General features: G+C 64.0%; 42 protein-coding genes and 5 tRNA genes (2 of these 47 only partly in view). 26 read left to right on the top strand and 21 right to left on the bottom strand.

Annotation, left to right across the window (positions count from 1 at the left end; genetic code table 11):
- The 3 genes from AC3IQ7_RS11715 to AC3IQ7_RS11705 form a co-directional block, all read left to right on the top strand.
- On the top strand, positions 1–3,647 hold the 3' portion of the coding sequence (locus AC3IQ7_RS11715; RefSeq protein ID WP_489210431.1) for a type VI secretion system Vgr family protein. Its footprint begins 181 nt before the window's first position; the window shows 3,647 of its 3,828 coding nt (coding positions 182–3,828); the start codon falls outside the window, past its left edge; its stop codon occupies positions 3,645–3,647.
- 41 nt (positions 3,648–3,688) lie between these two features.
- Positions 3,689–4,144, top strand: a complete 456-nt coding sequence (locus tag AC3IQ7_RS11710; protein ID WP_099380639.1) for a hypothetical protein — start codon at positions 3,689–3,691, stop codon at positions 4,142–4,144.
- Between the two features lie 102 nt (positions 4,145–4,246).
- Positions 4,247–5,197, top strand: coding sequence for an IS481 family transposase (locus AC3IQ7_RS11705; RefSeq protein WP_489207002.1), 951 nt, complete (start codon positions 4,247–4,249; stop codon positions 5,195–5,197).
- Here AC3IQ7_RS11705 and AC3IQ7_RS11700 read toward each other — a convergent pair.
- The 11 genes from AC3IQ7_RS11700 to cysS form a co-directional block, all read right to left on the bottom strand.
- A complete protein-coding gene (locus AC3IQ7_RS11700) occupies positions 5,194–6,339 on the bottom strand; it encodes an FAD-dependent oxidoreductase (protein WP_489209667.1) in 1,146 nt (381 codons plus the stop codon). The genes AC3IQ7_RS11705 and AC3IQ7_RS11700 overlap by 4 nt on opposite strands.
- A complete protein-coding gene (locus AC3IQ7_RS11695) occupies positions 6,339–8,525 on the bottom strand; it encodes a LodA/GoxA family CTQ-dependent oxidase (protein ID WP_489209665.1) in 2,187 nt (728 codons plus the stop codon). The genes AC3IQ7_RS11700 and AC3IQ7_RS11695 overlap by 1 nt, the downstream gene beginning before the upstream one ends.
- A 47-nt stretch (positions 8,526–8,572) precedes the next feature.
- Entirely contained in the window at positions 8,573–8,932 is a 360-nt protein-coding gene (locus AC3IQ7_RS11690) for a hypothetical protein (protein ID WP_489209663.1), read from the bottom strand.
- On the bottom strand, positions 8,929–10,623 hold the full coding sequence (locus AC3IQ7_RS11685) for a tyrosinase family protein (protein WP_489209661.1): 1,695 nt from the start codon (positions 10,621–10,623) through the stop codon (positions 8,929–8,931). The genes AC3IQ7_RS11690 and AC3IQ7_RS11685 overlap by 4 nt, the downstream gene beginning before the upstream one ends.
- Before the next feature lie 76 nt (positions 10,624–10,699).
- Entirely contained in the window at positions 10,700–12,745 is a 2,046-nt protein-coding gene (locus tag AC3IQ7_RS11680; protein ID WP_489209659.1) for a multicopper oxidase family protein, read from the bottom strand.
- A 313-nt stretch (positions 12,746–13,058) separates the two neighbouring features.
- Positions 13,059–13,151: transfer RNA gene (locus tag AC3IQ7_RS11675), tRNA-Ser, on the bottom strand.
- A 110-nt stretch (positions 13,152–13,261) separates the two neighbouring features.
- On the bottom strand, positions 13,262–14,509 hold the full coding sequence (locus AC3IQ7_RS11670) for an aspartate kinase (RefSeq protein WP_035817435.1): 1,248 nt from the start codon (positions 14,507–14,509) through the stop codon (positions 13,262–13,264).
- A 196-nt stretch (positions 14,510–14,705) separates the two neighbouring features.
- Positions 14,706–16,124 carry a tRNA lysidine(34) synthetase TilS gene (tilS, locus tag AC3IQ7_RS11665; RefSeq protein ID WP_489209656.1) on the bottom strand — a complete coding sequence of 473 codons (1,419 nt, stop codon included), beginning with the start codon at positions 16,122–16,124 and terminating at the stop codon, positions 14,706–14,708.
- 99 nt (positions 16,125–16,223) lie between these two features.
- Complete coding sequence (locus AC3IQ7_RS11660; protein ID WP_034756951.1) at positions 16,224–17,198, bottom strand: acetyl-CoA carboxylase carboxyltransferase subunit alpha; 975 nt, start codon at positions 17,196–17,198, stop codon at positions 16,224–16,226.
- A 54-nt stretch (positions 17,199–17,252) separates the two neighbouring features.
- On the bottom strand, positions 17,253–17,972 hold the full coding sequence (locus AC3IQ7_RS11655; RefSeq protein WP_233516363.1) for a DNA-3-methyladenine glycosylase family protein: 720 nt from the start codon (positions 17,970–17,972) through the stop codon (positions 17,253–17,255).
- Positions 17,972–19,369, bottom strand: a complete 1,398-nt coding sequence (cysS, locus tag AC3IQ7_RS11650; protein ID WP_489209654.1) for a cysteine--tRNA ligase — start codon at positions 19,367–19,369, stop codon at positions 17,972–17,974. Before cysS ends, AC3IQ7_RS11655 begins: the two co-directional genes overlap by 1 nt.
- Before the next feature lie 279 nt (positions 19,370–19,648).
- Between cysS and AC3IQ7_RS11645 the strand changes: the two genes are divergently transcribed.
- The 4 genes from AC3IQ7_RS11645 (at position 19,649) to AC3IQ7_RS11630 (ending at position 22,508) form a co-directional block, all read left to right on the top strand.
- The gene (locus tag AC3IQ7_RS11645; protein ID WP_099380647.1) at positions 19,649–20,278 is read left to right on the top strand and encodes a peptidylprolyl isomerase; all 630 of its coding nucleotides are present in this window, start codon (positions 19,649–19,651) and stop codon (positions 20,276–20,278) included.
- A 71-nt stretch (positions 20,279–20,349) separates the two neighbouring features.
- The gene (locus AC3IQ7_RS11640; RefSeq protein ID WP_099380648.1) at positions 20,350–20,841 is read left to right on the top strand and encodes a peptidylprolyl isomerase; all 492 of its coding nucleotides are present in this window, start codon (positions 20,350–20,352) and stop codon (positions 20,839–20,841) included.
- An 86-nt stretch (positions 20,842–20,927) separates the two neighbouring features.
- Positions 20,928–21,689: a UDP-2,3-diacylglucosamine diphosphatase gene (locus tag AC3IQ7_RS11635; protein WP_322428652.1), complete on the top strand. Its 762-nt coding sequence runs from the start codon at positions 20,928–20,930 to the stop codon at positions 21,687–21,689.
- A 69-nt stretch (positions 21,690–21,758) separates the two neighbouring features.
- Positions 21,759–22,508 (top strand): DUF72 domain-containing protein, encoded by a 750-nt coding sequence (locus AC3IQ7_RS11630; RefSeq protein ID WP_322428653.1) that lies wholly within the window; start codon positions 21,759–21,761, stop codon positions 22,506–22,508.
- On the opposite strand, the gene AC3IQ7_RS11625 is transcribed toward AC3IQ7_RS11630, so the two are convergent.
- A complete protein-coding gene (locus AC3IQ7_RS11625; protein WP_322428654.1) occupies positions 22,505–24,781 on the bottom strand; it encodes an NHL repeat-containing protein in 2,277 nt (758 codons plus the stop codon). The genes AC3IQ7_RS11630 and AC3IQ7_RS11625 overlap by 4 nt on opposite strands.
- A gap of 225 nt (positions 24,782–25,006) precedes the next feature.
- Here AC3IQ7_RS11625 and AC3IQ7_RS11620 point away from each other — a divergent pair, with 225 nt between their 5' ends.
- The 8 genes from AC3IQ7_RS11620 (at position 25,007) to AC3IQ7_RS11585 (ending at position 39,744) form a co-directional block, all read left to right on the top strand.
- Complete coding sequence (locus tag AC3IQ7_RS11620) at positions 25,007–25,387, top strand: GntR family transcriptional regulator (protein WP_077402228.1); 381 nt, start codon at positions 25,007–25,009, stop codon at positions 25,385–25,387.
- On the top strand, positions 25,384–26,256 hold the full coding sequence (locus AC3IQ7_RS11615) for an ABC transporter ATP-binding protein (protein ID WP_099380652.1): 873 nt from the start codon (positions 25,384–25,386) through the stop codon (positions 26,254–26,256). The genes AC3IQ7_RS11620 and AC3IQ7_RS11615 overlap by 4 nt, the downstream gene beginning before the upstream one ends.
- Positions 26,253–27,254, top strand: coding sequence for a hypothetical protein (locus AC3IQ7_RS11610; protein WP_489209649.1), 1,002 nt, complete (start codon positions 26,253–26,255; stop codon positions 27,252–27,254). The genes AC3IQ7_RS11615 and AC3IQ7_RS11610 overlap by 4 nt, the downstream gene beginning before the upstream one ends.
- Before the next feature lie 376 nt (positions 27,255–27,630).
- Positions 27,631–27,894: a hypothetical protein gene (locus tag AC3IQ7_RS11605; RefSeq protein ID WP_158301382.1), complete on the top strand. Its 264-nt coding sequence runs from the start codon at positions 27,631–27,633 to the stop codon at positions 27,892–27,894.
- A 119-nt stretch (positions 27,895–28,013) separates the two neighbouring features.
- Positions 28,014–35,009 (top strand): hypothetical protein, encoded by a 6,996-nt coding sequence (locus AC3IQ7_RS11600; protein WP_489209647.1) that lies wholly within the window; start codon positions 28,014–28,016, stop codon positions 35,007–35,009.
- Between the two features lie 115 nt (positions 35,010–35,124).
- A complete protein-coding gene (locus AC3IQ7_RS11595) occupies positions 35,125–36,417 on the top strand; it encodes a TolC family protein (protein WP_489209645.1) in 1,293 nt (430 codons plus the stop codon).
- Between the two features lie 28 nt (positions 36,418–36,445).
- Complete coding sequence (locus AC3IQ7_RS11590) at positions 36,446–38,578, top strand: ATP-binding cassette domain-containing protein (RefSeq protein WP_489209643.1); 2,133 nt, start codon at positions 36,446–36,448, stop codon at positions 38,576–38,578.
- A complete protein-coding gene (locus AC3IQ7_RS11585; protein ID WP_099380112.1) occupies positions 38,575–39,744 on the top strand; it encodes an HlyD family type I secretion periplasmic adaptor subunit in 1,170 nt (389 codons plus the stop codon). The genes AC3IQ7_RS11590 and AC3IQ7_RS11585 overlap by 4 nt, the downstream gene beginning before the upstream one ends.
- A 12-nt stretch (positions 39,745–39,756) precedes the next feature.
- Here the strand turns inward: AC3IQ7_RS11585 and udk are convergent, their stop codons facing one another.
- From udk to rnr, 6 genes are all read right to left on the bottom strand, one after another.
- Complete coding sequence (udk, locus tag AC3IQ7_RS11580; RefSeq protein ID WP_034756921.1) at positions 39,757–40,401, bottom strand: uridine kinase; 645 nt, start codon at positions 40,399–40,401, stop codon at positions 39,757–39,759.
- Positions 40,402–40,460: 59 nt separating this feature from the next.
- On the bottom strand, positions 40,461–40,964 hold the full coding sequence (locus AC3IQ7_RS11575; protein WP_322429421.1) for a DUF2199 domain-containing protein: 504 nt from the start codon (positions 40,962–40,964) through the stop codon (positions 40,461–40,463).
- A 13-nt stretch (positions 40,965–40,977) separates the two neighbouring features.
- On the bottom strand, positions 40,978–41,676 hold the full coding sequence (locus AC3IQ7_RS11570) for a YceH family protein (RefSeq protein WP_176389745.1): 699 nt from the start codon (positions 41,674–41,676) through the stop codon (positions 40,978–40,980).
- Positions 41,677–41,686: 10 nt separating this feature from the next.
- Positions 41,687–42,436, bottom strand: a complete 750-nt coding sequence (gene cysE / locus AC3IQ7_RS11565) for a serine O-acetyltransferase (RefSeq protein ID WP_099380115.1) — start codon at positions 42,434–42,436, stop codon at positions 41,687–41,689.
- 132 nt (positions 42,437–42,568) lie between these two features.
- Positions 42,569–43,312 carry a 23S rRNA (guanosine(2251)-2'-O)-methyltransferase RlmB gene (gene rlmB / locus AC3IQ7_RS11560; protein ID WP_034756912.1) on the bottom strand — a complete coding sequence of 248 codons (744 nt, stop codon included), beginning with the start codon at positions 43,310–43,312 and terminating at the stop codon, positions 42,569–42,571.
- A gap of 14 nt (positions 43,313–43,326) precedes the next feature.
- Entirely contained in the window at positions 43,327–45,888 is a 2,562-nt protein-coding gene (gene rnr, locus AC3IQ7_RS11555; RefSeq protein WP_322429420.1) for a ribonuclease R, read from the bottom strand.
- 408 nt (positions 45,889–46,296) lie between these two features.
- Here rnr and AC3IQ7_RS11550 point away from each other — a divergent pair.
- The 4 genes from AC3IQ7_RS11550 (at position 46,297) to AC3IQ7_RS11535 (ending at position 47,077) form a co-directional block, all read left to right on the top strand.
- Positions 46,297–46,381: transfer RNA gene (locus tag AC3IQ7_RS11550), tRNA-Leu, on the top strand.
- Between the two features lie 306 nt (positions 46,382–46,687).
- Positions 46,688–46,772 (top strand) — tRNA-Leu (locus AC3IQ7_RS11545).
- A gap of 67 nt (positions 46,773–46,839) precedes the next feature.
- A tRNA-Leu gene (locus AC3IQ7_RS11540) sits at positions 46,840–46,924 on the top strand.
- 68 nt (positions 46,925–46,992) lie between these two features.
- Positions 46,993–47,077: transfer RNA gene (locus AC3IQ7_RS11535), tRNA-Leu, on the top strand.
- Positions 47,078–47,165: 88 nt separating this feature from the next.
- Here the strand turns inward: AC3IQ7_RS11535 and AC3IQ7_RS11530 are convergent.
- Positions 47,166–48,017, bottom strand: a complete 852-nt coding sequence (locus AC3IQ7_RS11530) for an SDR family oxidoreductase (RefSeq protein ID WP_489209639.1) — start codon at positions 48,015–48,017, stop codon at positions 47,166–47,168.
- A 116-nt stretch (positions 48,018–48,133) separates the two neighbouring features.
- Between AC3IQ7_RS11530 and AC3IQ7_RS11525 the strand changes: the two genes are divergently transcribed.
- The 4 genes from AC3IQ7_RS11525 to phaP all read left to right on the top strand — a co-directional run bounded on the left by AC3IQ7_RS11525 (position 48,134) and on the right by phaP (position 51,878).
- The gene (locus AC3IQ7_RS11525; protein ID WP_099380118.1) at positions 48,134–48,562 is read left to right on the top strand and encodes a winged helix-turn-helix transcriptional regulator; all 429 of its coding nucleotides are present in this window, start codon (positions 48,134–48,136) and stop codon (positions 48,560–48,562) included.
- 102 nt (positions 48,563–48,664) lie between these two features.
- The gene (locus AC3IQ7_RS11520; protein WP_489209636.1) at positions 48,665–50,917 is read left to right on the top strand and encodes an ATP-binding protein; all 2,253 of its coding nucleotides are present in this window, start codon (positions 48,665–48,667) and stop codon (positions 50,915–50,917) included.
- Positions 50,918–50,964: 47 nt separating this feature from the next.
- Positions 50,965–51,159: a hypothetical protein gene (locus tag AC3IQ7_RS11515; RefSeq protein ID WP_035817380.1), complete on the top strand. Its 195-nt coding sequence runs from the start codon at positions 50,965–50,967 to the stop codon at positions 51,157–51,159.
- A 107-nt stretch (positions 51,160–51,266) separates the two neighbouring features.
- Positions 51,267–51,878, top strand: coding sequence for a TIGR01841 family phasin (gene phaP / locus AC3IQ7_RS11510; RefSeq protein WP_489209634.1), 612 nt, complete (start codon positions 51,267–51,269; stop codon positions 51,876–51,878).
- A 26-nt stretch (positions 51,879–51,904) separates the two neighbouring features.
- Here the strand turns inward: phaP and AC3IQ7_RS11505 are convergent, their stop codons facing one another.
- Together AC3IQ7_RS11505 and AC3IQ7_RS11500 are read right to left on the bottom strand one after the other, a co-directional pair.
- Positions 51,905–52,531, bottom strand: coding sequence for a helix-turn-helix transcriptional regulator (locus AC3IQ7_RS11505; protein ID WP_322428161.1), 627 nt, complete (start codon positions 52,529–52,531; stop codon positions 51,905–51,907).
- Between the two features lie 8 nt (positions 52,532–52,539).
- A complete protein-coding gene (locus AC3IQ7_RS11500; protein WP_489209632.1) occupies positions 52,540–53,757 on the bottom strand; it encodes an MFS transporter in 1,218 nt (405 codons plus the stop codon).
- Between the two features lie 155 nt (positions 53,758–53,912).
- Here AC3IQ7_RS11500 and AC3IQ7_RS11495 point away from each other — a divergent pair, with 155 nt between their 5' ends.
- The 3 genes from AC3IQ7_RS11495 to AC3IQ7_RS11485 all read left to right on the top strand — a co-directional run.
- Entirely contained in the window at positions 53,913–54,617 is a 705-nt protein-coding gene (locus AC3IQ7_RS11495; RefSeq protein WP_489209630.1) for an SMI1/KNR4 family protein, read from the top strand.
- A 95-nt stretch (positions 54,618–54,712) separates the two neighbouring features.
- Positions 54,713–56,365, top strand: coding sequence for a VRR-NUC domain-containing protein (locus AC3IQ7_RS11490; protein ID WP_489209628.1), 1,653 nt, complete (start codon positions 54,713–54,715; stop codon positions 56,363–56,365).
- Positions 56,362–57,671 carry the 5' portion of an ATP-dependent DNA helicase gene (locus AC3IQ7_RS11485; protein ID WP_489209626.1) on the top strand. The gene runs 952 nt beyond the window's last position, so 1,310 of the gene's 2,262 nt are visible here — the first part of the coding sequence; the start codon lies at positions 56,362–56,364; the stop codon falls past the right edge of the window. The genes AC3IQ7_RS11490 and AC3IQ7_RS11485 overlap by 4 nt, the downstream gene beginning before the upstream one ends.

Here is a 57,671-nt window from a genome sequence, read left to right as displayed (position 1 = left end):
TGAGCACCGCGGCCAGCCTGGACCTGTCCTCCTTCATCGGCGAAGAGATGACGCTGTGCCTGCTGCAGCCCGACGGCAGCCAGCGCGCCTGGCACGGCATCTGCACCGATTGCGCCTGGCTGGGCGCCGACGGTGGCGTGGCGCGCTACCGGCTGCGCCTCGAGCCGGCCCTGGCCCTGCTGCAGCTGCGCCGCGACAGTTATATTTTCCAGGACAAGAACGCGCGCGACATCGTCACCGAGCTGCTGGCCGACTACCCGCAGCTGCGCTTCGAATTCGACGTCAGCCAGGCGCTGGCCACGCGCGCCATCCGCACCCAGTACCGCGAAAGCGACTTCGCTTTCTTCGCGCGCCTGCTGGCCGCCGAAGGCCTGAGCTGGCGCTTCGAGCACGACCAGCCCGGCGGCGCGCAGGAAGGCGGCGAGGGCGAGGCGCAGGCCAGGCACAAACTGGTGATCTTCGACAGCAAGGCGACCGCACCGCAGACGCCGGGCGGCGCCGACATGCGCTTTCACGGCGTGCGCGCCACCGATACCGACGACGCCATCGACCGCTTCGGCGCGCGCCGCCAGGTGCAATCGAATGCCGTCAGCATCAGCAGCTGGGACCCGGCGCAGGTGACGGCGCCCGCCGCCGAGCAGGTCTCCAGCCTGGAGGCGGGGCAATTGCCGCAACTGGCCGTGTATGACGGCGCCGGCGAACGCCTGCACGCCGACCGCGCGGCGGCCGGGCCGCACAGCGAGCGCATGCTGCAAGCGCTGGAACTGGACAACAAGCAGTTCGACGGCGCCGGCGCCGTGCGCCGCCTGGCCGCCGGCCACGCCATGCGCCTGCTGCAGCACGAACAGCATGCCGATGGCGCCAACGCCTTCACCGTGCTGTGGGCCGAGCACCAGGCGCGCAACAATACGGGACCGGCCGGCGCCGGCCTGGGCGGCATGCTGTCGACGCTGGCCAAGACGGCCGGCCTGGGCGGCGTCGCCGACTGGATCGCCGGCCAGATCGAACCGGGCACCTACCGCAACCGCTTCGGCTGCGTGCGCGCCAGCGTGGCCATCGTGCCGCGCGCCACCGCCGCGCGCGCACCTGCCGTGGCGTTGGGCCCGCAGACAGCGCTGGTGGTGGGGCTGGCCGACAGCGTTGCCACCACGGGCCGCGACCACCAGGTACGCATCCAGTTCGCCTGGCAGCGCGGCAACGCCGCCAATCCGGGCGGCCTGGCGCACAACACCGACCAGCAGGGCAACGCGCCCGGCAACGAGGCGTCCGGCGCCTGGGTGCGCGTGGCCGAAGCGCTGGCCGGCCCGAACTGGGGCTCGCAATTCACGCCGCGCCTCGGCACGGAAGTGCTGGTCGACTTCATCGAAGGCGACATGGACCGCCCGCTGGTCGTCGCCCAGCTCTACACAGGCAGCGACACGCCGCCGTATGCGGCCGGCGAGGATGCGGGCGTCAACCACGCGGGCGTCCTGTCGGGCATGCACAGCCACAATTTCGACGGCGCCGGCTACAACCAGTGGGTACTCGACGATACCCAGGGCCAGCTGCGCACCCGGCTCGCTTCGAGCAGCGCCGCCACCGAGCTCAATCTGGGCTACCTGGTGCAGCAAGGCGCCAGCTCGGCGCAACGGGGCAGCTACCGCGGCAGCGGCTTTGAATTGCGCACTGATGCCTGGGCCATGCTGCGCGCCGGCGAAGGCATGCTGATCTCGACCACGGCGCGCGCGCGCCAGGGCGCCGGCGTGACGTCGAGCCAGCTCGACACGAAGGAAGCGCTGGCCCTGCTGCGCGGCGCCTGTGAACTGAGCAAGACGGTAGCAACGTCGGCAAGCCAGCAAAAAGCCCTCGTCAGCAAGGATGCGAACCAGGCGCAGCTGGACATGGCGACGCAGATCGATCCGCGGCAGGAAGGCAAGTACCAGGCCAATGTCGGCGGCCAGGAAGCCAGCAAGGCAGGCAGCGGCACGCGCGCGTCCGATACGGCGCAGCCCGTGGAACGCTACGCCCAGCCGCTGGTGGTGATGGAGTCGCCCAGCAGCATCAACTGGGCCACGCCCGCGTCGACCGTGCTGTTCGCGGGCCAGCATCTGCACTGGACGGCGCAGGCCGACCTGCACATGACGGCCGGCCAGACAGTCGCCTCGGTGGCGGCCAACGCGGCCACGCTGTTCAGCCACGAAGGCGGCATCAAGGCCGTCGCGGGCAACGGCCCCGTCTCGCTCGAAGCGCATACCGACCAACTGGAAATCCTCGCCGATCAAGCCGTCACGGTGATCTCCGTGAGCGACAGCATCGACATCAAGGCCAACCAGAAAATCGTCCTGCAGGCAGGACAATCGTCGATCACGCTCGAAGGCGGCGACATCACCTTCCGCTGCCCCGGCCATTTTACGGTCAAGGGCGGGCAGCATGTCTTCAACGGCGGCGCCAGCGTCGCCGCCGGCCTGCCGCCGTTGCCGGACAGCCGCCTGAAACTGTTCGACGAAGGCTTCGTGCTGAAAGACCGCGACACGGGTGAACTGATGCCGCGCCAGCCGTACCGCGTCAAGCGCGCCGACGGCAGTATCGAAACGGGCATGACGGACGCCAGGGGCCTGACCCATATCGTGGCGGCTGCTGCCGTCGAGGCGCTGGTGATCGAACTGCTCAAATCACCGGGCCAGTTGCCCGAGACGCAAGACAGCCCTGAGCCGGCTCCTGCCCCGCCACCCGGCTCGGACACGCGCGCCAAGGCGCCTGCGCCCGGCACGACGGCCAAGGCGCCGCCCAAGCCCGAGCCGAAATTCAAGGAAACGGGTACGTCCAGCACCAGCCCCGTCGACAATAAGCAGCGCAAGGAAGTGCTCATCAAGCGCCCCGCCTGCTGGATCGCCGACTATGAAAAGGAGATCAGCGTCTCCAGCGTGCCGCGCTACAACAACACCTTCGGCGCCACTGGCGCGCCGCATAACTATTTCGACAACGTGCGCTACAAGATCTACGTGCCCGTCAAGTCGAATACCGGCATCATCGCCGAATTGCGCGTCAAGGTGATCACGGTGCTCGAGCCGGCCGACCAGGCGCTGGAAGAGCGCGAAAAGGGTACCCCACAGGCCGCCACGCGGGTCAAGCAGCGCGCCGCCGTCATCAAGTACGTCAAGGGCATCGCCACCACGGGGCTGGAAAGCCACTGGAACAATAAATTCCAGATGAAAATCAGCGATCCGGAATGCGGCACGCGCATCCTGCCCATCGTCTACCGCGTCGTTTATGTGGAAAGCAACGAGCACTACGTCATGCAGATCCACAAACGCTACGACCGCGAAAGCGTCACGGGCACCATCATCGACGTGTCCGCCTCGACCGATGGCCAGACGCACGCACATGAATTCGGTCACTGCTATGGCCTGCCGGATGAATATTCGTATGTGGAAGGCGACGACGAGACCGTCAAATACAAGAAGCCGGACGGCAGCTGGGATGCGCCCGTGCCTTCCCTCTCTGACGACAAGGAACCTGAACCGGCCGCCGCCAACATCATGAACTCGGCCGGCTCCATCGTCATCCGTGACCGGCATGCCTGGCAGATCGCCATCGAAGTGCAGGAATTGCTACGGACGAAAATAGGACGGCAGATCAAATGCGATATCATCCTGAACGGCTCCTAATCGCACTGCTCGCAGTGTCCCTACAACTCCCAGGAAACGCCATGCCGAACGAAATTCTCTCCATCAGCGCCCACTGCATCGATAATCCGGCCTGCATTTTCACGGGCAGCGACATGCGCATCGAGGTGCTCATCAAGAATGTCGGCAATGGGGAAGTCGGCTATCCGCTCAAATACATGCAGGCGCGGGGGCCCAATATGCGCCTGATCGACAACGTGAGCGAACAAAGCCAGGTATTGAAGACGGGCCTGGCCAATCACGCGCTCAAGCGCGACCTCACGACCATCGCGCCCGGACAATCGATTGCGCTGCAAAGCGTCATCAAGCATACGGAACTGCTGCTGTTCCGCAAGGAGTTCGTCGACGTGACGGCCGAAATCGGTGTCTCGGCCGGGATCCAGACGGCGGGCAACGAGGAAACGCTGCCCTTCAAGGGCGGCGCCAGCCTGAAGATCATCGGCAGGGATACACTCGAACGCGAAGCGCAGCGGCGATAAGACCGCTAGCTGTGATGTTTCAATAGGTTGTTGTGGTTCATTCGGATTGGATTTGAGACACTGGAAATCGCCAAACCCCCAGTTCTCAAGGAAACCAACCGAATGAACATCCATAAGAATGCCCGATTAACGCTGATTCGTCGAGTCGAGATGGTCGAAGACGTACTACATCACCGCCTGCCGGTCTGCCAGGCCGCTGTCCGCTATGCCGTGAGCGAGGCGACCGTGCGCAAATGGCTGGGGCGCTTCCTTGCCGAAGATCGGGATGGTTTGATGGATCGCTCGTCGCGTCCCGCGCATAGCCCTTTGGCTCTGGACGCAGGCAAGGCGCTGACCGTTGTCGAGCTACGCAAGAAGCGCATGACGCAGGCCAGGATCGCCCAGTACCTGCAGATATCGAAGGCCACAGTTAGCCGTGTGCTGGCGCGCGCCGGCCTCTCCAAACTGAGCAATCTCGATCCCGTCGAGCCGGTGCAGCGCTACGAGCATGCAGAACCAGGCGACCTGATTCATATCGATACCAAGAAGCTCGGGCGCATTGAAACCACCGGCCATCGTGCGACGGGAGACCGGCGAGACCGTACGCGCGGCGCCGGCTGGGAAGTCTTGTTTATCGCCATTGACGACCATGCCCGCATCGCCTTCACGGAGCTCTATCCTGACGAAACCCAGGAGAATGCCAACCGATTCCTCGCCAATACCCATGCCTATTTCTGCTCACTCGGGGTGCGCCCCAAAGCGTTGTTGACCGATAACGGCTCAGCCTTTCGCTCCAAGTCATTCAAGGCCACTTGTAGCCAGATAGCATTGAAGCACCGCTTTACACGGCCCTATCGGCCACAGACCAATGGCAAGGCCGAACGCTTCATCCAGTCAGCCTTGCGCGAATGGGCTTACGGCTTTGTTTATAACAACTCACTGGAGCGGGCCAACATGCTCAAAGAATGGAACCATCACTACAACTGGCACCGGCCGCATCAGGGCATTGCTGGCAAGGCCCCAATGTCACGGCTCAGATCCGGCCAGAATAACCTCTTGCAACTTCACAGCTAGCGCGCCTGCGCACCCGCATGCAACTGGCGCCAGAACGGCGCGGCGGGCCAGCGCTGCTCCCAGCCATAGTACTGCTGGCGCTGCACGAGGTACTGCGCATGGCGCAGTGCCACCGTGTGCGCCACCGCGCCCAGGGTGGCGTGGCCGGCGATGGCGTCAGCGGCCGCCATGCCGTTGGCGAGCGCCTTGACGATGCCTTGCGAGGTGACAGGATCGTAGGCCGAGGCGGCGTCGCCGATGGCCAGCCAACCGTCGCCATGCAGTTGATCGAGGCAGTAGGACGGCGCGGGAAAACTCTGCACGCCGCCTGCCAGCGGCGCCGCGCCGCGGGCCAGCGCCGCCGTATTGGGCGCGGCCGCCAGCCCTTCCAGCCAGTGCCCGGCATGCTGCAGGCGCCGCGCCTTGACGGTGGCCGCATCGCTGTAGAACGCCAGCAGCAAGGTGGCGTCGGGCAGATGGGCGCCATACCACCAGCCATGTTCGACGGCTTCCAGGTGCGTCAGGCCGGAACGGGGGCCGTCTGGCGCGGCGAAGCGCATCGCAAGGCATATCAGCGGCAGCGTTGCCACCTTGCGGCTGCCGCGCTGGCGCGCGAAGATGGCGCGCGTGCCGCTGGCGTCGACCACCAGGTCGGCGTGGATGCTGGCCAGGCGCGGGTGCGCCGGATCGCCCAGCATCAATTCCAATGTAAAACCGCCGCCTTGCGCCGGGGCCGACGCGGCCAGGCTGGCGCGCAGCAGCACTTCCGCCCCGCGCAAGCGCGCCTGGCGCGCAAGGAAGTCATTGAAACGGGAACGCTCCAGGTGCCAGCCGTGGCCCAGCGGATGCAGCAGCGCGTCGTTGTAGCCGCGCTTGTCGCTGCCCCACCAGGAACAGCTGCCATGGCAAGGCGCATGCGCCTCGGCGAAAAACGCCTGCGCCATCCCCAGCGCCTGGAACAGGCGGTTGGCTTCGGGCGGAATGCTTTCGCCGATGCGAAATTGAGCGTAGTCGCCCGCCTCGATCACTAGCACATCGTGCACGCCATGCCGGGCCAGCGCCAGCGCGCAGGCGCAGCCGGCCGGGCCCCCGCCGATGATGGCGACCCGGTAGCGCTGCCGCGATGGCCCCGCCGCGCCGGGACTGTCTGCAAACGCCGCCATCAGGGCTTCGGTTTCGGCTGCGGCTTCGGCCGGTACACCTTGTCGATGGCCGTGTTGCGCCAATACTCGACCAGGTTGCTTTCATCGCTGTCGAACAGGCTCTCGACTTCCAGGTAGTAATCCTTGCAGATGGCCTTCTCGCCAGCCTTGCGCGCAATCGCCGTGCTTTGCACGACCACGCCGATGCGGTGCCAGTTCAGCAGGAACTGCGCGCGGTCCTGGTAGCGGCCCACATGCATGGCGGGCCGGTCGATTTCCGCATTGTCCGGGGTGCTTGATGGCACGCCATCGGCCCGCGTGCCCTTGCCTCGAACGGAGTAACGCGGCGTCGCCAGTTCGCCGCCATTGGCAACGACGTCGTCGTAGGTGTACACGGCCACGGGCCGCTGCGCCGGCCAGGAGGAATACAGCAAGGTGTTGTAGCCATTGCCATTGATCGCCGTGGCCGCGTCGATCGCCTGCTGGTTATTGAGTACCTTGCCGCCGGGATTCGGATCCGGCAGATGCGTGGCGCACGAGTTGTAATCGGTATGCCATGGCAAGGCCATGAACTTCGACACGTCGCCAGGCTGCACCTCGCCGCCGCGCAGCGGCACATAGCCGGCGCCAAGAAAGGGCTGGTCCCTGACGGCGGCCGGGTAATCGAGATGCTGTGCATGGATGCGGAACGGGCCGCCTGCATCATGGCGCCGCCACGCCTGCCGGTACAGGCCGGGATCGCGCACGATAAAACCCATCTCGATGCCGGGGCTGTAGCGGCCGCCCAGGCAGTTGAACAGGACGCTACGGTCGAGCGCTTCGCCCGCGCCCAGCAGGAAAGTGCCGCTGTCGGCCACATACTGGCCATGCGCCCATTGGTCCATGAAAAAATACTGGGCACGCGTCAGGGTCAGCAGGCTGCTGCCCGCATCGCCAAGCGACAGCGGCATCTGCGGCTTCAGTGACGGCGCGCCCGTCTGGTCGGGATGGCGGATGAAATTCATGATGGGGTAAGTCAGGCCCTCCGCCTTCATCTTGCCCAGCAAGTCGTGCTCCTTGATCGCCCTGGGCGGCAGACTGGTCGTCCAGCGCTGCAGCGAGGCCGCCCGCAGGATGGGCTGGACATCGGTGCTGAAATTGCTCTGGTAGCCCGCCTGGTAGCTGCCATCCGCATACACGGCGGGCCGCAGCGCCATCTTTTCCAGCCAGGTGCAATACAGGTCGTCCCACAGCGAGACGACGTTCGCCGTTTGCGGCGCATACGACGGGTCGCTCGACACCACCCAGGCGCCGCCCTCGACGCTGCGCGCAGTGCCGTCGGCGAAGAGCAGCATGGCCGTGACGGGACCATCGGCCACGTCATCGAACCAGTTGTCGTTGTTGACGTTGTCGTGCAGGACGGCGGCGGGCGAATAATTGCCTTGCGCGTCAAAGCCGCAGGCCTTGCCATAACCGCCCAGCACCAGCAGGCGGCCATTCTTTTCCGTCGTGATGGCGCCCAGCGAGGCGATGATGGAACCAGGGCCCTGCGCCGGCGCGCCAGCCTGTCCGCCGCGCGGAAACGATACGGGATAGTCGGGCAGGCTGCGCACGGCGCCGCTGGCCGCCTCCGCGCACGATGGCGGCGTGGCGGCGTCGAACTGCTGCACCGACTGGCGCGAGGCCTGCACCGTGCGCGGTCCGGGGTCGATGACCAGCAGCTGCAGGCGCAGCGGGTCGGCCGGCGTGCCGAAGTGCGGCGAGGCCGGCTCGCCGAAAGCCCGATTGCGCAAGGCTGGCACGCGCTTGTTGTCGAACGGCGCCACGCCGTCGCCTGCCTCCCAGCTATTGGCCTTCTTGTTGGCCAGGTGCACGGTCCACACGATGTCCTTGACGATCTTGCCATCGACCATGCTGCCGATGGCCACTTCGGCCGCCGCGCCCCGCCGGCCCAGCGGGTAGCTTTCCACACCATCGGCCGCATCGAACGCATATTGGTAAATCCGGAAGCGGGCCGCCTGCCGCTTGAGCTTTCCGCTGGCATCGCGCAACTCGCTGCTGGCGATGGTCGTGTCTTCCGTACCGGGCCGGATCGGCAAGCCTCCCGTGCCATCCTGGCCAGCCAGCGGCATGCCGGCCAGGCTTTCCGGGCCCAGATAGTATTCTTCGCTGTTGCCGACGCGGGCGATGCCGATGGCCGGGTGAATTCTCAAACCTGTGTATGCCATGCTGAACTCCTGCTCATCAAGGGTGTCTATGCCGGTTGGCCAACGCATCACGGCGGCATGCCGTCCCGGACCCACTGGTCGAAGATATGGATGCCCTCCTGCGGCATCGGGCCGTCAGGCGGCATCGGGTGCGGTGCAGACATGACATACTGGCCCTCCCCTGCGCCCGGCTTGCGCAGGCGGTGCCCGGCCGGCACCAGCCATTTTTCGTTGCGGCTGTCATAGTCGTAACCGTGGATGGCCACCTGGATTTGCCAGGCAAACGCCTTCACGCTCGCATAGTCGTTCAGATACAGCCGCTGCACGCCCGTCGACGCGGGGTTCGACAGCTTGACCTTGTTCATGTCGGCTACATAGCGGGAAAACAGGCCCTGCACATCGCGCTTGAAGCTGGTCCGTTCACTCATGGCTTGCTCTCCTCATACGTGGGTTCGGCCGGTTTTCGGCGGTCGACGAGCTGGATCACGGGCGTGGAGAAATCGCCTTGCCGTATCAGGCCACGCCCCTTGTCATTGGTGGTGATGGCTGCCGTGATGCGCCAGGCCTGCCTGCGCTTCCTGGGTACGAGACTGTCGACGATGCCGGTGATATCCGTTTCGATGACATATTTGTCGTGCTGATGATGGCCGGACAAGGCCCAGTGGCTGGTGCTGGTGACCAGGTAGCGGTCGCGGAACGACTTGTCGCCGATGCGCGCGGCCACGTTGGCGGGATGCAGGTAGATATCGGCCTGAAAACTGTAGTCTTCATCCGCATGCGCGCGATCCAGCACCATGTTGGCCCGCTTGTCGCTGGCCACCCGCCGCGCCGGGATCTGGTAGGCGCTGGTCACGGTGAGATCGGGCCTGGCGACCGCGCCATCGGCCGCATCGTCGCTGAGCAAGGCGGCGAACAGGCTTTTCTGGTTGTCGCCAAACACAAAACCCGCCTGCTGGTGCCGGTCGATCAGGGCCTGGATATCCGTCTTGCGGGCAAACTCGCCGCCATAGCGCGGCTGGAAGCCATAGCCCTGCCGCAGGGTGTCGAAATACAGTTCCGCCTGGCCCATGTTGGCCGTGTAGTCGCCCGAATCACCGCGCTGGGCGTCGCCGCTGCCGGCGCTCCAGCCGACGGGTCGGGGCAGGCTGGCGTCCTGCTCGCTGCGCATGAACGCCGTGCGCCCGCTGCCGCGTATGCCGGCATCGCCATGCTCGTCGAGCCATTTCTCGAAACTGTAATCGAGGAAATTATGGAAGGCATAGAACAGCGGATCGAGGCCGGCCGTGACGTTGTCGCCCATGTTGCCGCCCATGTAGGTGGCGTGCATGCGATTGTGGATTTTTGTTTCCAGGTTGCCGCCGCCCAGGCTGCCGTATTCGTCGCCGCCGAAATCGGCCCACTCCATGTAATAGATCTGGTAGGCCAGCAAGTTGGCCGAAGCCGTGGCCAGCGAGCTGTCGAGTCCCTCCTTGTTGCGCGTGGCGTCGTACAGCGGCGAATCGACGTCCTCGAAGGCTTTCGGATAGCGCACGCCGGAAGGCTTGCGGGTGAAGTTCCAGTACGGCAGCGTGACATTGCGCGTGCTGGGTCCCCGCTCGCCGTTCGGGTCGGCTGCCTGCAAGGCTTGCTCATAAAAATACAGCTGCGCCCGGTGCCATTGCAGGAAGGTGTTTTTCTGGTGCTCGCACTCGCCGGGAAACTCCTCGTGGGCGTTGTCTTCGGTCGCCACCTTGTCGAGGAAATAGGCGACGTCGCAGCTGTTGCGCGTTGGATCGCCCAGCAGCTTTTTCAGCCTGTCGCCAGGCAAGGCCGCCTGGCGGTCATTGAAGACGTCGACGGAGGTGCAGTTATGCACCCACGCCTGCCACAGGAAGCCGCGCCGGTCATACACGTTTTCCTGGCTCTTGCGTTTCATTTCGCTCACCGCATGCTTGAAGGCGTCAAGCTCGGCCGGGGTCAGTGCATCGATATTCTTGCGGTAGCGCACGACGCGCACGCCGCCCGGCTCCGCTTGCGCCAGCAATTCCGGGCGACACGATACGGCGGCCTGCGCCTGTACCGAGGTGCAGGCGCCTGCGCACAGCAGGCCGGCCAGGAGGGGAAGGAGTGCAGTTTTCATGCTTGACATGGGTAGTTGCTCCGGAGGCAGGTGGGGAGAGGCGGCAGCGCGCCGGGCACGCTCCCGCCTGGAACGGTCAGTGTCCGTGTCCGCCCATGTCGCCGCCACCCTTGCCATCCGGCAGTACCACCTTGACGTTCTGCATCATGCCCTGGTCTTCATGCTCGAGGATGTGGCAATGCAGCACGTATTCGCCGATGTAGCGCTGATAACGCGTGGCAATCTCGATCTTGTGGTCCTTTATCACCAGCAAGGTGTCTTTCCAGGTGCCGATCAAGTCCTGGTATTGCTGATCCACCTTGCCGCCGTCGGTCCGAACGACGCTGACGACCTGGAAGGGATTAACGTGGATATGGAAGGGATGGTTACCCTTCTTGGACGCCAGTTCCCACATCTGCTCGGTACCCAGCACCAGCGTGTGATCCACGCGGTGCGGATCATAGACATACTTCAGATCGGGTGTCGGCGAGTCTTCCGGCTTGCCTTCCACCATGAAACGGAACTTGCCCCCCAGCTCGGCGATATTGAAGGTCGCATACTCCTTCTTCTTGCCGCGCATGGCCTCCTTTGCCGCCTCGCTGAAGCTGGCGTGCGGCACAAACTTGCCGAGCTTGAGGCCATTCTCCAGGTCGCCGAGAATGGTGCTCTTGACGCTGTCCGGCAACCGGGCGCTGGGCAGGCGCTTGACGGCGTTGCGCAACTCGGCCAGCAGGAAATCGCGCGGCGACTCGCCCGCCTTCGCGCGGGCAGACGCCTTGGCGTTGGTCTTGGCGGCGATCACGCTGATCAGACGCGTGTTGTTGACGTCATGCATCGTCGTCAGGTTATTGACGTTGGTTTCCGCATATACGCAATACGCGCCGGCTTTCGGCAGCGAAAACAGGATGTCGCTGCGGTAGCCCGGCTGCAGGTAGTTGAGGGTCTTGGCAATGATCTTGTCGTGCGTCAAGCCGTCGCCGGCCACCTCGAATTGCGTGACATCCTCGCCATCGCACAACGCCATCACGTCCTTGTCCTGGTTCGCCACGCCGAGCGCCTGGAACAGCTTTTGCGGATCGTTCGCGCGCCGGATGCGCAACACGACGGACGCCTGGAAGCCCGTATCGATCATGCGCCAGCGGTACAGGCGCTGCGTGGCCATGTTCAGCACCGGCTGCACCTTGCCGTTGACGGAGGTGTAGCGGCCCGACATCAGCCAGGCATCCGGATCCTTGACCTGATTGAAATCCTCGAGCACGCCCACGGCATCCTTTTCGCACGGTATCGTCGGCACCAGGCTGTTGCTGGGGCAGTCATACGGAATTTGCTGCAACAGCATCACTTCGCCGGCGCTGCCGCTGCCATCGTCGGGCTGGAATTGTTTCAGCATCACATCGAGGTCGCCCTGCGCGGTGGCGGTCGGATAGCGGTCGCCTTCCACCACCAGCGCGCCGGCCATGCCGCTGGCCACCTGCATCGCCGTCGCGCCATGCTGGTGCGGGTGATACCAGAACGTGCCGGCCGGGTGGTCGATGGGAATATTGTATTCATACTCGAAATCCACCTCTGGCTTGATCGAGATCAGCACGTTGTCGCTATTGCCCGAAGGCGAGACCCACAAGCCATGCGAATGCAGATTGGTGTCGTTGAAGCAGCCGCGCGGACGCGGCGCATTCGTATCGCTCGTCGCGCACTGCTCGGCCGACAGCCGCGGCAACTGGTTATGCAGCTTGAAGCGCACGGTTTGCCCCGGCGCCATCACCACCGTGGGCGCCATGAAGGTGGCCGCATTCTCGTCACGGCCATCGAGCGCCAGGTTGCTCGTCTGCTGGTAGGAACGCAGGCGCACCTTGTCATGCTTGGCCGTGGTCGGGTTATAGATGCTGCCGTTGGCATAGCGGATGTACAGGTCGTACGACTTTTCATACTCGTCGCGCTTGCTTGCCGCGCGGTTGGCGGGCCTGGCGCGGGCCTTCAGCTTCGGCGGCTCCTGCAGCAGGCGCAGCTCGAGTTTGGGCACGGACTTCAGGTTCAGGTCAAGATTCAGATTGACCGTGGTTTCCGCGGCGAAGACGGCGCCGCAGGCGAACGGCATGGCGGCCAGGCACAGCGACACGTAGCTGCGGGGAAGGCGATTGGACATGACAACTCCTTGATTGGACTCGGCAATGGAAGCATGGCTGGGCATGCGTAGTTTTTATTAGTAACATTGCTATTATCCATAATGACAAAGAGTCAATACTCACACTAAGTCACTTGTTGTTTTTATTGCTGAGGGGGAGGCTGGCGCAAGGGCCGGAGAGGGAGCTGGCAGTTAGTGCCTGATTGGGCGATTCGGAGCGCCTTGCGCAAGTACGCGCAAGGCTTCGAATCCCACACGCAAAGCGCGCAGGCGCTTTGCTCGTCTCCGCAAGGCAGAAATGAAAAAACCCGCCGAAGCGGGTTTTTAGAAATACTGGCGGAGACGGTGGGATTCGAACCCACGATACAGGTATAAGCCGTATGCATCCTTAGCAGGGATGTGCCTTCGGCCACTCGGCCACGTCTCCTAGCTGATTACTCAACTATGTCTCTGTAGCTAACTGCGCTGCAGCGACGAACGTCATAATATCGATTGCCCCCCCTTTGGTCAAGGGCGTGGGGCAATATTTTTGGATATTTAAGCTTTTTCCAGCTCGAACGCTTTATGCAGCGCGCGCACGGCCAGTTCCATGTACTTTTCATCGATCAGCACGGAGATCTTGATCTCGGAAGTGGAGATCATCATGATGTTGATGCCCTCTTCCGACAGGGTGCGGAACATTTGCGAGGCGACGCCCACGTGGCTGCGCATGCCCACGCCGACGACGGACAGTTTCGACACTTTCGCGTCGCCCGTGATGCTGGCCGCGCCCAGCGATTCGCGGTTCGCTTCCAGCACGGCCAGCGCGCGCGTGTATTCGCCGCGCGAGACGGTGAAGGTGAAGTCCGTTTTACCGTCGACCGACTGATTCTGTATGATCATGTCGACTTCGATGTTCGCGTCCGCCACCGGTCCCAGGATGTGGTACGCCACGCCTGGGCGGTCGGGCACGCCGAGCACGGTGATTTTGGCTTCATCGCGGTTGAAGGCGATGCCGGAGATGACTGCTTGTTCCATGTTTGTATCTTCCTCAAACGAAATCAGGGTGCCTGAATTGGCTTCTATTTCCAGCGGCAACATCGGGTCGGTCAGCGACGACAGCACGCGCGTGGGCACGCGGTAGTTGCCGGCAAATTCCACCGAACGCGTTTGCAGCACTTTGGAACCCAGCGAAGCCAGTTCCAGCATTTCTTCAAAGGTGATGGTCTTCAGGCGGCGCGCCTCGGAGACCACGCGCGGGTCGGTCGTGTAGACACCGTCGACGTCCGTGAAGATCAGGCATTCGGCCGCCTTCATGGCGGCGGCGATCGCCACGGCCGAGGTGTCGGAGCCGCCGCGGCCCAGCGTCGCGATGTTGTCGTGTTCGTCAACGCCCTGGAAACCGGTAATGATGACAATTTTGCCCGCATCGAGGTCGCGTTTGACTTTTTCGTCATCGATCGACTGGATGCGTGCCTTGGTAAAGGCGGAATCGGTCTTGATCGCGACTTGCCAGCCAGCATAGGATACGGCTTGTTTGCCGATCGCCAGCAATGCCATCGACAATAGGCCGACGGACACTTGTTCGCCTGTCGAGGCGATCATGTCAAGTTCACGGGGATCGGGTTGATCCATGATTTCCTTGGCCAGTCCAATCAGGCGGTTGGTTTCGCCCGACATGGCGGATGGCACCACCACGATTTGATGCCCAGCGTCGTGCCACTTGGCAACGCGCTTGGCGACATTCTTGATACGGTCAGTCGAGCCCATCGACGTACCGCCATATTTGTGGACGATTAAAGCCATAAGAGTGAAGTTTCCGCTCAAGAAGAATAAAAAAGGAGGGCTTTACTCTACATGCCGCAATGCAAAATAACAAGCTAAAAAGCGCATTAGCTCATACCGATTGCGCATATGGAAATAACCAATCCATGCAGTCCAGCTGGCTTGAACAGGCACTTGGCGGCCACCCCCAGAGTGGCCGTGGCTGCCGCCCCTGCGCTCAGCAGGAGACCCAGCGCAAGGCGACGCGGGGACGATCCAGCAGACTCAGGCAATGGCAATCGAGGCCAATACCAGCCGCGAACAGCAATTGTTGCGCCGCACAGACAAGGGGCAGGCGTTCGCGCTCCCAGGCGGGTACGTCAAACGCCTGGTAGTGGTATTTCAAGCTCTTGGTGGGACGGTTCAAGGCCAGCTTCAGGCGCTCGCCACCCTGGCGGAAGTCGATCGTCAAGGCTTGAGATTGCAACCAGGCAATATCGATACCCTGGCCGCCCTCTTCCACCGCATCGAAATGCAGCACGCCGCCATACGCGGGAAAGACCAGGCTCGCCTCGCCCTGCCATTTGAACTCCTGGCTGGCCTTTTCCAGGCCGGGAATGCCCGCGTCGCTCTTGTCGCGCATGCCGGCCAGATCGTCGAGCTTCGGCGTCAGATATAAACGGTCGCGATGGCGCCGCACATGGCATTCGGGGTGCGTCACCAGCAATTGCGCATCGGGCCGCGCCTCCAGCAGTTGCGCCAGCATTTCCGCCAGCCACGCCGTCGACGGCATGCGCAAGCCGCGCGTGCCAAACCAGTGGCGCAGCAGGTTGTAGCAGCGGTCCGCGCTCAGCTCGCGCAATTTCGCCAGCTCGATGCAATCGCCATCGAGGCAGGCCGCCAGATCCTGCGTCGCCAGTTCCGTCAGCAGGCGCTGCGCCGATTGCGCATGCTGGGCGCTGCGGGCAAAACGCTCCTGGAAACCGGGAAACGCCTGCGCCAGCACGGGCATCACCTGGTGCCGCAAGGCATTGCGGGCAAAGCGGGGATCGTCGTTCGATTCGTCGTGGATGTGCGCGATCGCATGGCTCGCCACATACGCTTCGAGCTGTTTGCGCGATACGGGCAGCAAGGGGCGCGCCATCACCAGATCCGGATTGCCCAGCAGCTCGGGCGCGCTGTTGGCCCCATCCATGCCGGACAAGCCCGCCGTGCCGGAGCCGCGCAGCAATTGCAGCAACACCGTTTCCGCCTGGTCATCCTGGTGGTGGGCGGTCAGAAGCAGGCGCACGCCGTGCGCGGCGCACAGCTCGCCCAGGGCCGCATAACGGCGCTTGCGGGCAGCCTCTTCCGTGCCCGTCTTCGCGTTTTTCTCCAGGGTGACCTTGCGCGCTTCAAAGGCGATGCCCATGCCGGCGCACAACTGTTCGCAGTGGGCCAGCCAGGCATCCGCATTCTGGTTCAGGCCGTGGTGCACATGGAAGGCGTGCATGGCCACGCCATGCTCTTGCGCCCAGGCATGCGCCAGGTGCAGCAGGGCCGAGGAATCGAGGCCGCCGCTGAGGGCGATGCCGACCGCCTCACCGGCTTGTGGTCCGCAGGTTTCCAGCGCGCTGGCGAAGATATCGGCGACGGTGGCGGTTTGTTGCTTTTTCATAAGACTCCTGGAATGCAAAGAGGGACAGGTGGCCAAACGAGTGTGTCGCTTGGCCACCTGTCCCTGGTGTTCTTGCTGCCGGCCTGCGCCGGCGCTGGCTTACTCGCTCGGCGTGGTTTCCTTGAACTTGCCGTAGCTCAGCAGTTTTTCATGGCGCGCGGCCAGCAAGTCCTTGGTTTTCATGCCGTGGAACTGGCGCAGGGTGTCGGCCAGGGCGCGTTTGAGCAAGGTCGCCATCTGTTTCGGATCGCGGTGGGCGCCGCCCAGCGGTTCGTTGATGATCTTGTCGATCAGGCCCATGGCTTTCAGGCGGTGGGCGGTGAGGCCCAGCGCTTCGGCCGCGTCGGAGGCGCGCTCGGCGCTCTTCCACAGGATCGAGGCGCAGCCTTCCGGCGAAATCACGGCATAGGTCGAGTATTGCAGCATCAGCACGGCGTCACCCACGGCAATGGCCAGCGCGCCGCCGGAACCGCCTTCGCCGATGATGGTGGCGATCAGCGGTACTTTGAGTTCGGCCATCACGTACAGGTTGTGGCCGATGGCTTCCGACTGGCCGCGCTCTTCCGCGTCGATGCCGGGGAAGGCGCCTGGCGTGTCGACGAAGGTGAAGATGGGCAAGTTGAACTTTTCAGCCACTTTCATCAGGCGCATGGCCTTGCGGTAGCCTTCCGGCTTCGGCATGCCGAAATTGCGCATGGCGCGCTCTTTCGTGTCGCGGCCCTTCTGGTGGCCGATGACCATGCACGGCTGGCCATTGAAGCGGGCCAGGCCGCCCACGACGGACAGATCGTCCGCGTAGCTGCGGTCGCCATGCAATTCGTGGAAATCGGTAAAGATTTCATTCACGTAATCCATGGTGTACGGGCGCTGCGGGTGGCGCGCGATCTGCGCCACTTGCCAAGGCGTCAGCTTGGCGTAGATATCTTTGGTCAGCTGCTGGCTCTTCTTGGCCAGGCGGTCGATCTCTTCCGAGATGTCGACGGCCGAATCGTCTTGCACGAAGCGCAACTCTTCGATCTTGGAATCGAGTTCCGCGATCGGCTGTTCAAAATTGAGGAAAGTCGTTTTAGTCATTGTACCTCCAGGTTTTACCGGCCACGGCGCCAGGGCGCGCGGCGTCATCTATGTTTATTTTACCGTACCGGCTGCTGCGCCGGGGGCTGCATCGGGTGCGGCAGGGACGGCTGCAGGGTCGAGACTGCGCCACAAATACCACGTCGCCACGGTGCGCCACGGTTCCCAATTGGCGGAAACCTCGCGCGCATCGCTGCGGGAAACTGGTTCGCCGGAGAAGTAATTGACGCTGATGCCCTGGATCAAACCGGGGTCGTCGAGCGGCAAGACATTCGGCCGGAGCAGATTAAATATCAGAAACATCTCGGCTGTCCAGCGGCCGATGCCGCGGATCTGCACCAGTTCGGCGATGACAGCTTCGTCATCCATCTGGTCCCACTGGCTCGCGTGCACGCGCTTGGCCTTGAAATGGTCCGCCAGGTCGAGGATGTATTCGGTCTTGCGTTTGGACAAACCACAGGCGGACAGCTGCTCGGCGCCGGCCTTCAAGACTTGTGTAGGCGTGCATTTCGGGCAAGCCAGCAGCAGCTTTTTCCAGGCGGCATCCGCCGCCTTGGGCGTGATCTGCTGTCCCACCAGCGAACGGGCCAGGGTAGTAAACGGGTCGCTATGGCCGACCAGGTGCAGGTCGCCAAATTGCGGGATGAGCTTTTTCATGATGCGGTCGCGCTTCATCAGCTCGATCTTCGCCTCTTCCCAGTAATGCGGCACCTGGATCACTTGCGCCAAGTCCGTCACCTTGGGGGCTTCCCCGTTTTCCCTGGACGTAGGCATCATGCGCGGCGCCAGTTGGTCGAGCCGTCAGGCTTGTCTTCAAGAATGATGCCCGCCGCCAACAGTTCAGCGCGGATCTTGTCGGACTGCGCAAAGTCGCGCGCCTTCTTCGCCGCGCTGCGCGCCGCGATGGCCGCTTCGATGCCCGCTGTCTCGTCCTGGCCGCCGGCGGCAGCGCCCACGGTTGCTTGCAGGAATTGCTGCGGCGTGCGTTCCAGCAAGCCGAACACGCCCGCCAGGCCCTTCAATTGACGCGCCAGGGCTGGCGACTTGCTCTTGTTCACTTCCGTTGCCAGGTCGAACAGGGCAGCCACGGCCAGCGGCGTGTTGAAATCGTCGTCCATCGCTTCACGCACGCGCACGGCGTGGGCTTCGCTCCAGTCGATGGCGCCCTCTTCTACCGCCACGTCGGCCAGCGCCGTGTACAAGCGGGTCAGGGACAGGCGCGCGTCATCGAGGTGCACGTCCGAGTAATTCAGGGGGCTGCGGTAATGCGCGCGCAGGATGAAGAAGCGGATCACTTCGGCATCGAACTTTTGCAGCACTTCGCGGATGGTGAAGAAATTGCCGAGCGACTTGGACATTTTTTCATTGTCCAGGCGCACGAAGCCGTTATGGATCCAGTAATTCACGCTGGTATGGCCGAACGCGCCTTCGGATTGGGCGATCTCGTTTTCGTGGTGCGGGAATTGCAAGTCCGCGCCGCCGCCATGAATGTCGAACTGTTCACCGAGCAAGGCGCAGGACATGGCCGAGCACTCGATATGCCAGCCCGGGCGGCCCTTGCCCCACTTCGAATCCCATTTGACTTCTTCCGGTTCCGCATCCTTCGACGACTTCCACAACACGAAGTCGAGCGGATCGCGCTTGCCCGTGTTCACGTCGACGCGCTCGCCCGCGCGCAGGTCGTCGAGCGACTTGCCCGACAGCTTGCCGTAGTGGGGGAAATTGCGCACGGCATAATTGACGTCGCCATCCGCCCCCTGGTAAGCCAGGTCCTTCGCTTCCAGCTGTTCGATCAGGCGCAGCATCTGCGGCACGTATTCGGTGGCGCGCGGCGTGTGGTCGGGCGTCAGGATGCCCAGCGCGGCCGTGTCTTCATCCATGTACTGGGTGAAACGCGTCGTCAGCTGGGAAATCGTCTCGCCGTTTTCCACGGCACGGCGGATGATCTTGTCGTCGATGTCCGTAATGTTGCGCACATAGGTGACGTCGAAGCCGGACGCCTTCAGCCAGCGGTAGATGACATCGAACGCCATCATCATGCGAGCATGGCCGATATGGCAATAATCGTAGATGGTCATGCCGCACACGTACATGCGTACCTTGCCCGCTTCCATCGGGACGAATACCTGCTTTTCGCGAGCCAGGGTGTTGTAAATCTTTAGATTGCTCATCGTGCTTTGCAAGTGGAGCGGCCGCCAACCTGGCAAAACGACAGACAGGCGCGGACACCGGGGGTGCCGCGCCACAGAACTGCCGTGTGCGCCGAAGACTGTACGACCCGCTATATTGTTGTTCTTGTTTGTTAGAATTAGGGCGTTAGCGGTCAAGTATAACATTGATAAAAACCATACTGGCCCGATATGAATCAGGTTTTTACGATGTTCAACCGAAACTCACTTCTTTTGGCAACAACGCAAGTTTAAAGAAAAATAACGATCAAGGACGCCTTCATGCAAGAAATCAAATCGAAACGCCTGTCTTTCCTGGCCCGCTTTTGCACCCTGTTTGCCGGCCTGACCCTGGGCAGCGCCGTCGTGGCAGCCGCTCCGGCGACCGCCCTCGACCCGACGCCGCACGTGGCCCTGAAAACCAGCATGGGCGAGATCGTGCTGGAACTGGATCAGGAAAAAGCGCCGAAAAGCGTGGCCAATTTCCTGCAGTACGTCAACAGCGGTTATTACAAGGGCACCGTGTTTCACCGCGTCATCGACGGCTTCATGATACAGGGCGGCGGCTTCGACAAGAACATGAAGCAGAAACCGACGAAAGCGCCGATCAAGAATGAAGCGCAAAACGGCCTGCAAAACGTGACTTACAGCATCGCCATGGCGCGCACGGGCGACCCGCATTCGGCCACCGCGCAATTCTTCATCAACGTCAACGACAACGGCCCGCTCGACTACCCTGGCCGCGACGGCTTCGGCTACACGGTGTTCGGCAAAGTCGTCAGTGGCATGGACGTGGTCGACAAGATCAAGGCCGTGCCCGTGGCGGACAAGGGCCCGCACCAGAACGTGCCGGTCACCCCCGTGGTGATCGAATCGGCGACTTTACTCAAGACAGCGCCCGCAAAACTGTAAAATAGCGTTTTTACGGCCCCGAACGACACGGGCCGTTGAATCATTTATCATCCAATTTATTAAGGATCATCATGACCTCCGTCATCATTACCACCAATCTGGGCAAGATCACCGCTGAACTGGACGCCGAAAAAGCGCCGAAAACGGTTGCCAACTTCCTGGCCTACATGAAAGCCGGTCACTACGACAACACGATTTTCCACCGCGTCATCGACGGCTTCATGATCCAGGGCGGCGGTTTCGAGCCAGGCATGAAACAAAAGCCAGCCGACACCACCGTGGAAAACGAAGCCAAGAACGGCCTGAAAAACGACACGTACACGCTGGCCATGGCCCGCACGTCGGACCCGCACTCGGCATCGGCCCAGTTCTTCATCAACATCAAGAACAACAGCTTCCTCGACTACCCAGGCCAGGACGGCTGGGGCTACGCCGTATTCGGTAAAGTCACCGAAGGCAAGGAAGTCGTCGACGCCATCCGCGCCGTGAAAACCTCGCGCGCCGGCATGTTCGCCGATGTGCCAGTGACGGACGTTGTCATCGAGAAAGTAGAAGCCGCGTAATTCGGCTCTGGCATCATGAATAACAGGCATTGCCGCGTTTGCGCCTCTCCATGTACATCACTTTTTGGGAGCGTTGAACGATGACAATGCCTGCCGCACTCTTTATTTCCGACCTGCATCTGCAGAGCTCGCACCCGCGCACCAGCGCGGCGTTTCTTTCTTTCCTGGAACACCATGCGCAATATGCGCAAGCACTGTATCTATTAGGCGACCTGTTCGAATACTGGGCCGGCGACGATGACCTGGAAGACCCGTTCAATGCGCGCATGACGGCCGCCATCCGCGCCGTCAGCGATGCGGGCGTGCATGTCTACTGGATCGCCGGCAACCGCGACTTTCTCGTCGGCTCCGGCTTTGCGGCCGCCGCCGGCGCCACCCTGCTGAGCGAACCGCATGTGGCCACGATAGCCGGCCAGCGCATCGTCTTGCTGCACGGCGACGCCGAATGCACGAAAGACGTGCAATACATGGAGTTTCGCGCCATGGTGCGCCAGCCCGCCTGGCAAAAACAGTTCCTGTCCATGCCGCTGGCGCAGCGCAAGGCCATCATCGACGGTTTGCGCAAGAGCAGCCGCGAGCACAATGGCGAAAAGTCCATGGACATCATGGATGTCACGCCCGATGCTGTCGCACAAGTATTTGCCGAACACGCCAGCACCGTCATGATCCACGGCCACACGCACCGTCCCGCCCTGCATAAAGTCGACGATACCTTGCGCTATGTCTTGCCCGACTGGGAATGCGACGTGACGCCGCCGCAACAGCCGCGCGGCGGCTGGATCGCCATCGATGCGCGCGGCAACATCACGCGCCACGACCTGAGCGGCGACATCATCGACCAGGTCTAGGCCTGCGCCGACCGCCGCACGGGCGTTTGTCCGATAGCCGCGCCCGCCTGGCCCTGCTGTAATGGCGCCATGCACACTGTTTACATCGGCACGGCCGGCTGGAGTATTTCCAGCACCGCCGCCAGCCACTTCCCCCTCGATGGCAGCCACCTGCAGCGCTATGCGCGCGTCTTGCCCTGCGTGGAAATCAACAGCTCCTTCTACCGCCCGCACCAGAGCGCCACCTATGCGCGCTGGGCCGCCAGCGTACCCGACCACTTCCGCTTCAGCGTGAAATTGCCGCGCAGCATCACGCACGAACGGCGTTTGCGCGACTGTGCGGCCGAGTTGGATCGTTTTGCGGGAGAAGTCATGCAACTGGGGAATAAACTGGGCTACGTGCTGGTGCAGCTGCCGCCGAGCCTGCGATTCGAAACGGACGTGGCCGCCGCATTTTTCCATGCGCTGCGCCAGCGCTTCGACGGTATGCTCGCGTGCGAGGCGCGCCACCCCAGCTGGTTCGATACAGGCGCCACCGAGCTATTGAGGATGCAGCGCATCACCCGCGTGCGCGCCGATCCGCCTGCGGGACAAGCGGGGCCGCACGTGCCAACGACGGCAGCGGCCTACCTGCGCCTGCACGGCAGCCCGACAATCTACTACTCGGACTATCCGGCCAGCTATCTGGCGACCCTGGCGGCCGAATTGCACGCATCGGCTCAGGCGGACAGCTGGTGCATCTTCGACAATACGGCGGCCGGGGCCGCCCTGTTCAATGCGCTGGACTTGCAAGCGCGACTGACGGATGCGCCAGCCGCGCCTGCGCATCGCTCCATTTAAGGCAAGGGCATCTGGACGATGGCGCGGGCGGTATAGCCATACAAGGTACCGTTGCCAAAAGCCAGAACCTCCACGATGGGATTGCCCCATGCCAGTTGCGGTGAGGAAATGACCCCGGCCGTATCGATCTTGCGCACGCCATCCTGGCCGCTCAGGTACAGGTTGTCGGCCTTGTCGATGGCCAGGCTGGGCATGCCGGCAAAGGACAGGCTGCCCACGCCAGGCCCACCATCGGCATTTTTAGTCGAGTACAAGGTGCCGGCAAATACGGTCACGGCGCCGGAACGGCTCACCTTGTAGATTACTTGATGATAATAGTCATCAAAATACATCTCCCCTTTGCTGTCAAACACCATGCTGTAGGGCAGAATATCTTGCAAGCCGAAATCGCTGTCGCTAAAGGAGCGCATGAGCGCATCATAGGACACAAACAAGGAAAATACGCCACCGGGCGGGCGCCGATAAATCCCCCCGCCCGAACCCTCCGTCCAGGTGATATAGCCATCCTTGTCCACCGCCAGGATATACTGCTGAAGGACAAAACCGCCTGCTGGCAATGGCTCGAGGGTGGACATGATCCCGTCAGCATTGATCTTGCGCAAATTAAATGAAGGGGAATTCAGCGCCTTGTCCGCCACATACACGGCGCCATCCGCACCGCAAGCGATCGCCACGGGGCCGGCCATGGTGGCGCTGAGCCGCGCCCCATCGTCGCTGCCGGTGCGGCCGGCAATCCCCGCATAGACTTCCAGCTTGCCATTTGGCGCCAGCCGGCGCAGCACCTTGCTGGCCGCATCAAGCAGATAGACATTCCCGGCTGGGTCGCTGCACATGTCCGAGGCCTTGACATTGCCCACGCGGGCGGCGGCGCCCACGCCGTCCGCCGGCCCCATACTGCTAAGCATGAGAGGAATAGTCGCGATCCCGTTGCCGGCATCCACCCTGCTCAAGCGCAGCAGGCTGGCATCGAAGACCAGCATGTTGCCTGCATCCCCGATCGATATCTGGGCCAGGATTTTCCAATCGACAGATTTCCCCGTCGCGTCAGGCACCGCGCCCCCCACCACCGTCGTCACCTCGCCAGCGGGCGTCATGCGGCGGATGGCATCGCGGTCGGCCAGCAACAAATTGCCGCTACGCTCGAACACCATGCCGCGTACGCCCTTGAAGCTGGCATTGACGCCCTTGCCGTCATAGCCGGTCGTCCTCGCATTTCCGGCAACCAGGGAGGCCACGCCATTATTATCAAGGCGATATATCTTGCTGCCGTTAGTGTTGCTCAAGTAAATGACACCGTTGGCATCGACTGCCATCTGGCTCACTCGTCCTGCGCGCGGCAGGCCATTCGGCTCGGCCAACATGACAATGTAGGAACTGACCACGCCAGCTGGCGTCACCCGGCGAACCTGGAGCTGTCCGTCATCGACGAGCAGCAAGTCACCGTTCGGATCCATGACCATGCTGGCGATCACGCCAAACCGGGCTTGCGTCCCCGACCCATCGGCATACACAGCCACGCCATCCGGCTCTGCCGGTGTCGCACTGCAATTGGCACGGCGCTTGCCGGCCAGTGTACTGACCACGCCGGCAGGTGTAATTTTGCGCACCAGGCCATTGCAGGTCTCGGCCACATACAGGTTCCCCTTGCCGTCGATCACCAGCGGTGCACGGCCCCCCATGTAAAAAGTCGCGCTGGCGGCAGGCCCGTCAACGGCACCAGCCTTGCCCGGCATGCCGGCGTAGATACTCAGGCTGCCGTCAGGAGCCAGCTTGTGGATCACCTGCGTGGAAGCATCGGCGAAGTAATAATTGCCCACGCCATCCTGCGCCATGCCATCAACGCGCTGGATCCGCTCCTGCACACCGGCCAGCACGATGGGCAGGCAACGCACGGCCAGGTTGCTGACGTCCGCGCTGCCCATGGTGGCCGCGCCTTGCGCGATGCTGCAAGCGAGGCCCGCGGAAGCGCTGTCGATCTTGCCTTCATAACTGGCGCCCGCCGCCAGCTTGCCGGCAAAGCTGAACGGACCGTTGGCCGTGACGGTCACTTTATCCGTGCCGTTCGCCAGCACGACGCTGGCGCCAGGCAGCAGGCCGCTGACCGTGCCGCCCAGCAAATAGCGCGGCGTCTCGACCGGCGCCACGGGTGTCGGTGGCGGCGTGGACGAGCCGCCGCCGGAACCGCCGCCACAGGCACTCAATAGCGCCAACAAGGCGGCGCCGCAGCCGGCACGCCTGAACAGGTTTTGTACTTCTCCAAAGCAATTTATCATTTCTGCTTTCATGGTTGTGGCGACATGCACGCCGAAAGTTATCAAGTAAGATTTTCAAACACGCAACATTATAGTTTCCTTGTGGATATAAAAACATGAATATGTTGACATTTGAATTTTCACTGTTATAGTTAACTACAACACCAACTCAATACATCACGGAGCTTCGATGCCTACAGCATTTTTCACGCGCCGCACCGCCCCGCCCTTGTCGGAGCGCATCCCATGAGCGCGGAATGGAACGACAATAGCCCCATCTACCGGCAGCTCAAGGCCAGGGTGGTGGGCATGATGCTCGATGGCGTGCTGCAATCCGGCGACGCCTTGCCTTCGGTGCGCCAGGTGGCGGCCGATTATCAATTGAATCCCATCACGGTCTCGCGCGCCTATCAGGAACTGGTCGACGATGCCCTGGTAGAAAAACGCAGAGGACTCGGCATGTATGTACTGGAAGGCGCCCGCGACAAATTGCTGGCCAGTGAACGCGAGCGCTTCCTGCGCGAGGAATGGCCGGCCTTGCTGGAACACATCACGCGCCTGGGCCTCGATCTCGATCAACTATTGCAAGCGAGCCGCGACGGCGGCGCACACGGAGAGAACGCATGAATGCATTGAACAAGGACAGCGTCATCAGCGCGCGCGGCCTGAGCAAGCAGTATGGCAAGCAGGTGGCCATCGCCGGCATCAGCTTCGATATCGCGCCGGGCCGCATCGTCGGCTTGATCGGGCCTAACGGCTCCGGCAAGACCACCACCCTGAAAGCCATCCTGGGCCTGACGGGCTTCGAGGGCGACTTGTCGGTGCTGGGGCGCGATCCCCGCGTGCAGCGCGACGCGCTGATGGAAGACGTGTGCTTCATCGCCGACGTGGCCATCCTGCCGGGCTGGCTGCGCGTGGCCGACGCCATCGATTTCGTTGCCGGCGTGCATCCACGTTTCGACCGCAGCAAGGCTGAACGCTACCTGGCCCACACCAAGCTGTCGCCGAAGATGAAGGTCAAGGCCATGTCGAAGGGCATGGTGGTGCAGCTGCACCTGGCACTGGTGATGGCCATCGACGCCAAACTGCTGGTGCTCGACGAGCCGACCCTGGGCCTGGACATCCTGTACCGCAAGCAGTTCTACCAAAACCTGCTGGAAGACTATTTCGATGAAAACAAGACCATCGTCATTACCACGCACCAGATCGAGGAAGTGGAACACATCCTCAGCGACCTGATGTTCATTCGCGACGGCCAGATCGTCCTAGCGTCGAGCATGGAAGAGGTGGGCGAGCGCTACATCGAGGTGATGGTGGGCCCGCAGCACGTCAATCCGGCGCGCGCCCTGCAGCCGATCAGCGAACGCAGCGTGTTCGGCAAGTCGGTGATGCTGTTCGACGGCGTCGCCCGCACCCAGCTGGCCGCCCTCGGCGAAGTACGCACGCCCAGCCTGGCTGACCTGTTTGTCGCGACCATGAAAGGATCGTACCAATGAGTATTTCCCCTGTAAACAAGATGCAATGGCTGCTCCGGCGCGAGTTGTGGGAACACAAGGGCATGCTGGTGTGGACGCCGGCCCTGATCGGCGTCGTCATGACGGTGCTGGGCGCCCTGATGGCGGCCGCGACTGTCGCAAGGACCAAAATGCACACGGCGCTCATCGTCAACGGCGAGGAAATTTCCTGGAGCACCATCTTCAATACGCGCACCTTCGGGCCGCGCCGCACGGAAATCATCGACGCCGTCGCCAACAACTATACGTACGCGGCCGCGCCGCTGTTCCTGGCGCTGGGCTTCCTGGTGTTTTTCTATTGCCTGAGCGCCCTGCATGACGACCGCGGCGACCGCAGCGTGCTGTTCTGGAAATCGCTGCCCATTTCGGATGCACAGACAGTGCTGTCGAAAGCGGCCATCGCCCTGCTGGTCGCACCGCTGATCGTGGCTGCTGCAGCCAGCCTGACGTCGCTGGCCCTGATCCTGATCCTCAGCGGCGTACTGGCGGCCAACGGCATCCACGTGTTTGCCGAACTGCTCGCCACCCCGGGCCTGTACCTGGGACCGCTGCGCGTGTTCGGCTTGCTGCCCGTGTATTGCCTGTGGGCTTTGCCGACGGTCGGCTGGCTGCTGATGGTATCGAGCTGGGCCAAGTCGAAAGTCTTCCTGTGGGCCGTCGGCGTGCCGCTACTGCTGCTTATCCTGACAGTCTGGGCAGGCAAGCTGACGCAGACGGAAAGCGATCTCGGCTGGATACAAATGAATGTCATCGGACGCGCCCTGCTGGGCACTCTCCCCGGCAGCTGGTATCTGTTCGAACCGGAACTGCTGCCGCGCATGCACGCGCTGGCGGAAGGAGGATCGCACATGACGCGCATCGATGTGTTCAGCAATTCCTGGTCCAGCCTGGCCTTGCCAGCCGTCTGGCTGGGCGCGGCGGCAGGCGCGGCGCTGATTTACGCCGCCATCCGCCTGCGCAGCTGGCGCGAGGAAGGCTGACAGCGCAGGTTCTCTTCCCCATAAAAACGCCCCGCCCATCGGGGCGTTTTCCATTTTGCGCCCCATTCAGTTCGCTGAAACAATAACTACCTTATTGATAGTTATTATCAAAAATCCTCCTTGTTAAATACCAACTACCCAATCGATAGTAATAAATCGATATGATAATTACAAATAATTATTTCTATCGTATTTTATTCCCAATCACATTTGATAATCACCATACAAAAAAGCAACAACTAGCAATTCGATAGCGATATGTTTTTTGGATAAAAGGAACAGAAACACTGGCACATGTTGGCAGATTCAGCCTAAAAGCCCCATTTCGTGACAATTCGTGATTATTAGCCAAAGCAAAGCTTGCCAGAATAGAGTCATGCAAAGTGATCAAAATGAAATTGAAAGTTTCAAAATTGAAACTACCATCACAGTGGGAGCGGATATGAAGGGCCTGCAAATACCGCACCCTGCGAGTGAATCACACCTGGCAATCCAGTTACAAGAGAAACAAAATACAAAAAAAATGACGCCATATGAAACAACTATAAAAATGGCATTTTTAATGTTTCTGAATAAGTATTCTGTTGTACCAGCGTTTTTTTGCCAGTTATGTTTTACTTGCCATTATCGACATCGGTAACACCCAAGTTCGACCACGGCCCAAGCCTCGCCGGAGCAAGCAAGGAATCGAATCAGATTATTGATTTTTATTATTTTAGAAAATTGAACGAGTACATAACCTTTTCCGGAGACTTTCAAATGGCCACCACCCAAAATCCAGCACAAGTTCCCGTCAATGCCGAAGGCGCAGCCGCCAGGATCACGACGCCCGCAAAAAAAGCCGTCAATCCAAAAAATGGCGACCGCAAACAGTATGACGAAGACGAACTGATCAAAGGGGCCGATGCCAGCGCGACCATGCCGCCTGAAAATGTCGTGGAAGTCACGGGAAGCGCCGATAGCGGCAATGCCGCCGCCCTGGGCACGGCCGCGGCGGTGGCTGCAGCAGCAGCCTTGGCAGCCGGTGGCGGCAGTGCGGCCGCAGGCCAGGCTGGCAACGGCGGTGCCGATTCCGGCACACAGCAAAGCGATAACAACGGTGGCGCCGCAGGCGCTGGCGCTGGTGCCGGGGCCGCCGGCATCCCCAGCGGCAGTGTCGTCGATGTCGCCGGCGCTTCGGCTGGCGCAGGTGCAGGTGCGGGTGCCGGCGCTGCAGGCGGGTTGGGCGGACTTGGCGTACTGGGCGCGCTTGGCGGCCTTGGTCTGGTAGCCGCCGCGGCAGGCGGCGGCGGCGGTGGCGCCGCAGCTGGCGGCTCCGGCACGGGCGGCACGGGAACTGGCGGTACGGGCGGCACCGGCGGCACGGGTGGCTCGACCGGCGGCCAGGGTGGCACGGGCAATCAATCCACCACCACCACCGTCACCGATGCGGCCGTGCTTGCCGCCGCCGCAGCTATTGCCGCCGCCAACAATGCCCTGGCCGATGACGCCAGCGCCGCCGCGGCAGCAGCCACGGCAGCAGCTTCGCTGGCAGCGGCGAATGCCGCCATCCTGGCCGACCAACTGGCGGCACAGGCCGCAGCTGCGACGGCAGCAGCCTTGCTCGCGGCCAATAACGCCACCAGCGACGATATGCTGGCGGCCAGCACGGCGGCTGTTGTCCCCGGCGCGCAAGCGGCCGCTAGCGCCGCCACGAATGACGACAGCGCTGCCGCGGCCGCCGCCGCGACTGCGGCCGCATCCTTGGCCGCCACCACATCGGCGCAAAATGCCGATGCGGCTGCCGCCACGGCCGCCGCCGACGCCGCCGACGCGCACGCCGCTGCCGATGCGGCACAAACGCAAGCGGACCAGACCAACGCTCCGGCACTGCAAGCTATCGCCGATGCAGCCGATGTCGTCGCCGCCGCAGCCAACACCCAGGCAGCGCTGACCGATGCGGCGGCGCTTGGCGTCATCTCGGCCAATGATGCCGCCGCTGCCGCTGCCGCCACGGCCTTGGCAGCTGCCACGGACGCCGCCGCGCTGGACCTGGCGGCAACCGCCGCCGCCAACGCCGCCGTCGCCGCAGGAATCCAGGCCAGCTTTACCGATGCCGATGCCCTGGCCCTCATCTCGGATGCGGATGCCGCCAGCGCCGCCGCGGCCGCCAGCCTGGCCGCCGCCACCGATGCCGCCGCCCTGGCTGCGGCATCGTCTGCCGCCACGACCGCCGCGCAAAATGCCGCTGCCCTCGCCGCCGCCAGCGATGCCGCGGCACTGGGCATCGCCGCCACCGCCGCCGCGAATGCGGCCACCGCCGCCGCCACGCAGGCGGGGCTCACCGACGCCGTCGCCTTGACCATGGCTGCGGACGCTGCTGCCGGCGTTGCCGCCTGGGACGCCTCGATCGCCAACGCCACCGACGCCGTCGCCCTGCAAGCGGCCGCCGATGCCGCCGCCACGGCGGCCGCCAATGCCCAGACGCAAGCGAATACGACGGACGCGCCCACCCTGGGCCTGATCGCCGACGCCGCCACCGCCGCGGCGGACGCAGCACAACTCGAGGCCGGCCTGACCGACGCGGCCGCACTGGCCCTGATTTCCGATGCCGACGCCGCCACGGCGGCCGCCGCCGCCCTGGCCGCCAGTAGCGACGCCGCCGCGCTCGACGCCGCCGCCGCCCTGGCCGCCACCGTCGCGGCGAATGCCATCGTCACTGCCAACCTGAGCGACGCGGCCGCACTGCAAATCACGGCCGATGCGGCAGCCAGCACGGCCACCGGCGCCGCCACGCAAGCGGCATTGACGGACGCGGCCGCCCTGCAAGTGATTTCCGACGCCGATGCCGCCGCCGCGCTGGCAGCGCAAACGACGGCCAACCAGACGGATGCGGCCGCCCTGGCCGCAGCCGACGCAGCCGCCGCCAGCGATGCCGCCAATGCGCAAACAGTGGCCGACCAGACCGATGTCGTCGCCCTGCAGCAAGCAGCCGACCAGGCCGATGCCGATGCCGATGCCGCCAATGCGCAAGCCAGCCTGCTGGACGTCAATGTCGCGCTCAATGCCTTCAATCTCGCCAACCTCGCCGCCCTGGCCGCCAACGTCACGGCTGGCCAAACCAGCGTGATCGACCTGACGGCCACCGTGAATGCCTTGCAGATCGATGCCGATGGCGCCGATGCCGATGCCAGCCTGACGGACGCCATCCTCCTGGCCGCGGCCTCCGCCGCCGATGCGCTGACGGCGACCGGCTTGCAAGTCACCGCCAACCTGACGGACGCCGTAGCACTGGCAGCCACCGCCGCCGCCGCCGTCTCGGCGGCGGAAATAGCCGCCGGGCTCGGCGGGATCGATATCTCGGCCGTCAGCGCCGCCGCTGCCGCACAGGCCGCCGCCACGACCGCGGCCGCCACTGCCGCGCTGACCGATGCCGGCGCGCTGGGCCTCGTGTCCACCGCCGACGCCGCCGCTGAACTGGCCGCCCAGGCCGCCGTTACCACGTTGACGGCCGCCAATACGCTGGCGCAAAACGCGCTGACCGCGGCACAATTCGTTGCCAACCAGACCGATGCCGTCGCCCTGGGCCTGGTATCGTCGGCTGCGAATGCCGCCGCTGCCGCCGCCGTGACGACGGCCGGCCAGACGGACGCCATCGCACTGAGCCTCATTTCCACCGCCGATGGCCTGGTTGCCGCCTCGGCAGCCAGCCTGGCCGCGCTGACGGACGCCACCGCATTGGGCCTCATTTCCACGGCCGACGCCGCCGCAGCGGCCGCCTTGCAGACCACAGCCAACCTGACGGATGCCGCCGCACTGGGCCTGCTCGCCACGGCCGCTGCCGCCGCCGCCAATACGGCGACGAATGTTGCCAACCTGACCGATGCGGTGGCCCTGGGCACGCTCTCGACCGCCGCCACCACGGCCGCCAATACGGCAGCCGCCACCGCCGCGCTGACTGACGCCACGGCGTTAGGTCTCGTCGCCACGGCGGACGCGACTGCCGCCGCCGCCTTGCAAACGACAGCCAACCTGACCGACGCCGTGGCGCTGGGCCTCGTCTCGACGGCCGCCAACACGGCCGCCAGTGCCGCTGCCGCCGTTGCCAGCCTGACCGATGCCGTGGCGCTGGGCACCGTCTCGACAGCCGCAACGGCCGCCGCCAACACAGCAGCGGCCACGGCCGCCCTGACCGACGCCGTGGCCCTGGGCTTGACGGCGACCGTCGACGCGGCCGCCGCCACCGCCGCGCAAACGACGGCCAACCTGACGGACGCCGTTGCGCTGGGCCTGGTCGCGACCGTCAATGCCACCGCCTCCACGGCGGCGGCCGCCGTCGCCGGCCTCACCGACGCCGTCCTGCTGGGCACGGCCCACACGCTCAACGTTACGGCCGCCACCGTGGCGGCTACCAAGGCCGCCTTGACGGATGCCGCCGCACTGACCACCGTCGCCAACAACGATGCCGCGAATGCCGCTTCCCTGGCCGCTTATTCGCAGGCCCATCCTTTAGATCTGGTGGCGGCGCTGGCGGCCACCGTCGCCGCCACCACAGCATCCTTGTCGCTCGCCGCCGCGCAATCGGCGCAGGCGGATGACGCGGCTGCCGCCTCGACGGCAGCCACGGCGGCAGCATCCCTGACCGCCCTGAACAATGCACTGGCGGCCGACAATGCCGCCACCGCCGCCGCCACCCTGGCCCTGACTTCCCAGGCGGCAGCCACTGCGGCGGCACTGGACGACACGCTCGCGGCCACCGCCGCCGGCGTGGCAGCCACCTCGCTGGCAGCGGCCCAGACGGCGCAGGCAGCCGATACCGCCGCCGCAGCGACGGCAGCGACGGCAGCCAATGCCCTGGCCGCCCTGAATGCAGCCTTGCAGGCGGATGCGAACGCGGCCGCCACGGCCGCTGCCGCCATCACGGCGAGCGCCGCCACCGCCACCGCCATTGCCGACGATCTGGCCGCGGCGACGGCAGCCACTGTCGCCAACGTCTCGCAAGCAGCTGCGCAAGCTGCACAACTGGCCGACAACGCCGCCGCCAGCGCCGCCACCATCGCCGCCAACGCGCTGGCCTCCCTGAATGCGGCCCTGGCCGACGATGCGGCCGCCGCTGCGGCGGTGCTGAACTCCACCAATGCAACGGCCGCCGCCGTGGCAGCCACCGCCGCCGACACGGCTGCCGCGGCCGCCGCCGCCGTGGCCGCCATTTCTGCCGCCGCCACACAGCATGCGCAAGCGGACGATATCGCCGCCGCCACCGCCGCCCTCACGGCGTCCATCTCGCTGGCAGCCACGCAAGCGGCGCAAGCCGCCGATCTCGCCGTCACCACGACGGCGGCGACGGCGGCAAGCGCGCTGGCCGCGCTGAACCAGGCCCTGAACGACGACAGTCTCGCCAGCGCGGCAGCCACCGCGGCGAGCAACGCACAAACGGCCCTGAATGCGGCCACGACGGCATTGAACGCGGCGATACTGACGGCCAGCGCCTCGCTCGCCGCCGCCAATGCCGCCGCGGCAGACGACGCCACGGCGGCCAGCACGGCGGCCGCCGCGGCAGCGGCACAGCTCATTGCCGATGCCGCGCTGCTGGCCGATGCAGGGCTGGCCGCGCTCGCAACGGCAGCCAACAATGCACTGGCCGCGGCCAGCGCGGCGCTGGCCGCCGACGATGCCGCCGCCAATGCCGCTCATACGGCGGCACTGTCGGCTGCCGCCACGCTGGCGGCGCAACTGGCCGACACGGCAGCCCTCAACGCCCATGCCGCGCTCAATGCGGCCATCGCCAACCTGACCGCCGCCGTGACGGCCGATATCAACGCCACGGATGCCGACAATGACAAGACGCTGAAACTGAATCTCCTCCTCGCCGCCCAGGGTGCGGCCGATGACGCGGCGCAAGCCAATGCGAATGCGGCAGCCGCCCATGCGGCGCTGGCGGCGGCGCAGGCCGACGATGCGGCGGCTGCCACCGCTGCCGCCAATGCGGTTGCCGCACATACGGCGGCGGTAGCGGCACAGAATGCCGATGCCGCCGCGGCAGCGGCGGCGGCGCAGGCGGCCACTTCCATGGCAGCCACCCTCAATGCCCAGTCCGACGACGCCACGGCGGCAGCGGCCGCCACGGCAGCGGCCAATGCGCAACTGGCGCTGAACGCAGCCATCGCCGCCGACGCCAACGTCGCCGCCACGGCAGCAGCGGCAGCGGCCGCCCAGCTGGCGGCGCAAAACGCGCATGACGCCGATGTGGCGGCAGCGGCAGCGGCCGTTGCAGCAGCCATCACCCTGGCAGCCACGCAAGCGGCGCAGGCGGACGACGCGGCAGCCGCACTGGCAGCGGCCAATGCGGCTAACGCCCAGGCAGCGCACGCCGCCGCCGTCGCCGACGACCAGGCCGCCGCGGATGCCGCCGCCACCGCAGCGCTGGCGCAAGCGGCTGCCACGGCAGCGGCAGCGGCCGACGCCGCCGCCACCGCCAGCGCCGCCGCAGCGGCAGCGTCGCTGCTGGCCGCACAGGCGGCGCAAGCCGACGACACGGCCGCCAACCAGGCAGCGGCCAATGCCGCTGCGGCCACGGCCGCGCACACGGCCGCCATCGCCGCCGACGCCCTGGCCGTCAGCACGGCGGCAACGGCTGCCACGGCCCTGGCAGCGGCCACGGCCGCGCAGAACGACGACGACGTGGCCGCGGCAGCCGCCGCCCAGGCAGCGGCCTCGCTGGCGCTCACCCAGGCGGCACAGGCCGACGATGCAGCGGCAGCGGCAGCCACGGTCAACGCCAACAATGCGATAGCAGCGGCAGCGGCAGCCCATGCGGCCGATGCGGCCGCACCGCTGGCGCAGGCGCAGGCCGCCGCTTCCCTGCTGGCCCTGCAAGCGGCGCAAGCCGATGACGCGGCCGCCGCCAGCGCGGCCGCCGCAGCGGCGCAAGCGCATGCCAATGCGAGTGCCGCGTATGCGGACGACGCGGCGGCAGCCCAGGCCAATGCGGACGCACAGGCGGCCGACGTGGCCCTGGCGCAAGCGAACGCCCTCGCCGCGCAGACCGACGCCAACGCCCTGGCGGTGATATCGAATGCGGATGCCGCCCACGCCGCCGCCGTGCAAGCCATCGCCGACCAGACCGATGCCGTGGCGCTCACGCAGGCCGCCGATGCGGCAGTGGCAGCGGCGCTGGCAGCGGCGCAGACGGCCGCCCTGACGGACGCCAATGCCCTGCACCTGGCAGCCGATGCGGCCGCCGCCGCCGCCCTGCAGGCACAGGCGCAGGCTGACCTGACGGATGCAAGCTCGCTGACGGTGGCGGCGAATGCCGATGCCGCCGCAGCGGCGGCAGCCCAGGCGCAAGCCGACCTGACGGACGCGAGCCAGCTGTTCGTGCTGAGCCAGAATGCCCTGCACAACCCGCTGACTGTAGCCGACTTCAGCACCGGCCTGCCGGCCGCCGGCGGCGACGTGATCGACATGTCGGCCATCGCCGACCTGACGGCCTCGGTCGCCGTGGGCGTCAACGTGGGCACGGACTTCAGCAACAACAACCTGTTCATCTTCGACGGCACGTCCGTGTCGATCGGCGCGGCGGCCAGCGCCATCGCAGCCGACGACAGCGTCTTGTCGGGCCAGGGCTACATCGTCATCGCCGATGCGCAGAACAGCGGCGCCGTGACGGTGTATCACTCGAGTGACCTGAGCAACGCCAACGCCATCGACACGGCGCTGGTGCTGCTCAGCGGGGTGAACATCACGCAACTGACGGCGGCCAACTTCGTCGTCTGAAGCGGGGCACCCACGCCAGGCGCCGCGCCTGGCACGGCAGCGGGAGCGCAGCGCAACACGGCGCGCTCCCGCCACAACTTGAAATACGTCAGGCCTGGTGCCGGAAAAATACGGGATGAGATTACGCGGTTTCCCAACATTGTCTTCACTGCCACGCATCGCGGCCTTGCTTGCCGCCGTGACCATGGCATCGGTATCGTCTTTCGCCGGCGCCCAGGGCGCCACCGCCTGGAGCTTCGACCAGGTCTTGCAGCTGGCGCTGCAAAGCCATCCCGCCGTGCAGGGCAGGCGTTCGGCGCAGGCAGCCGCGCGGGCCGAACTCGATGGCGCGCAATGGCAGCGCTTTCCCAGCCTGTCTGCGGAAGTGCCCACCGGTTCCCAGGAAACGGGCGGTGTGGTGCGCATCGAGCAGCCGCTGTGGAGCGGCGGGCGCATCGACGCCGGCATCGATGCCGCCGGCAGCCGGGTCGACGCGGCCGGCGCCGCCATCGAGGAAGAACGCCTGACCCTTTCCCTGCGCGTGATCGCCGCCTACACGGAAGCGCTGCGCCAGACGGCGCGCGTGCGCTCCGCGGAAGGCGGATTGGCCGAACACCAGCGCCTGCTGGACATGATCAAGCGCCGCGTGGTGCAGTCGGTCAGTTCGCAGACGGACCAGCGCCTGGCCGAATCGCGCGCCTACCAGGCGGCCAACGACGTATCAAATGCGCGCCAGGCGCTGGAAAACGCACTGGCGCAACTGTCGCAACTGGCCGGCAAACCCGTGCGCCTCGTCAGCGCCACGGGCATCGGCGTGGGCGAACCGCTGCCCGACGCCAGCCTGGAACGGGTCATGCGCCAGGCCATCGACTACTCCCCCACCTTGCACCGCCTCGATTTCGAGGCGCAGGCGGCCGATTCCGAAATCACCCTGCAGCGCTCGGCCTACATGCCGAAAGTGGTGCTGCGCATGGAAAAGCCCACGGGCGGCATCAATGCCGACAACCGCACGCGCGCCATGCTGGTGCTGCAGGCGCAGCCGGGCGCCGGCCTGTCGGCCAAGGCTGGCGTGGATGCCGCCGTGGCCCGGCGCGAAGGCGCGCGCGCCGCGCACGATGTGGCCGAACGCGAGGTGCGCGAGCGTTTTACGCTGGATTGGAACGAGGCCGAGGCGAGCCGCCAGCGCCTGGGCAACGCGGGCGAAGCCAGCACCACCTCGACGCAGGTATTCGAATCGTATGCGCGCCAGTACGTCATCGGCCGCAAGAGCTGGAACGACGTGCTCAATGCCGTGCGCGAAGCGACCCAGGCGCAGTTTTCGCTGGAAGACACGCGCGCGCAGGCGATCGCCGCCAGCCTGCGCCTGGCCGCGCAAACGGGCACCCTGGCCGGGCGCACGGCGCCGGCAGGCATGGTGCGCGCCAATTGACCGCCACAGAACACGAACAGGAGACAGCGTGGATAACTCCATCAAACATGGCTTGCTGACACTCATCGAGCGGGCCGCCCGCCTGACGGGCCAGCATGTGCCCGCCGCGCGCCTGGCCGACCTGCAGCGCCAGCTCGATGACGCCGACGGCAATGGCGCACCCGGCGCGGTATTGACCAGCATCTGGCAGGCGGCCGGCCTGGAAGGCGCGGCGCGCCTGCTGCACGAGCCGTCGCCGGGCGAGATGCCGTTCGCCGTCTACAGCGCCAGCACGGGCTGGGGCTTGCTGCAGTCGCGCGGTGCCGACGGCGCCTGGCGCGGCGAAGGCGTCGATGGGCGCGCCTTGCAACTGGCCTCGCTGGCCGGCCTGGCCTGCGTGGGCCTGCCGCGCCGCAGCGAAAAAAGCGGCGCCCGCCCCGGCGCCCTGGGCCTGGTGCGCAACGCCCTGTGGCTGAAGAAAAGCGTGTTTATCGACGCCGTGCTGGCCACCGCGCTGGTGACCCTGCTGACCATGGCCACTTCGCTGTTTTCCATGCAGGTGTACGACCGCGTGATTCCGAACCAGAGCTTCAGCACCCTGTGGGTGCTGGTGGTGGGTGTGGCCCTGTCGATCGGCCTGGAATTCATCCTCAAGCAGGTGCGCAGCCGCATCGTCGACCACTCGTGCAATGACGTCGACCATGAATTGTCCGAGTGGTTTTTCCAGCGCATGCTGGGCATCCGCATGGAGTCGCGCCCCGCGTCCGTCGGCACCCTGGCGGCGCAAGTGAAAGGCTTTGAAATGGTGCGCGGCGTGCTGACGTCGACCTCGCTGTTCGTGCTGACGGACGTCCCCTTCGCCCTGATTTTTCTCGCCATGATCACCATCATCGGCGGCTGGCTGGTGGTGGTGCCGCTGGTGGCCCTGCCGCTGGCCCTCGTGTGCGGCCTGATGTTCCAGCGCGCCATCGAAAGCCATACGCGCAAGAACCTCAACGCCAGCAACCGCAAGGCCGGCCTGCTGGTGGAAGCCGTCGATGGCGTGGAAACGCTCAAGGGCAGCAGCGCCGAATGGATGATGCAGGCGCGCTGGGCCGAACTGGTGGCCGAGAGCAGCCACGCGGAGCAGAATATCCGCGACTATGCGGCCCTGTCGCAAAACATCACGGCCGCCTTCCAGCAACTGACCAATGTGGCGCTGATCTCCATGGGCGCGTGGTTCGTGGCCGAAAACCAGATGACCATGGGCGCCCTGATGGCTTGCACCATCATCAGCAACCGCGCCCTGATGCCCATCGTGCAGCTGCCCGCCGTGATGGTGCAGTGGGCGCATGCGCGCGCCTCGATCGACGGCCTGGAACAGGTCATCAGCCTGCCCAACGAAGCGGACAACGCGCAGTTCGCGCTGACGCCGCGCAGCCTCGATACGGGCCTGCGCTTCGAACGCATCCGCTTTACGTATGGCGGCGCGCAAAAGGTGGCGCTGGAAGTGGAAAATCTCGCCATCCGTCCCGGCGAGCGCGTCGGCCTGGTGGGCGCCATCGGTTCGGGCAAGAGTACCCTGCTGAAGCTGGCCTCGGGCCTGTACCAGCCGGCCGAAGGCAAAGCCTACCTGGGCGACGTCGACATGGCCCTGCTGGCGCCGGCCGTGGTGCGCGAAATGGTCGGCTACCTGCCGCAGGAAACGCGGCTGTTCAGCGGCACCCTGCGCGACAACCTGTTACTGGGGCTGGCCGACCCGGGCGAGGAAGCGATCCTGGCTGCCGCCAAACGCACGGGATTGATCGAGCTGATACTGGGCCAGCCACGGGGACTGGCGCTGGGCATCACCGAAGGCGGGCGCGGCGTCTCGGGCGGCCAGCGCCAGCTGATCGCCGTCACGCGTTTGCTGCTGGCCAAGCCGCGCATCTGGCTGCTCGATGAACCGACGGGCGCCATGGATGCGAAAACGGAAGCGCGCATTGTCGGGCTGTTGGGCGAACTGGCGGCCGAAGGCGTGACCATGGTCGCCACCACGCACAAGAACGCCCTCTTGCCCCTGCTCGACCGCCTGGTGGTGCTGCAGGCGGGACGGGTGCTGCTCGACGGTCCGCGCGATGCCGTGCTGGCCAAGCTGTCGGGCAAGCCGCAGGCTGTGCCCAGTACAACACCTGCGCCGGTGGCGCAAGGAGCCGTCGCATGAAACTGGCCAGGGTCGAAGCGAAAGAGGAAGCGAAACGGGGCCGGGTGCTGATCTGGAGCTGCACGGCGGCGCTGGCGGGTGTCATCGCCTGGGCTTCATGGGCGGAGCTGGACCAGGTCACGCGCGCCAACGGCCAGGTGATCGCCAGCTCGCGCAACCAGATCATCCAGGTGGCCGATGGCGGCGTGCTGGCCGAGCTGCGCGTGCATGAAGGCAGCGTGGTGAAAAAGGGCGAATTGCTGGCGCGCTTTGACCGCACGCGGGCCGAGACGAGCTACCTGGAAAGCACGGCCAAGGCAGCCGGTCTGAAGGCGGCCGTGGCGCGCCTGCAGGCGGAGGTGTTTGGCGGCGCGCCCAAGTTCCCGCCCGAACTGCAGGCGTTCCCGGAATTTCGCGCCAACCAGCTGGCCCTGTTCAGCAAGCGCCAGGGCGCCGTGCAGGCGGAAGTCAGTTCGCTGGACAGCGCCATGAAGCTGATCAAAGAAGAGCTGGAAATGAATCTGCCGCTGCTGGAAACGGGGGACGTCAGCCGCGCCGAGGTGCTGAAACTGCGGCGGCAAGTGGTCGACATCCAGGCGCAGATCACCAACCGGCGCAACAAATATCTGCAGGACAGCCAGACGGACCTGGTAAAAGCCCAGGAAGACCTGGCCGGCGTGCTGCAGACGGTGACGCAGCGCAAGGAGCAGCTGGGATCGACGGATATCTACGCGCCCACGGACGGCATCGTGCGCAACGTGCGCCTCACCACCCTGGGCGGCGTGGCCAAGCCGGGCGAAGAAATCCTGCAAATCGTGCCGACGGACGATGACCTGATCATCGAGGCGAAAGTCAAACCGGCCGACATCGCCTTCATCAAGCCGGGCCTGCCCACGGCAGTGAAACTGGACGCCTACGACTACGGCATCTACGGGCGCCTGCGCGGCACCGTCAGCTACATCAGCGCGGACACCTTAAGTGAAGACAACAAGGGCAACGAACAGCCATACTATCGCGTGCAGATCAAGACCAGCGGGCGTAATCTGATGGGCAAGAATGGCGAACCGATCCTGATCCAGCCCGGCATGACGGCCACCGTGGAAATCAATACGGGACGCAAGACGGTCTTGCGCTACCTGACGAAACCGATCACCAAGACGTTCTCGGAATCGATGGGGGAGCGCTGACGCAGCGTGCTTTTAGCCGGCAGGCTTCAGGCGGCCAATGACGCTCGCCACCTTGGCCGTAATCATGTCGACCGCGGGGCCATTCGCGCCATGCGGCAAAATGACGTCAGCATTGCGCTTGGTCGGTTCGATGAATTGCTTGTGCATCGGGCGTACGGTTTCCAGATACTGCTCGATGACGCTTTCCACCGAGCGGCCGCGTTCCGTGATGTCGCGTTGCATGCGGCGGATGAAGCGCACGTCGGAGGCCGTGTCGACAAAGATCTTCAGCGACATCATGTCGCGCAAGTTTTCGTCATACAGGGCAAACAGGCCTTCGATGACGATCACCGGCGCCGGCTTGACGGGAATGGTCCTGCTGGAGCGATTGTGCAGCGTGAAGTCGTACTCGGGCATCTCGATCGCTTCGCCATTGCGCAAGGCCTGGATGTGCTGCACCAGCAATGGCCACTCGAACGCCTGCGGATGGTCGTAATTCTGCTGGCGCCGGACTTCAGGGGAGAGATGGGTTTGGTCGCAGTAGTAGTCGTCCTGCATCACGACCGAGACCATGTCGGCGCCAAAGGACGCCAGCACTTGTTGGGATACGGTGGACTTGCCACTGCCGCTTCCGCCAGCGACACCAATAACAAACGGTTGGAAGGAAATAGTATTCATGCCGAATGATACCGGAAACATGAGCGGACTGACAGGGAGCGGCTGCAAAGCCGGGCCTGTCACGCGCCATGCATCAGTCGCGCATACAGCTCGGCCACCCGCTCCGCCGTGATGCCGTCGCGCTGCTCCACCGCCAGCGGATGGTCGGTCGGTTCCAGCTCGATTGCCGGGCGTATGCCGTCGTCGCGCAGGTGCACGCGGGTTTTCAGGTTCAGGGTAGCCGGATACTCGGACAGTTGCGTGCTGAGCCAGCCGAAGAAGGGGCCGATGTGCGAACGCCTGGCTTCATTGAAGCACGCGTCCCACGCATCGAAGCTTGCGCCGCTCAGCGACACCCACACACCCCAGCTGAATGGCTCATCGGAGCCATGCACGGGGATATCGATGGTGGCGCGCACGAAGCAGTGTTCTTCGTCGACGATGCAAGCGTCGCTGTCGAGCTGACAGCGCGCTTCGCGCTCGGCGGGCGCCATCTGCTCATACATCCAGGGCGCGTCGGCGCCAAAGCTGGGCATCCCCGTGTGGGTCTCGCCGCAGGAGCGGCACAGGAAGGAAAACGTCACGCGTGAAGCAGCCTTATTCGAACTGCTTGCGGAACGCCTCGAACTGCGCCGCCAGGCCATCGAAGTCGCTGCGCAATTGCAGCACTTCCTGTTCCAGCTGCGCCACCCTGCTGCCCTGCTGCGGCGCGCTGACAGTCCCCGCAAAACCGGCCGCCGTCTCGCTCTGCGCCAGCGCTTCCTCGCCGCCCAGCAAGTGGCCGTAGCGCGGCTCCTTGGCGCCAGGAGCCACCATCAGCTTGGCCACCAGCGGCGGGTATTTATCGATCAGGAACTGCAGACCGGATTCCACTTCCGCCACGGACTTGAATTCATGCACCCTGCCGCTGCGGCTGCGGATTTCACCCGCCGTCTGCAAGCCGCGCAGCATCAATATCGTCAGGATGGCCAGCTTGTCCTGTTCCAGCGACCACTTGATGCGCATGCGGTGTTCGTACTTGGCGACGCGCGCGCCCGCTTGCGTGATGCCATTGACGAATTTGCGCTGCATCAGCCGCTGCAGCACGTCGTAGACGGTTTCCTCGGAGAGGGCCATGACGGGGTCGCGGCTGGACAGCTGGTTGCAGCCGTTGGTCAGGGCGTTCAGCGACAGCGGATAGCTGTCCGGCGTCAGCGCTTCCTTTTCGGCCAGCACGGCCAGCACGCGGATCTCGAAGGGGTCGAGCAGATTGGGATTATCGCTACTCTTTTCTGCTGCATTTGCGTCTGTAGTCATGCCTGTATCCTTAATCAACCAGCTTGTTCATTTGCTCGGAATCGAATTTATCACACTCGGGCACGCCCTGGCAGCAGATACCGGCCGCCTTCAGGGTGGCGAGGATGGTTTCGATGCGCTGTTCCTGCGCCACGGCGTGCGTGATCAGGCCTTGCAGGGCTTTCGACAGCGGATCGTCGCCGTTGGGCGTGACGCCATACGCGGCGAACAAATGCGCCGTGCTGCCCTCGCGCAGGGCGCTGACATCCTTTTGCACGATGTGCGCGGGGTTGCCGACGGCCGTGGCGCCGGACGGCACGGGTTTCAATAGCACGGCGTTCGAGCCCACCTTGGCGTACTCGCCCACCGTGAAGCTGCCCAGCACCTGCGCGCCGGCGCCGACGATGACGCCGCGTTCCAGGGTCGGATGGCGCTTGGCGCCGCTGTGCAGCGAGGTGCCGCCCAGGGTCACGCCCTGGTAGATGGTGCAGTCGTCGCCGACGACGGCCGTCTCGCCGATCACCACGCCGAAGCCATGGTCGATGAAGACGCGCCGGCCGATGACGGCGCCCGGATGGATCTCGATGCCCGTGATGATGCGGGCAAGGTAGGAGATGAAGCGCCCCACCCACTTCATGCGCCGCGTCCAGCACCAGTGCGCCCAGCCGTGCATGACGATGGCGTGCAAGCCGGGATAACAGGTCAGCACCTCCCAGCCATTGCGGGCGGCGGGGTCACGTTCAATGATGCTGTTGATATCTTCGCGCAGGTGGTGGAACATAATGACAATGAATAAGGTGGAACGCAAATGGTAGCGTATTCGGCGGGGGAATGCTGGAGGGGAAAGCAAATCGGCCGCCAGCACCAGGGCGGCGGCCGATCATGGAAGCGCTACAAAACGTGCAGGACGTTCTTATGCTTCTAAAGCAATCCGCTGGCGGCGGGCTTCGTAAAGACATACACCGGAAGCGACCGACACGTTCAGACTCTCGACGGAGCCGAACATCGGGATGCTGACGAGGATGTCGCAGGTGTCGCGCGTCAGACGGCGCATGCCTTCGCCTTCGGAACCCATGACGAGGGCCGTGGGGCCCGTGAAATCGGCTTCGTACAAACCTTTTTCGCCGTCGTCCGAGGTGCCGATCAGCCAGATGCCGCGCTCTTTCAATTCACGCATGGTGCGCGCCAGATTCGTCACGGTGATATACGGGACGGTTTCGGCGGCGCCGCTGGCGACCTTGGCCGCCGTGGCGTTCAAGCCCACGGCACGGTCCTTCGGCACGATGACGGCATGTGCGCCGACGCCGTCGGCCACGCGCAGGCAGGCACCCAGATTGTGCGGGTCGGTGATGCCGTCGAGAATCAACAGCAGCGGCGGGCCGTCGATGGCGTCCAGCAGCTCATCGAGATTGCGCGCCAGCGACAGCTGCGAGGCAAACGCGATCACGCCCTGGTGACGGCGCGTACCGACGATTTTATCGAGACGCGACGAATCGACGGGCATGACGCGCACGTTGGCAGCCTTGGCGGCGGCGATCATGTCCTTCATGCGGCCGTCAACGCGGCTGGCATCGACGAAAATTTCTTCCACGGACGATGCTTCATGACGCAAACGCGAGGTGACGGCGTGGAAGCCGAAAATCATTTTATTCTTCATTATCTATCTATCGCTTATCGCTTGTTCTTGCTTGATTTTGATACAGTTTTTGCTGCACGTGGTGCCGCCGCAGCGGGTGCCGCGGCTGGTTTCTTGCTGCGCTTCGGCGCGGCTGCCTTGAGGGCCGCCGCCTTGGGGGCTTCCTTCAGCGCTGCCTTGGCTTGCGCCTTGGCTACAGGCTTGGCGCCATTGGAACGGCCGCCGGAACCATTGCCGGGTTTGCCACCGTTGTTGCCGCTGGCCTTGATCTCATGGCGCTGCTCGGTCGCAGGACCGGGCTTGACCATGGATTTCTTTTCGCCCTTGCGCTTGCCGCCAGCTTGCTTGGCTGGCGCTTCTTCGCCCGCCAGTTCCGCATCGGTGACCAGACGCAGGTCGATCTTGCGCGTTTCCAGGTCGACACGTGCCACTTGCACCGTCAGACGGTCGGTCAACTGGTAGCGCTTGCCCGTGCGTTCGCCGCGCAATTCATGGCGCGCATCGTCGTACTGGAAGTAATCGGTGCCCAGCTCGGTGACGTGCACCAGGCCTTCGACAAACAGGGTGTCGAGCTGCACGAACACGCCGAAGGTGGTCACGCCGGTAATGGTGCCGGTGAACTCCTCGCCCAGCTTGTCCTGCATGAAGTAGCACTTCAGCCAGGCTTCGACGTCGCGCGACGCTTCGTCGGCGCGGCGCTCGTTGGCCGAGCAATGCACGCCCAGCGCGTCCCAGATCGTCAAATCCGTCTTCTTCGGCTTGCCGTCGGCCTTGTCCTTCGCCTGCTGCTTGCGCGTGGCGTTCGACACGTTCGTGTTCAGCACGGTCTTCTCGGACAGCTTCGGCTCGTATTTCTTGCCTTGCAGAATGGCCTTGATGGCGCGATGCGTCAGCAGATCGGGATAGCGGCGGATCGGGCTGGTGAAGTGGGCATACGCCTCGTAGGCCAGGCCGAAGTGGCCGATATTGTCCGGGCTGTAGACGGCTTGCTGCATCGAGCGCAGCAGCATCGTTTGCAGCAGGGCCGCGTCGGGACGCGCCTTGATCTGCTGCATTAGGGTCTGGTAATCGGATGCCGACGGCGTGTCGCCGCCCGTCAGGTTAAGGCCGACTTGCTTGAGGAAGGTGCGCACTTGCGTGAGCTTTTCCTTGGTCGGGCTGGCATGGATGCGGTAGGTGCCTGGATGCTTGTTACGCAGCAACAAATCGGCCGCGCAGACGTTGGCCGCCAGCATGCACTCTTCGATGATCTTGTGCGCTTCGTTGCGCGTGCGGGGGATGATCTTTTCGATCTTGCCAGCCGTATTGCAGACGATATAGGTTTCCGTCGTCTCGAAATCGATGGCGCCCCGCTCCGTGCGCGCTTTCAGCAAGGCGCGGTAGACGGCTTCCAGGTTTTGCAGGTGCGGCAGGATGTCCGCGCGGCGTGCCGCTTCGGGTCCCTTGGTGTTGCCCAGCACGGCAGCGACTTCGTCATACGTGAGGCGCGCGGCCGAATGGATCACGGCCGGGTAGAACTGGTAAGCCTTCAGCTCGCCCTTGTCGCTGACGACAGCGTCGCAGACGAGGGTCAGGCGGTCGACGGCCGGGTTCAGCGAGCACAGGCCATTCGACAGCTTTTCCGGCAGCATCGGGATGACGCGGCGCGGGAAGTAGACGGACGTGCTGCGCTCCAACGCGTCGATATCGAGCGCGTCGTTCGGTTTCACGTAATGGCTGACGTCGGCAATCGCCACGATCAGGCGGAAGCAGTTGGCGCGGCCAATCTTGACGGGTTCGCAATATACGGCATCGTCGAAATCGCGCGCGTCCTCGCCGTCAATGGTAACGAGCGGCACGTCGCGCAGGTCGACACGGTCTTTCAGGTCGGCGGCGCGCACTTCGAACGGCAGTTTTTCAGCTTGCTTGAGGGCGGCGGCGGAAAAGATGTGCGGCACGTTGAATTTGCGCACAGCAATTTCAATTTCCATGCCGGGGTCATCGAGCGCACCGAGCACTTCGACGATCTTGCCGACCGGCTGCTTGAAGCGCATCGGTTGCTCGGTCAGCTCGACGCTGACGATCTGGCCGGCTTTTGCCTTGCCGACCGAACCGGTGACGAGGATGTCCTGGCCGATGCGCTGGTCTTCCGGCGCCACGACCCAGGTGCCGTTTTCATGGATCAAACGGCCGATGACGTGGGTATTGGCGCGGTAGGTGACTTCGACGATCGTGCCTTCAGGGCGGCCGCGGCGGTCCGTGCCGACGATGCGGGCCATGACCTTGTCGCCATGCAGTACTTTCTGCATTTCTTTCTCGGGCAGGAACAGGTCGGCGCTGGCGTCGTCGGGAATGACGAAGCCGAAGCCATCGCGGTGGCTGGTGACGCGACCGGCGACAAGCGCGCTCTGGTCGGCCAGGCTGAAAACACCGCTGGCGTCAGACTTGAGCTGGCCGTCGCGCTCCATCGCCTTCAGGCGACGGACCAGGACATCCATGGAATCGGCATGCACTTGCAGCGTTTTCCCGAGAGACTGCGGGTCGAGAGGCGCGCTGACGCTGCGGAATATGCCGAGAATGTCCTCCCGGCTGGGGATGGTGTGGGTATTTTGGCTCAAAAGTATTTCTATAGTTGTTATTGACAGTGATCAAACGGAAGACAAAGACCGATGACATCACCGTCAATATTGACACGGTGATGTCCGGTAGTGTACCGGAGGACGCCTTGGTTTGCCTAACGGACAGCGTAGCGGAAACCGAACAAGTGCCCCGCCGATGAAAAAAAGGAGAAAAGCTGCGCAATGCATTTGACTTCGGTAAATATTGCTCTATAATCTCGGTCTCTTGCAGCGACAAACCTTCACGGGAATGCAGTTGCAGGAAAGCGGTACAGGGTTGATGTGCAGTATGGAGCGAAAGCTCATCTGGCGCAAAACTCTTCAAGTCGCTATAATAGCAGAATTGTTGTGAAGTTATTTTTCAACAAGTACTCGAGCAGTAATGTAATAAGTCACAGCAGCATCAGTGCCCACGTGGCGGAATTGGTAGACGCGCATGGTTCAGGTCCATGTGCCTTCGGGTGTAGGGGTTCGAGTCCCTTCGTGGGCACCATTACCTAATTCACAAAAAGGCCGCAAACTTTCACGAGTTTGCGGCTTTTTTCATTTCCGCAGCGAAAAGCCACCACCACCTTCCCAGCAAGCAGCCTACCCGGCACACCTGCGGACAGAAACCCGCAAGAAACCGCTGAAAAAAGAGGCAGATTCAGCCTTTTTTCATAGGAGGCAGCCGTTTTCAGGCGAAAAAACATGTTTCTTGAAGAAAAGTGCAAAATGTTGATTGACCGAATGCGCGCCAGCCCTTATGATTTTGTCCTCGCTGCAGAACACGCAGCGACAAGCAGCAAGCAGTAACAATGCCCACGTGGCGGAATTGGTAGACGCGCATGGTTCAGGTCCATGTGCCTTCGGGTGTAGGGGTTCGAGTCCCTTCGTGGGCACCACCAGCAACAAGTTGTTCATTGTTGTGATCCGCAGTACAGTAGTAGATAGCAGTAAAAGCAGCACAATGCCCACGTGGCGGAATTGGTAGACGCGCATGGTTCAGGTCCATGTGCCTTCGGGTGTAGGGGTTCGAGTCCCTTCGTGGGCACCACCAGCAACGAGTCGTTTTCGTTGTAGTCCGCAGTACAGTAGTGAGATATCAGTAGTAGCAGCATCAGTGCCCACGTGGCGGAATTGGTAGACGCGCATGGTTCAGGTCCATGTGCCTTCGGGTGTAGGGGTTCGAGTCCCTTCGTGGGCACCATTACCTAATTCGCAAAAAAGCCGCAAACTTTCACGAGTTTGCGGCTTTTTTCATTCCAGAATGCCGCATCCCTGCGGCAACCCTCCCCTTATTTGACCAGCGCCGCCTTCACGGCGTCATGCAGACTCGTCGTCGGACGGCCAATCAACGCGCTCAATTGCTTGCCATGGTCTTCCAGGCCACCCTTGGCCGCGCCCGCATCGGAATCGGCCAGCAGCTCGGCAAAGCCTTCCGGCACACCCACGCTCACCAGCGCCGCCTTGAAGTCCGCCTGCGGCATATCCTTGTACGCAATCGCCTTGCCCGACTGGCGCGCCACTTCGGCCGCGTATTCCGCCAGGGTAAAGCCCTGGTCGCCAGCCAGTTCATAGATCGCTTGCGGCTGGGGCGCCGTCAGCACGGCCGCCGCCGCCGCCGCGTAGTCAAGGCGCGCGGCGGACGAGAAGCGGCCGTTTTGCGCCGCACCGAGCACGACGCCATGCTCGAGCACGGGCGCCAGGTGTTCCGTATGATTTTCCAGGTACCAGCCGTTGCGCAGGAAAGTGTACGGCAGGCCGGATGCGCGAATGGCCGCTTCCGTGACCACGTGCTCGGCGGCCAGGCCCAGCGGCGACGTATCGGCGCGCAAGACGCTGGTGTAGGCCAGCAGGGATACGCCGGCCCGCTTGGCCGCATCGATGACGTTCTGGTGCTGCTGCGCGCGCTGCCCCACTTCGCTCGACGAAATCAGCAAGATTTTCGTCGCGCCCTTGAAAGCCGCATCGAGGCTGGCGCCGTCGTTGTAATCGGCCTGGCGCACCTGCACGCCCTGGGCGGACAGGCTGGCGGCCTTGGCCGGGTTGCGCACGGCGGCGATGATGCTGGCGGCAGGAACGGATTTGAGCAGGCTGGCGATGACGTGCTGACCCAGATTGCCTGTGGCGCCGGTGATGACGATCATGATTTCTCCTTGGTACGTGGGTGGTAAAACCCTATAATAGGACTATTACTTACTTATTGTAAGTACGTACCTTTTGGTAAGTATGAGCAAGATCTCAATTAACAAGGCCAACTATCATGTCCACAGACACTCCCGGCGCCAGCATGCGCGCCGCCCTCGCCCGCCAGAACCAGGGCGCGCACCTGCTGGCGGCGGCCTGCCCGTCGCGCGCCGTGCTCAGCCATCTCACCAGCCGCTGGGCCGTGCTGGTGCTGGTGCTACTGCTGAGCGGCACGCGGCGCTTCAGCGAACTGCGCCGCGAAGTGGGCGGCGTCAGCGAAAAAATGCTGGCGCAAACCCTGGAAGCACTGGCGGGCGACGGTTTCGTGCTGCGCCAGGCGTATCTGGTGATACCGCCCAAGGTGGAATACAGCCTCACGCCGCTGGGACACGAAGCGGCCGAACGCCTGGCCGTGCTGGTCGACTGGATCGAGGATAATTACCCGCGCATCGAACAGGCGCGCACCGACCTGGCCACGGCGCCCGCAGCGCAAAAGGCCGCGTAAACGAGAGCCATCCGCATTGCTTTTAGTCATCAAGAATTATCGTTTACTCCTACTTGCCTTGATGTAATACTAGGCCCATGAAACGCGTAAGGGCGCGACACCATGAACCAGTTGATTTCTTCCATCACCGACCGGGCCAATGTGCTGCTGGTCAGCAATTCGCCGAACGATGTGCGCGAACTGCTGTATGTGCTGGACCGGCATAACCTGGGTACGGGACTGGCGGGCGATATCGACGAAGGCGTGGAACTGGCGGCCGGCGGCACGGACCTGATCCTGCTGGACGCGGCCCTGGCCGGCACGAATATCGGCGCCACCTGCATGCGTCTGCGCAATGCGGGCGGACGCCACAGCGTGCCCCTGCTGCTGATGTCGGCCACTCCCAGCGCCGAGGAACAAGGCCGCAGCGTGGGTGCCGGCGCCTCCGACTACATCAAGATGCCCTTCAATGCGCGCGACGTGGCGGAAAAAATCCTCATGGAACTGGCGCTGCACAAGGCCGAGACGCCCGCTGCCCGCCCCTACACCACGCCTGCCACGCCGCCGCGCCCCCTGCATCCGCAAACGCTGGAAGTCAATTACCACTCCATCCTGGCCGGTTCGCCCGATGCCGTGCTGCTGTTCGACATCGACAACCGCCTGCTGATCGACGCCAACCACCTGGCCGAAGACTTGTTCGGCATGCCGCTGGCCGAGCTGCTGCAAGGCGGCATGGAGCCGCTGTTTCCCAGGCATCAGGACGATGGCCGCGCCTCGCCGCAATTGCTGGAAGAAAAGATCCGCGATACCTTGCAAGGCAAGATCGTCGTCTTTCGCGCCAGCTGCTGCCACCGCGACAGCCACCCGATCGCCTGCGAAATCCGCCTGATGCGCCTGTCCGTGCCGGGCCGCCAGCTGGTGCATGCGCGCATCATCGACTTGACTGAACGCAACCTCGCCGAAGCCATGCGCTCGGGCCAGAGCGCCCTGCTGGAAATGGTCGCCAAGGGCGCGCCGCTGATCCCTACCCTGAACCACTTGCTGCTCCTGATCGAAGGCCAGTCGCGCGGCGTGCTCTGTTCCATCATGTTGCTCGACGACGACGGCGTCCACATGCACAGCGCGGCCGGGCCCAGCCTGCCGCCCGAGTACATGGCCCTGCTCGAAGGCGTGGCCATCGGCGACGGCGTGGGTTCCTGCGGCACGGCCATGTTCCTGCGCGAACCGGTGGTCGTCCCCGACATCATGCACGACCCGCTGTGGGCGCCCTACCGCGAACTGGCCGCGCCGTTCGGCTTGCGCGCCTGCTGGTCGCGCCCCATCTTCGGCCAGGATGGCGCCGTGCTCGGGTCCTTCGCCATGTACTACCGCGAAGTGCGCAAGCCCGACGCGCGCGATCTGGAACTGATCGACACGGCGACCGACCTGGCCGGCATCGCGATTGGCCGCATGCGCCACGAACGCGAGCTGCAACGCCACCGCGCCCACCTGGAAGACCTGGTGGCCGAACGCACGGCAGCCTTGACGCAGGCCAAGGAACACTCGGAGCAAACGAATCTTGAACTGGCCGCCGCGCTGGAAAACCTGTCCATCACGCAAGAAGAACTGGTGCGCCGCGACAAGCTGGCCGCGCTCGGTGCGCTGGTGGCCGGCATCGCGCATGAACTCAATACGCCGATCGGCAACGGCCTCGTGGTGGCCACCACCATGGCCGAACGCACGCGCGAAATCCAGGCCAGCTTCCTCGACGGCTTGCGCCGCTCCGAACTGGGCGCCTACTTGACCCAGGCCAGCGAGGCGGACGCCATCATGCTGCGCAACCTGCAGCGCGCCGCCGACCTCGTTTCGAGCTTCAAGCAGATCGCCGTCGACCGCGCCAGCTCGCAGCGCCGCCACTTCCTGCTGCGCCAGTTCGTCGCCGAACTGATGCTGCCCCTGTCCACGCCGCTCAAGGCCGCCGGCCTGAGCCTGACGCAGGATGTGCCGGACGGCCTGGCCATGGACAGCTATCCCGGTCCACTGGGCCAGGTGCTGAGCAACCTGCTGGAAAATTGCCTGCGCCACGCCTTTGAGGGCCGCAGCGGCGGCAACATCGCCATCACGGCACGCGGCAGCGACGACGGGCAGACGATCACCGTGTCCATCGCCGACACGGGCGTGGGCATCGCCGCCGACGACCTCGTGCATGTCTACGATCCCTTCTTCACGACCAAGCTCGGTTCCGGTGGCTCGGGCCTGGGCCTGCATGTGGCGCACAACATCGTCACGGGCGTGCTGGGCGGCCATATCCATGTTGCCAGCAGCACCGGTGACGGCGGCGGCACCACGTTCACCCTGCAACTGCCGGCCGCCGCGCCGCAAGCGCCCGCCCCCTGAAGGGCAGGCGCGCTACAATGCCAGCAAGCATTTCTTTCGGAGTACCCATGAAATACCTGACCGCCGCCGCCCTGCTGGCAGTTTGCGCCTGCGCAATGGCCGGACCCGCCCCCTGGTACAAATGGCGCAGCAAGATCGACGGCACCCTGTCGTGCGCCCAATCGACCCTGGGATTTGGCTGGGAACTGGCCTCGGGACCGTACAAAGATAGCCGTTGCGAAAAACCGGCGCTTGTTAAATAATGGGGCCATGACCACACGGGGCACCGGCTTGAAAGCAAGCGATGGCAATGCGGCGTCGAAAGAGTATGGAACGATAAGAACGTATCTATTCAAACCGAGGAGACCACATGTTTACGAATCCCGAACAATTCGCAACGGCCACCAAGGCCCTGTTTGAATTCCAGCTGATGACCTTCAACACCCTCACCTCGAAGGCCGTGCAAGGCGTGGAACAGGTATTGGCGCTGAACATGGCCACTGCCAAGTCCGGCATCGAGGATGGCCTCGCCGCCAGCAAGGAAATCAGCCAGGCCAAGGATCCGAAGGCCGCCATGGCCGCCGCCGCCGCCCAGCTGCAACCGGGCGTGGCCGGCGCCAAAGCGTATAAACAGCAACTCGACGACATCATCAAGGAAATCCACACGGAATTCACCACGGCTGCCGAAGCCCACGTGGCCGAAGCGAAAAGCAATCTGAGCGCCCTGATCTACGACGTCACGAAAAACGTGCCGCCAGGCTCGGAAAACGCCGTCGCCATCGTCAAGGCCGCCATCGACAACGCCTTCCTCGGCTACGAGCAAGTGACCAAGGCCACCAAGCAAGCCGTGAAGACCGTGGAAGAGCAGATCGCCAAGGCCAGCGCGCAAGTGGCGCAGGCGACGGAAAAGGCCACGAGCGGTGCCACCGCCGCGGCTGAAAAGGCGGCGCCTGCCGCCAAGCCGAAGGCTGCCAAGAAGTAAATTCGCAACTATCGGGGCCTGAGTCCTCAGGTCCCGATAGGTATGATCCGGTACACGCAGCGCCTCCCCCCCTGCAGCAGATATTCGCTGCGCTCGACCGTGCAATCGTCCCCCAATACCCGCTGAAAGATGGCCAGCTCCGAGCGGCAGAAATTCTGGCATGCCGTGGCGGCTGCGCAGATCGGGCAATGGTTTTCCACCAGCAAGACACTGCCATCGTCCTGCGGCTCGGCATGGGCCATGTAACCTTCGCCATCGCGCGCCCGCGCCAGGCTGTCCACTCTTTGCGCCAGCGCAAGCCCAGGGTCAACCAGCCTGGCGTAGGCCGCTTCGCTGCTGCGTTCGCGCGCGCCGATCAGTTTATCGAGGCCCTCGTCGCCGAACAGGGTTTTCACTTGCGCTATCAATTCCAGGGTCAGGTCGGCATGGCGGTCGGGAAAGCGCGCGTGGCCCTGCTGCGTCAGCGCCCAGCGCCGCGACGGGCGGCCCACCTTGTCGGCTACGTCCCCGTACGCCACCAGACCCTTGTCCTGCGCCGCTTCCAGCTGGCGCCGCGCGCCCATGGAGGTGATATCGAGCAAGGCCGCCAGTTGCTGCGCCGTCTGCGGCCCGCGCATCTTCAGCAGGAACAGGGTCTGCTCCGACGTGCTCATGTTCATGCTCATGCCACCGCCTTTGCCTCTCCTACGCCAGCCAGCTGGCGGCGCCAGGCCGCCATGCGCCACGCGGCCCAGGCGGCGGACAAGGCGCCCGCGACAAGGATCAGGCGCGTATCGATCAGGGTCAGCACGGCGCCGCTGAGGGCGACGACGATGTTGGCGATGCAAAAGGTGGTGGCCAGCAAGCCCATCACGGCGCCCTGCCCGTGCGCGCTGAAGCGCTCCGCGCACCAGCCCTGGATCACCGTGTTGTACAGGGCGTTCGGAATGCCGAACAGCACGATGGCGGCGATGCCCACCCAGATATTACCCAGCGCCAATATCCCGACGGCCAGCGCCACGCCGCACGCATACCAGCTGGCCCGCAGCAGCGGCGCATGGCGGCTGGGACCGCCCGCCAGCAAGGACGTGACCGTCATCGTGCCGCACAGGCCCACATTCACCCAGGCAATCTCCTGTGCATGATAATTGGCCGTTTCGACCAGCCACAGCGGATAGAACTCGTAAAAGCTGGCCACGCCGCAGGTCAGCGCCAGTTGCACGATGAACAGGGTGCGCAGCTCCTCATGGCGCAGCAGGTTCAGCGAATGGCGGTCGCGCGCCACTTGCCACCATGACGTCGTCAAGAGCGAGGGCGTTTCGCGCGGCAAGCCGGCGGCCACCAGCACGGCGACGAGCATCAGCGCGGCGGCGGCGATCCAGAATGGCACCGTCACGCCCCAATGCAGGGTCGCGCCCGCCAAGATCGGCCCGACCAGCCAGCCCAGGTAAAACGCGCCGTTCAGCCATGACATGGCGCGCAGGCGCAGCGCTCCCGTCAGCTGGTCGGCCAGCATGGCGCGCGCCACGGCGCCATTACCTTCCAGCAAACCCGTGATGAAACGGGCGACGATGAACAGCGGATACGACTGAATCACGAGCGCCCAGGCCGTGATGGCGTGGCCGATGGCGGCGCCCACGGCCGTGCGCATCAGCAAGGGGCGGCGGCCATAGCGGTCCGACAGCGGTCCCAGCAAGGCCGAGCCGATCAGCAAGCCCAGCGGGTTGATGGTCAGCGCCAGGCCGAACAGCAGTTTCGATGGCAAGCCGAGGAAATTATTGAAGGCATTCGGCGCTTCGGCCGCGAACAGGGGCGGCAGGATCGGGTATGGCAAGGAGGCGCCGATGGTCGACAGCAGCGCCAGCAAACAGGCGGCGGAAATCAGGATGATGTTTTTCATGCGGGCTCGATATAGGTTGTCTGGCAAGGCTACGTGAGCACGCCACATAAGTAAACTAAAAAGTTTATTAATTATGTTGACCGTTGCCGCACTGAAGCGTGCACGCCATCGCCTCGGTTATCATCGCCTCATGACTCACGTTTAACAGGGCAAACATGACACTGTCAGAAATGGAACATCAACACGGCTTTACCTATCCTGCGCTGTATCGGCAGCTGGAGCGCGACGGCATGCTGGCCGTGGGTGAATACGGCCCCGACTGGTACAAGCTGGTGTTTCCCACATTAAAAGATCGCCCCACCCTGCTGCTGCATGCGGACGATTTCGAATTGCTCAATGTCAAGGCCGTTGCCGACGCCGTGGAAAGCTTGCTGGACGCAGACGACTACCGGCAGATCGCCCCCGCCCACCAGTTCATCCCGTTCGCGCAAACGGGCGCGGGCGACCACTACTGCTTTTTCGCGTCAGGCGAGCAAGATGGCGAGATGCCTATCGTGCTGCTGTGGCATGACCAGAATGAAGCCCAGTACCTGGCGAAAAACCTGCAGGATTTCATGGTTCACATGTTGTTGAACAGCATGGCAGACCAGGACACGTACAACGACGTCAGCGACGAGCAATTCAAGGAACAACTGACAAAAACCCTGGGCACGCATGCGCGCTACCTGACGGAACGACAAGCCGGCGTGCTGCAAACGCTGCTGGCCAGGGACATCTTCGATTACGACGTGCTGCTGCCGAAGGGACGCAAGGAAGCGCACCGGGGCTTGCTGACCGACATCGAACTGGCCAGCCTGCGCGCCGAACTGATTCCCTACGAAAAGTTCGACAGCTGTTTTGCCTACAGCACGGCTGGCTGAACATAAAATCGCTGGGCAAGCGACGGCTGAAGGTTTAAACTGTATATAAACACAGTAAAACCCATCACTTTGCATCTTGCCCTATTGCCATCCCCATGTTGAGAGTCCTGGAAAATCCCCTGTACTATCTGGATAATTTCCAGGATGTGCTGAACTGGATCGGCGCGCGTTACGCCGATCTGCTGAGTCCTGAAGAGACGCAGTTCATCGCCGCATTCGGCGCCCTGCCGCAGCCGTCGCGCGCCCTGTTCGTGCGCCTCGTCATGCGCAAGGGCTGCCTGTTTCGCGCCAGCAAGCTCAATTACCCGGAAATCGGCGACACGCGCGCCGCCGCCCTGCCCTTGCTGGCAACTTGCTGGGTGGAAGCCGATCCTGCCATTTCGCTCGAAGAACTGTTCGAACTGCTGCCGAAAGCGGAAATCGCCCAGGCCTTCGACCTTGCCGCGTCTTTGAAGGCGGCGCGCAAGGCGGAGCAATTGGACGCCTTGCGCGAGCAGCATGGGGAAAGTCAACCGTTCTCCGCGTGGCATCCGGCTAGCACCGACATACTGTACCGCATCGGCCTGCAAGCGCTGTGCGACCGCCTGCGCCTGATTTATTTTGGCAACTATCACCAGGACTGGTCGGAATTCGTGCTGTCCGACCTCGGCGTGTACCAATACGAAAAGGTGGAATTCTCGCCGCAGTCGCGCGGTTTTCGCACGCGCCAGGATATCGAGCACTATGAAGTGCTGCACCAGTGCCGCGAACGCTACAACGACAGCGCGCCGGCCGACGAAGTGCTGCAGGAACTGGCTGCGCTGCCATTGCCCGAGGACAATACCTGGCTGGCCAGCCGGCGCGACAAGCTGCGCTTCCAGATCGCCCAACACCTGGAAAAATGCCAGGACTGGCCGGCCGCCTACCGCGCCTACGCCGATTGCCGCTATCCGGGCGCGCGTGGCCGCGCCATCCGCGTGCTGGAGAAAGATGAACAGCCGCAGGCGGCCTACGAGCGTCTGATGATCGCCCTCGCGGCGCCGGAAAGCGAGGCGGAACAGCAATTGCTGCTGCGCATGGCGCCCCGTTTGCGGCGCAAGCTGGGCCATGCGAAGCAGGCGGCCAATGCAGCCGCCGCCGTGGAGCGCATCGACCTGCTGCTGCCCTGCCCGGAACAGGCGTGCTATGTGGAAGCGGTGGTGCAGCAACACCTGATGCAGGACGACGCACCCGTGTATTACGTGGAAAACACCCTGATCAACTCGCTGTTCGGCCTGCTGTGCTGGCCCGCCATCTTCAAGGCCATGCCCGGCGCCTTCTTCCACCCGTTCCACCGTGGCCCGGCCGACTTGCACAGCGCCGATTTTTACCAGCGCCGCAGCGGCGACTTCGCCGCTTGCCTGGCGCAACTGGACGACGGCCGCTACCACGCCGCCATCCGCGCCACGCTTGCCGCCAAACACGGTATCGTCTCGCCCTTCGTCAGTTGGGACGTACTGGACGACGGCTTGCTGGACCTGGCGCTGGCCTGCATCCCGGCCGCGCACTTGAAGAAGGCGTTCGAGCGCATCTTGCTCGACATCAAAAGCAACCGCAGCGGCTTTCCCGACCTGATCCAGTTCTGGCCTGCGGAACGGCGCTACCGCATGATCGAAGTCAAGGGTCCGGGCGACCGCCTGCAAGACAACCAGCTGCGCTGGATCGCGTATTGCGCCGAGCACGCCATGCCCGTCAGCGTGTGCTACCTGCAATGGCAGGCGGCAGCATGAGCCGCAACACTTACACCATCGCCGTGCGCGCCCTGTGCGAATTCACGGCCAAGGTGGGCGACCTCGACCTGCGTTTCACGCCCTCCCCCACGGCGCAGGAAGGCATGGCTGGCCACGCCACCGTCACTAGCCGGCGCGATGACGATTACCAGCGTGAAATCAGTCTTTCCGGCGACTTCGGCCCCCTGCACGTGCGCGGGCGCGCCGATGGCTACGACCCGGCGCGGCGCCAGCTGGAAGAGATCAAGACCTACCGGGGCGAACTCGACGCGATGCCCGCCAACCACCGCCAGCTGCACTGGGCGCAGGCGCGCATCTATGGCCATTTGCTGTGTCAGCAGCTGAACTTGCCCATGCTGCGCGTGGCGCTCGTGTATTTCGATATCGTGAGCCAGAAGGAAACCGTCATGCACGAGGAATGCACGGCCGAGGCGCTGCGTCTGTTCTTTGAACAGCATTGCGCCCTCTTCCTCGACTGGGCCGAGCAGGAAATGGCGCACCGCGCCAGCCGCGACGCGCAGCTCACGGCCATGGCCTTTCCCCACGCGGACTTTCGTCCGGGCCAGCGCCAGCTGGCCGAAGCCATGTACAAGGCCAGCAGCCGTGGCTGCGGCTTGCTGGCGCAGGCGCCAACGGGGATCGGCAAGACGGTGGGCAGCCTGTTTCCCATGTTGAAAGCCACGGCCGCGCATGGCCTCGATAAACTGTTTTTCCTGGCCGCCAAGGTGCCGGGGCGGCAAATGGCGCTCGACGCCTGCGCCATCCTCAAGGACAGTGCCCCGCTGCTGCCGTTGCGCGTGCTGGAACTGAGCGCCAAGAGCAGCGCCTGCGAACATCCTGACAAAGCCTGTCACGGCGAATCGTGTCCGCTGGCCAAGGGTTTTTACGACCGCTTGCCGCTGGCGCGCGAGGTGGCGCTGGCCAGCGGTTTGATTTTGGACAAGGAAGCCGTGCGCGCCATCGCCTTGCAGCAGGGTATTTGCCCGTATTACCTGGGCATGGAGCTGGCGCGCTGGAGCGACGTCGTCATCGGCGACTACAATTATTATTTCGACCTCAGCGCCATGCTGTACGGCATGACCCTGGCACACGACTGGAAAGTCAATGTGCTGGTCGACGAAGCGCACAATATGGTGTCGCGCGCGCGCAGCATGTATTCGGCCGAGCTGGCACAGATCGACCTGAAAATGCTGCGCAAGTTCGCGCCCGACGCCTTGAAAAAGCCGCTCGACCGCCTCTCGCGCCAGTGGACGGCTTTGCTGAAAGAACAGGATGGCGATTACCACGTGCATCCCGCCTTGCCCGA

This window comes from Janthinobacterium sp. GL_088 (assembly GCF_057837845.1).
This window is presented reverse-complemented; position numbering and strand designations above follow the sequence as displayed.

What these genes read in the sequence shown, in the direction of transcription:
- AC3IQ7_RS11710 (WP_099380639.1), top strand. Translation starts at nt 3,689, where the DNA reads ATGCCGAACGAAATTCTCTCCATCAGCGCCCACTGCATCGATAATCCG.
- AC3IQ7_RS11705 (WP_489207002.1), top strand. Translation starts at nt 4,247, where the DNA reads ATGAACATCCATAAGAATGCCCGATTAACGCTGATTCGTCGAGTCGAG.
- AC3IQ7_RS11700 (WP_489209667.1), bottom strand. Translation starts at nt 6,339, where the DNA reads ATGGCGGCGTTTGCAGACAGTCCCGGCGCGGCGGGGCCATCGCGGCAG.
- AC3IQ7_RS11695 (WP_489209665.1), bottom strand. Translation starts at nt 8,525, where the DNA reads ATGGCATACACAGGTTTGAGAATTCACCCGGCCATCGGCATCGCCCGC.
- AC3IQ7_RS11690 (WP_489209663.1), bottom strand. Translation starts at nt 8,932, where the DNA reads ATGAGTGAACGGACCAGCTTCAAGCGCGATGTGCAGGGCCTGTTTTCC.
- AC3IQ7_RS11685 (WP_489209661.1), bottom strand. Translation starts at nt 10,623, where the DNA reads ATGAAAACTGCACTCCTTCCCCTCCTGGCCGGCCTGCTGTGCGCAGGC.
- AC3IQ7_RS11680 (WP_489209659.1), bottom strand. Translation starts at nt 12,745, where the DNA reads ATGTCCAATCGCCTTCCCCGCAGCTACGTGTCGCTGTGCCTGGCCGCC.
- AC3IQ7_RS11670 (WP_035817435.1), bottom strand. Translation starts at nt 14,509, where the DNA reads ATGGCTTTAATCGTCCACAAATATGGCGGTACGTCGATGGGCTCGACT.
- tilS (WP_489209656.1), bottom strand. Translation starts at nt 16,124, where the DNA reads ATGAAAAAGCAACAAACCGCCACCGTCGCCGATATCTTCGCCAGCGCG.
- AC3IQ7_RS11660 (WP_034756951.1), bottom strand. Translation starts at nt 17,198, where the DNA reads ATGACTAAAACGACTTTCCTCAATTTTGAACAGCCGATCGCGGAACTC.
- AC3IQ7_RS11655 (WP_233516363.1), bottom strand. Translation starts at nt 17,972, where the DNA reads ATGCCTACGTCCAGGGAAAACGGGGAAGCCCCCAAGGTGACGGACTTG.
- cysS (WP_489209654.1), bottom strand. Translation starts at nt 19,369, where the DNA reads ATGAGCAATCTAAAGATTTACAACACCCTGGCTCGCGAAAAGCAGGTA.
- AC3IQ7_RS11645 (WP_099380647.1), top strand. Translation starts at nt 19,649, where the DNA reads ATGCAAGAAATCAAATCGAAACGCCTGTCTTTCCTGGCCCGCTTTTGC.
- AC3IQ7_RS11640 (WP_099380648.1), top strand. Translation starts at nt 20,350, where the DNA reads ATGACCTCCGTCATCATTACCACCAATCTGGGCAAGATCACCGCTGAA.
- AC3IQ7_RS11635 (WP_322428652.1), top strand. Translation starts at nt 20,928, where the DNA reads ATGCCTGCCGCACTCTTTATTTCCGACCTGCATCTGCAGAGCTCGCAC.
- AC3IQ7_RS11630 (WP_322428653.1), top strand. Translation starts at nt 21,759, where the DNA reads ATGCACACTGTTTACATCGGCACGGCCGGCTGGAGTATTTCCAGCACC.
- AC3IQ7_RS11625 (WP_322428654.1), bottom strand. Translation starts at nt 24,781, where the DNA reads ATGATAAATTGCTTTGGAGAAGTACAAAACCTGTTCAGGCGTGCCGGC.
- AC3IQ7_RS11620 (WP_077402228.1), top strand. Translation starts at nt 25,007, where the DNA reads ATGAGCGCGGAATGGAACGACAATAGCCCCATCTACCGGCAGCTCAAG.
- AC3IQ7_RS11615 (WP_099380652.1), top strand. Translation starts at nt 25,384, where the DNA reads ATGAATGCATTGAACAAGGACAGCGTCATCAGCGCGCGCGGCCTGAGC.
- AC3IQ7_RS11610 (WP_489209649.1), top strand. Translation starts at nt 26,253, where the DNA reads ATGAGTATTTCCCCTGTAAACAAGATGCAATGGCTGCTCCGGCGCGAG.
- AC3IQ7_RS11605 (WP_158301382.1), top strand. Translation starts at nt 27,631, where the DNA reads ATGCAAAGTGATCAAAATGAAATTGAAAGTTTCAAAATTGAAACTACC.
- AC3IQ7_RS11600 (WP_489209647.1), top strand. Translation starts at nt 28,014, where the DNA reads ATGGCCACCACCCAAAATCCAGCACAAGTTCCCGTCAATGCCGAAGGC.
- AC3IQ7_RS11595 (WP_489209645.1), top strand. Translation starts at nt 35,125, where the DNA reads ATGAGATTACGCGGTTTCCCAACATTGTCTTCACTGCCACGCATCGCG.
- AC3IQ7_RS11585 (WP_099380112.1), top strand. Translation starts at nt 38,575, where the DNA reads ATGAAACTGGCCAGGGTCGAAGCGAAAGAGGAAGCGAAACGGGGCCGG.
- udk (WP_034756921.1), bottom strand. Translation starts at nt 40,401, where the DNA reads ATGAATACTATTTCCTTCCAACCGTTTGTTATTGGTGTCGCTGGCGGA.
- AC3IQ7_RS11570 (WP_176389745.1), bottom strand. Translation starts at nt 41,676, where the DNA reads ATGACTACAGACGCAAATGCAGCAGAAAAGAGTAGCGATAATCCCAAT.
- cysE (WP_099380115.1), bottom strand. Translation starts at nt 42,436, where the DNA reads ATGTTCCACCACCTGCGCGAAGATATCAACAGCATCATTGAACGTGAC.
- rlmB (WP_034756912.1), bottom strand. Translation starts at nt 43,312, where the DNA reads ATGAAGAATAAAATGATTTTCGGCTTCCACGCCGTCACCTCGCGTTTG.
- AC3IQ7_RS11530 (WP_489209639.1), bottom strand. Translation starts at nt 48,017, where the DNA reads ATGATCGTCATCACCGGCGCCACAGGCAATCTGGGTCAGCACGTCATC.
- AC3IQ7_RS11525 (WP_099380118.1), top strand. Translation starts at nt 48,134, where the DNA reads ATGTCCACAGACACTCCCGGCGCCAGCATGCGCGCCGCCCTCGCCCGC.
- AC3IQ7_RS11520 (WP_489209636.1), top strand. Translation starts at nt 48,665, where the DNA reads ATGAACCAGTTGATTTCTTCCATCACCGACCGGGCCAATGTGCTGCTG.
- AC3IQ7_RS11515 (WP_035817380.1), top strand. Translation starts at nt 50,965, where the DNA reads ATGAAATACCTGACCGCCGCCGCCCTGCTGGCAGTTTGCGCCTGCGCA.
- phaP (WP_489209634.1), top strand. Translation starts at nt 51,267, where the DNA reads ATGTTTACGAATCCCGAACAATTCGCAACGGCCACCAAGGCCCTGTTT.
- AC3IQ7_RS11505 (WP_322428161.1), bottom strand. Translation starts at nt 52,531, where the DNA reads ATGAGCACGTCGGAGCAGACCCTGTTCCTGCTGAAGATGCGCGGGCCG.
- AC3IQ7_RS11500 (WP_489209632.1), bottom strand. Translation starts at nt 53,757, where the DNA reads ATGAAAAACATCATCCTGATTTCCGCCGCCTGTTTGCTGGCGCTGCTG.
- AC3IQ7_RS11495 (WP_489209630.1), top strand. Translation starts at nt 53,913, where the DNA reads ATGACACTGTCAGAAATGGAACATCAACACGGCTTTACCTATCCTGCG.
- AC3IQ7_RS11490 (WP_489209628.1), top strand. Translation starts at nt 54,713, where the DNA reads ATGTTGAGAGTCCTGGAAAATCCCCTGTACTATCTGGATAATTTCCAG.